Source organism: Mucilaginibacter sp., assembly GCF_041660805.1.
Lineage (GTDB): Bacteria > Bacteroidota > Bacteroidia > Sphingobacteriales > Sphingobacteriaceae > Mucilaginibacter.
Genome location: NZ_JBAZVP010000033.1, coordinates 1 through 53,069 on the forward strand (window position 1 = coordinate 1; position 53,069 = coordinate 53,069).

The following is a 53,069-nucleotide window of genomic DNA, read 5'->3' on the forward strand; positions in this document are numbered from 1 at the left end:
CATCGGTACGGTACCACGCCAGGTTGCGTACCGATGGCACGCTAAAATGTTTAAATATGATCTTTCTACAAAGCTTTAGCACCTAACGGCGCTATTTATAAAAAGCCCGGCTCATTTATGGGACGGATAAATAGGGATACAAGTGGCTTTAGCCAAAATTTAAACAATATTGACAAACTTGTATATACAGTAGAAGTCCGCAGGGACTTTTGGCAGGTAGAATGTCAATCTTGTCTAATCATTTATATCAATAAAGCTTATTCTTATTAATATTTACCTCAAAAACATAACTTAGCGAAATTATTATAACAGCATGCCTACAATAAAACTATCACGCGTTAGCGGCGACTATGGCTTTGAGGCCACCGACGAATACGGACATACCGTAAGAATGGACAGCAGCACTGAAAGTGGCGGCCAAAATTTTGGTGTACGCCCCATGCAAATGCTTTTAATGGGCCTGGGCGGATGCTCGGCCATTGATGTTATTGCAATACTAAAAAAACAGCGCCAGGATGTTGTTGATTACAAAATGGTAATTAGCGGCGAACGCGAAGTTGGTAAAGAACCATCTTTATGGCAACAAGTTGGCCTTGAATTTCACCTGTATGGTAACATTGATGAAGATAAAGCCAATAAAGCCGTTGAACTGTCTCTTAATAAATACTGTTCGGTAGCTGCAACCTTGTACAAGGCCAATGCCGATATTAAATGGAAGGTGATCATTCACCCCGCAGAATAAATTTTATACTACTACACTATTATGTCTCAAGAACTTCATCCTATAACAAAGGCTATACGTATACAAACCGCTAAAACCGGTCAAAGCGAACACTCTACGCCATTATATTTAACCAGCAGCTTTACATTTGATGAGGCCGAAACCATGCGCGCCGCATTTGCTGATGAGAACGATGACAATATTTACAGTCGTTTCAGCAACCCTAACGTTGATGAATTTGTAGCCAAAATGTGCGCCCTTGAAAGTGCCGAAGATGGTTTTGCAACTGCAACCGGTATGAGCGCTGTATTTTCATCGTTTATGGCGCTAATGAAAAGCGGCGACCATTTGTTATGCTGCAGCTCGGTTTTTGGCAGTACCTATACCATTGTAAATAAATATTTGCCGCGTTATGGCATTACCTGCACATTAATACCCGCAGGCGATAAAGACGCATGGGAAGCAGCCGTACAGCCAAATACCAAAATGCTGTTTCTGGAAACGCCAACTAACCCGCAATTAGAAGTGATAGACCTGGAATATGCAGGGCAATTCGCTAAAAAGCATAACCTTATTTTTAATGTAGATAATTGCTTTGCCACGCCTTTATTGCAAAAGCCGGTTGAGTACGGTGCTGATATCATTATCCACTCGGCTACCAAATGGATTGATGGACAGGGCAGGGTATTAGGCGGTGTAATTGTAGGCCGTAAAGATCTGATCCATGAAATATACCTGTTTTGCAGAAATACAGGCCCGGCTATGTCGCCGTTTAATGCATGGGTATTAAGCAAAAGCTTAGAGACACTTGATGTACGTTTGCAAAGGCATTGTGAAAACGCGCTTAAAATTGCTACAGCTTTACAAAGTAACCCAAATGTATCATGGGTAAAATATCCGTTCCTGCCAAGCCATCCGCAGTATGATATTGCTAAAAAACAAATGAAATTAGGTGGTGGTGTATTATGTTTTGAGATAAAAGGCGGAGTTGAGGCAGGCCGTAAGTTCTTAGATTCATTAGAACTGCTTTCGGTAACAGCCAACCTGGGCGATTCGCGCAGTATCGCATCACACCCGGCAAGCACTACCCACTCCAAATTAACTGACCAGGAAAGGGCATCAGTAGGAATAACTCCGGGCCTTATCCGTATATCGGCAGGTTTGGAATATGCAGATGATGTTTTAAATGATATTCAGCAAGCCTTAGAAAAAAGCCGGGGATAAAATTTTATGGAGCAGCTCATACCTATACCAACCCTGCATTTATTTAAGGTGCTGGATGACCTATTGATTGAGCTGCTTACTTCATTATCGCCTGATGACTGGAACAAACCCACGCCTGCCAAATTGTGGACAGTAAAGGATGTTGCCGCGCATTTGCTTGATGGTAACGTGCGCGATATTGCTGCTCTTGATAATTATGCCCCTCCTGTATCGGCACAAATAAATAGCTACCAGGACCTGGTTAATTATTTAAACGAGCTAAATGCGGTTTGGGTGAACGCCATGAAACGGATGAGCCCGCAGCTATTGTTGCAACTGCTAAAAAATACCGGCCCAAAATTCATAGAATATATGCATACGCTTGATCCATTTAAGCCTGCAAGATATTCGGTTGCATGGGCAGGAGAGGAGCAATCCTTAAACTGGTTCCATATTGCAAGGGAGTATACCGAAAAATGGCACCATCAACAACAGATTCGCGAAGCGGTAAGTAAAAAACCTGCTTTAATGACCCGCGAGTTATTTTATCCCTGCATTGCAACGTTTATGTGTGCACTGCCCCATGCTTACAGGAATATTCCCGCCCAAACCGGAACAGCTATTAGTTTTACCATAAGCGGAGAGGCTGGCGGTACCTGGGTATTGCAAAAAGATGATAACGGCTGGCAGTTACAAAATAATATTTCTGTTGCTGAAAGTGCTGCTCAAATCACTATCCCACCAGATATAGCCTGGAAACTTTTCACCAAAGCGATATTGCCCGCAACAGCAATAGAGGGCTCAACTATAAAAGGAAATAACAATTTAGCTACCGGCATATTTAATATGGTTTCAGTTATGGCATAATATAAAATATGTATAGTTTTAAAGTCATTTATTATATATTTAGTAGTATTTGATGCACTGATTATTTATTTGAAAATATTATTTTGGTTAATTTAAATATGATGATTTTAAATTTCGTTAAAATAAATATTTCATCAGAAATTCACACTAATATTAAAAAAATTAACATTTGGAGTAACTGGCACTAATGTTGAATGGTGGGGTTAGTATCACTATATATAATAGAATACTACTAACTAAAAATCTATAACATGAAACCAAATTTAAAAAAAGTTACGCTATTGTTAACCGGCTTGCTGGTTGGCGGTAAATTATTTGCCCAAACACCTATGGCAGATACTTCGTCTGCAAAAGATTATGTAAAACCATTTTCTCCTGAAAGTTCATTCCGTACATGGTCAATAGGTATCAATGGAGGTATGCTAACGCCATTTACAATATTTGGAAGCAACAGAAACCAAGACTTTGTGCATCCAAAAGCACAATTTGGATATAGCGGTTACGTTAAAAAACAAATTTTGTCGTCTTTTGGTATACAGGCAGATTTCCTGGGCGGTAAGGTAAGCGGCGATTCTGGTCAGCCCGGAACCTTTAATGATTTTGAAACCAAGTTAAATTACGCCGTAAGTTTAAGCGCCAACATAACGCTGGCAAACATTAACTGGCGCCATCAGCAAGGTGCAATACAACCTTATTTAACAGCTGGTTGGGGTTTAATGGCTTACAAACCTACATTAAATGCTAATAGCGGTACTCCAATTGTTTATAAACCCAATAATGAAAGTATTAAAGAAGCTTTTATACCTGTTGGCTTAGGCTTAAAATTCAGATTAGGAACTGGTATTAACCTTGATTTGGGTTACCAGGTTAATTTTGTTCAGTCTGATAATTTTGACGGAAACAAAGTTAATGGCAGCAGCGACAGATTCTCCTATGCGCACGCCGGTTTAGAATTTGCTTTAGGCAAAAGCTCAAAACCACAGTTAGCTACACATAACCCGGTATCTTCTATGCGTACCGAATACTTATGGGAAAACATGAATACCAAAAACCAGCTACAAGCGCAGATAGATGCTCAAAAAGCAGCTAACGATAAGCTTAAAGCCGATTTAGATGCTACCAATGCTAACCTGGCTAAATTTACTGCCGATAGCGATGGTGACGGTGTTCCTGACTTTTATGATAAGTGCCCTAACACACCGGCAGGTACTAAAGTTGATGGCGCCGGCTGTCCTTTACCCGTAAACAAACCGGTTGTAATTGTTACAGAAGCCGACAAGAAAATTGTTAGAGATGCGATCAAAAACCTTGAGTTTGATTTTGGCAAATCTACTATCCGTGCTAAATCATACCCAAGCTTAAACAGGGTAGCAAGCTTATTAACTGAGAAAAACTTCAGCTTAAGATTAGCAGGCCATACTGATAATGTAGGTTCTAATGACGCTAACATGCGTTTATCTAAAGACCGTGCAGAATCAATTAAATCTTACTTAGTTAGCCAGGGTGCTAATGCTTCAAGAATAGAAGCTACCGGTTATGGCGAAACACAGCCAATTGCATCAAACAAAACTGCAAAAGGCCGCCAGGCAAACCGTCGTGTAGAGTTTACCTTATTCTAAACCCTATATAACATATTGCATAAAAAAGCAGCCGCTCCAATTTGGGGCGGCTGCTTTTGTTTTATGTGCAATTCAAAACGTTACAACTCTATATTCCTAATTCTTTTTTTCATATATTTATGTGCTGTTTCACACAAATAGCACCACCTAAACAATCACAATAGCACATGGCAGTAGGCTTTACCCCAAAACACGTGGAGGACCTTCCTCTTGACAATTTAACACCTCAAGAGTTTTTAACCTTAGCTGCCGAAGCTATTAAAAGATTAAATTGGGAGGTAAGTTACATTAGTAATTCCGGATTAATTGCTTACACCAATAATGGTGTGTTCTACCGCAATTTCGAGTTTAAAATAAATATAACAGATGGCTTAGCTAATCTGACCAGCTTATCCCTTAGCAATGGAATGATGGACTTTGGCAAAAACAAGAAGAATATTGCCAACTTCGTCTCAGAATTCAATGAGCTCAGGTTAACACTTAACACTGACGACATAGCTGCTAAATATTTAGAATTAAAAGAAAGCATAACCCCCGAAGAGCAGGATATATTAAAGCTACCGCCGCCAACTACCATGGAGAGCATCAGAGGCTTCTTTGCCTTATTTAAGCCAGTACCGGGATACTATGTTACGCCTATACTCATAAGCCTGAACATTCTAATCTTTGTTCTGATGGCGCTCAATGGTGTAAACATCATGCTGCCAGATAATGAAAGCCTACTAAATTGGGGCGCAAACTTTCGCCCGGTAACACTTGAGGGGCAATGGTGGCGCCTTATCACTAATTGTTTTTTACATATAGGCATTTTACACTTGTTGTTTAACATGTATGCTTTGCTTTATATAGGTATATTACTAGAACCGCATTTAGGCAGGTTAAGGTTTATATCTGCTTATCTATTAACCGGCATTGTTGCCAGTACAACTAGTTTATACTGGCACGAACTTACCATCAGCGCCGGGGCATCGGGTGCGATTTTTGGAATGTATGGCATTTTTCTGGCGCTGCTTTCAACCAACATTATAGAAAAAGCAGCCAGGAAAGCATTGTTAACAAGTATTGGCGTTTTTGTGGTATTTAATTTGATGAACGGCTTAAAGGCCGGTATTGATAACGCCGCACATATAGGGGGCTTGCTCAGCGGTATTATTATAGGTTACATGTTTATTCCGGGTTTAAAACGGCCGGATAGTGGAAGATTAAAAACCTTGCCAATAACTATAGCCACTTCCTTAGTACTGATATCAATTCTTATCGTTTATAAAAAACTCCCTAACGATATTGGCAAATACGATACCCTGATGAAGCAATTTGTGACCAATGAACAGAAAGCGTTGGCAATATTATCTCAGAATGGTGATGGCAAAACCAAACGCCGCATTGCTTACGAATTGAAATACGAAGGCGTACAAATTTGGGATGAAGAAATTAAAGTGATCAGTGAAGCAGAAAAGTTGGACATACCGAACAAGTTTCATCAGCGTAATAAAAAGCTAAAGCAATACTGTTTGCTTCGTATCAAAAGCTATAATCTGATCTATAAATTTATTGACGAGAATACCTATAAATATCAATCGCAGATAGATTCCTGTAATCAGCAAATTGTAGCTATTCTTGGCGACCTTGAAAAAGAGAATAAAGAGTAACTGATTTTATCCTTCAGAAAAGAAATCAGCAAGGTTACCAAAGTAACTATCGTTCCAGCCTTCGGCAATGTCATTAAAATCAGCATCGGGGATGTTGGTATGCCTTAACTCAACCGATGTACCTTGCTTATCATGGTGAAGCTTAATGGTTACAATAGAATCTTCGGCCTGGCCGTCAAAATACCATTGCTGTACAATCTTCTTTCCGGGCTCAAACTCAATGTTCTTACCTACAATGCTGCCTTCCCATAATGAAAATTCAGAACCGGGCTCGGTGGTCATTACTGCGGTTTCACCTGTCCATAATTCTAAAGTTATGGGGTTGGTTAAGGCCATGTATATTTCATCCGGAGTGGCCGGTATCAGGTAATATTTTTTAAGATCTTTCACAGGTGCAATTTAGCAGAAATTTTTGAGGGAGAGAACCTAAACATCCGGCCGTTATTAACACATCTTAACCCCTTGATAGGGGTAAGCAGGCGAGGCCCTCAGATATAATCAGACTATGAATTAATTTCCTTTCTTCCCGCCGCCAAATACCGAAAAATGTACATAACGGCTTGGGTGCGCCTTAATATCAATAAATAAGTTATTAAGGTTATTTGAAGCATCGTTAAGGTTATTGTACATTTTTTTATCGTTCAGCAATAAGCCCAATGAGCCATCTGTACTGTTAACCTTGCTTAAAGTAGTTTGTAATTCGCCTACCGCTTTGTTGGCATTATCTAACGTTTGTTTAATATTTGAGTTAGACAGATCAGTACTGAATTTTTCAAAATTGGTTGCAATACCGTCAAGGTGGGCGGTACTTGTTTTCAAATTACCTGATACGGTTTCGGCATTGCCCATAATGGCATCAATATGGGTGCTTTGCGCACCTACAAGTGCATCAATCTTTTTGGTAGTACCTTCTAATGTTTGTAATGAATTGGCTATGCTGGCAAAGCTGCGGTCTACATTTTTTTGGAAAGCAGGGTTCATTATCTTATTAATGGCCCCTAAAGCCGAATCAACCTTTGACATTAAAACTTCGGCTTTTCTTTGTATCGGCTGCAGGCTTTCGGCCAGGCTGCCTTGTATATCTGCACGCAAAGTATCTTTGTCCTGCGCGTACTCGCGGCTGTTACCTAACTGGAAAACGATAGCCTTACCGCCTAACAGATCGGTGCTTTCTAATTTAGCAAGTGTGTTTGCCGGTATGTTATATTTCGGGTCAATTTTAAATTCAACGGTGGTACGGCCATCTTCGTGCAGCTCCATTTGCGATACCCGGCCAATCTGGAAACCATTCACCAATACGGGTTTTGATACCGTTAAACCTTCAACACTGCGGTATACCGCATAAAATTTGTTTGAACCTGAAAAAACATCGTTCCCTTTTAAAAAGCTGTAACCTAATATTAATATGGTTATAGATACTGCAGTAAGGGCGCCTATTTTGGTTTCGTTAGAGATTTTCAAATTGTAATATTTTAAAGTTTAGTTTAATTAGTGGCTACCTGCTCTAATTGATTTTTGTAATTTGATACCGCCCGCACAATTGAATTAACAATTTCATTTTGCCCGTTTTCTGAGTTCAAATATTCTTCATCGTCGGGGTTATTAATATAACCGGTTTCAACCAATACAGATGGCATTGCACTATGGCAAAGCACAAATATTCCCTGTTCCCTTAGCCCTTCGCTGCGCCTGCCGTCAGTCTGAACAAATTCGTCGTTAATAAAGTTTGCGATATTTACACTTTGTTTGCGGAATTTACGCTTATACTCGTTGGTTAAAATAATAACCATTGGGTCATTCGGGTCCAGTGCATCACCATTAAGATCAGAATCTTCTTCAACCTGGTTATTTTTAATCGCGTTTTCTTCTTCTTTTGACCTATGCAACCCGTAAATAAGCATCAATGCCCCTTTACCTGAGCGGTCTGGCACCCTAACAGTACGATAAACAGGTTTACGCTTCCTGGTTCCAATTCTCTCACGTACTATCCTGTCAGACAAAGAATTACAGTGTATCGAAATAAACAGGTTTCCTTTATTCTGATTAGCTATTTCTGCCCGTCTTTCCCAGGAAACATCATCATCGGTAGTGCGGGTTAAAACGGCTTTTACCCCCGCTACATCTTTTTCAAGCGCTTTTTGCAATTTTAGTGCAATAGCAAGCGTTACATTCCTTTCTGAGGAAAAAGAGCCGGATGCACCACGGGAATAATGGCCCGGCGGTGCACCTTCAGGTTTAATACCATGACCGGGATCAATTATAATAGTTCTGAGCTTGAAGCTGTTAACTACTGTATCTTTTTTTATAGAATGTTCTGATTTAAATGAAAACAACGACAAGCATATTAATAATGCCGAAGAACCAAAAATCATATTTTTCAACCTGTTCAATATTTTATTTTTCATTATGTTTGAACGCTGTTAACTGTACCTGCAAAAATACTATTCATAATCAATTTTGAAATTAGTTAGCCTTTTTTTTCTGTTTGCAATTATATTAATGGTAAATGTTATGGCTTCTGCACGCAGGGGCCATGCTATATTATCTGCTAAAGATACCATTATAAAAATGGATTCCGTTAGGGATAAGAAGCTGTTTAGGCCAAATAAGGCGGCTGCGGCTGCTAAAAAGGCCCCTGCAAATACAGCTTATACCAAAAATGATACTACTAAAAAAAAGGAGCAGCCATTAACGCATGCTACCGCTGTTGACTCATCATACTTTGATCAGGACAACAAAATCTACTACCTATGGGGCAAAGCCCATGTGGTTTATGAGGATTTTGAACTGGATGCCGATTATATCCGTGTTGACCAAAAAAATCATTTAATATTTGCCCGCGGCAGCATCGACCCAAAAACAAAACGTTATGTAGGCAGGCCCCTTGCTAAGTCAAAAAGTGAAAAGCCGGTAGCATCAGACTCCTTACTATTTGATTATAGTACCAAAAAAGGTAAAACCTGGAACCCGGCGACAGAGCAGGAGGGTAACTATATATCCGGCGGGCAGGCTAAGCGTATAAGCGAGGATGAGGTGGCTTACAGGAATGTTATTTTCAGTACCTGCGACCTGCCTATGCCCGATACACACTTTGGTATTGTAATTACACAAGGTATTGGGCAAAAAAACAGGATAATATCAAAACTGGCCTATCTGGAAATTGAGGGCGTTCCGCTGCCGCTTGGTTTACCCTTCGGCTTTTTCCCAAAACCAAATTCACGTACATCCGGCTTTATACTGCCAACTTTTGGCGAAGATGCAAAGCTGGGATTTTACCTGCGTAACTTTGGTTATTACGTTGCCTTAAATGAAAATATTGATGTTACCACTATGGGTACCCTGTTTTCGAGGGGGTCTTATGAAGTAAATTCATCGGCACGTTACTTAAAAAGATATAAATACGGCGGTAACTTAGTATTGAGCTATGGCTCGCACAATTACGGCTTACCAGGCGACCCGCCCCGTAAAGATTTTAATATAACCTGGAGCCACTCACAAGACCCTAACGCCAGCCCGGGGACCACTTTTAGTGCATCTGTAAACGCGGGTACGTCAAGCTATAACCAAAATCAGCGCGGGCAAAACAATTATAACCTGGGTACGCTTACACAAAACAATTTGCGGTCAAGCATATCATACAGCAGGGTTTGGGCAGGTACGCCATTCAATTTAAACGTAAGTTTAGGCCACAGCCAGGATCTAACCAAAAAAACGGTTACGCTGGAGCTGCCCACATTCAGCTTTAACATGTCAACCCTTAGTCCGTTTGATTCAAAAAACAGGGTAGGCGAACAAGCATGGTACCAAAAAATAACAGTTGGTTATAGCCTGGTTGGTACAAACAAACTGAACGATGTACCCGAGGCCGAGCTTTTTAAATCAAACACGTTTTCAAAACGTTTGCAAAATGGTTTCCAGCATACCATACCAATTAGTTTTAATACCAATTTATTAAAGTTTTTTCAGTTTAATACAGGTGCAACTTATATTGAGCGCTGGTATATGCAGAGTATTAACAGGCGGTTTGAGCGGGGTAGTATTGCAGGCCAGGTAGTACCTGTTACCGATACCTTAAGCGGTTTTGTGCGCTCTGGTGAGTATAGCTTAAATGCGGGCCTTTCCACTAAGTTTTTTGGTCAGGCCAACTTTAAAAAGGGAAATTTAATGGCAATAAGGCACGTAACCACGCCATCCATCAGCTTTAGTTATAAGCCGGATTTTGGCGCCCCAAGCTATGGCTATTACAAAACTGCTGTAAGCCCCGCTTCGGTACCATACCCTTACACTACGCAGCGTTACTCCATATTTGAGCAATCTGTATATGGTGGGCCATCAATAGGTAAACAAGCCGGTATTGGTTTTTCACTTGATAATACCATAGAGGCAAAGATGAAAGCAAGGGCCACTGATACATCAGCCACCCCCAGAAAGATACCGATATTGCAAGGTTTATCTATTTCAACTTTTTACAACTTCGCGCAAGATTCCCTTAAACTTTCAGCTATATCCTTTTCAGGCCATACCGCAATACTTAATCAAAAGGTAAATATCAACTTTGGCGGTATACTTGACCCTTATGTGAACCAGGTGCGCGACTCCATTTCAAATGGTAACGTTTTAAATTATGTGAACCGGATAAACCGTTATAGTATCCAGGATGGAAAATTTCCACTGCTCAGCTCCTTCAACCTGTCAATGAGCGGCAGTGTAAATTCAACCACCTTTAAACCAAAGCCAAGACAGCAGCAGTATGGTACAGATCTGCAGCATATGACACCAGAACAAACACAAAAACTTAACCTTATAAACGGCGATCCGTCACAGTATATTGATTTTAACATCCCCTGGAACGTGTCTGTTAATTACAGTTTTAATTATCAAAACAACGTTACAAGCACAAACTCAAGTAATACCATCATGGTAAGCGGCGATGTGAGTTTAACGCAAAAGTGGAAAGTACAATACAATACTACGTATGATTTAAAAGCACGCCAGTTAAGCAGTGCTACCTCTTTTGCCATTTACCGCGATCTGCATTGCTGGGACCTGTCAATACAATGGCTGCCATTTGGCTACTATAAGTCATATAATGTTACAATAAAAGTTAAAGCTTCTATTTTGCAGGATCTTAAACTAAGTAAGAGGAGCGATTACAGCAACAACCAATCTTTTAATTAAAAAATGCTTGCAGAAATAATAACCATAGGCGATGAAATACTTATAGGGCAAATTGTTGATACAAACTCTGCCTGGATGGCTGCAAAACTTAATAAAGAAGGCATCAGTGTAAAGCAGATCTCGTCGGTATCTGATAACAGGGAACATATACTTACCGCACTGGCAGAAGCCGCAACACGTGCTGATATAATTTTAATAACCGGCGGGTTGGGGCCAACTAAAGACGATATTACCAAAAAAACACTGGCCGAATATTTTAATGTGGGACTGGTTTTAAATGAAAGCGTCCTGGCTAACGTGGAGAATATTTTTAAAAAATACAACCGCCCCCTGCTTGAAGTGAACCGTAAACAAGCCGAAGTACCTGAAAACTGTGAAGTGATCATGAACAACAATGGCACCGCACCGGGAATGTGGTTTAATGATAAAGGGAAAATATACGTTTCAATGCCGGGTGTGCCTTTTGAAATGAAATACATGATAGAGGAGCAGGTAATACCGAAGCTGAAAGCGACATTAAAACTCCCGGTTATCATCCATAAAACAATCCTTACGGTTGGCGAAGGAGAATCTTTCCTGGCCGAAAAGATAGCCGACATTGAAGATTCACTTCCTGCAAATATTAAGTTGGCTTACCTGCCTAAAATGGGCCAGGTACGTTTAAGGCTTAGCGCTTATGGCGATAATGAAACCGAGCTTAAAGACAAAATTGATGAGTTTGCGCAAAAAATAGTTGAGCGGGTAGGCGTAAACGTAGTAACACAGGAAGATATACCGCTTGAAAAAGTGGTACTGAATTATATGGCTGAAAAGGGCCTTACTTTAACAGCCGCAGAAAGTTGCACCGGCGGATATATATCCCACCTGATAACCCAGCATGCAGGGTCATCGCAGGTGTTTTTAGGTGCTGCGGTATCTTATGCCTACGAATTAAAAGAGCGTATTTTAGGCGTTAAAAACGAAACCCTTTGGCAGCATGGCGCTGTTAGCCGCGAAACTGCTAAAGAAATGGTTGAAGGCGCTTTGCTCAACTTCAAATCTGATTATGCCGTGGCGGTTACCGGTATTGCCGGCCCGGGAGGCGGTACGGAAGACAAACCGGTGGGTACTGTGTGGATAGCGGTGGCAAATGCGAACAAAACCGTGGTTAAAAAATTCACGTTTGGTAATAAGCGCCTTCAAAACATTGAAAGGACTGCTGTAGCAGCATTTTTTATGTTGATTACTTTACTCAGAGAAAGTGAAGAATAAAAGTTTGAAATTTTTCTAACTTTGTCCGAACCAACTATATTTTTTGTGTATGGCCAGATACCAGTTATTAATGCCGAAAATGGGAGAAAGTGTTGCAGAGGCAACTATAATTAAATGGACTAAAAGTCCGGGAGATTATATTGAAGCAGATGAGGCAGTGATGGAAATTGCAACCGATAAGGTTGACTCCGAAGTTCCGTCGCCGGTATCAGGTAAACTAATTGAGCAGCTTTGTAAAGAAGACGATGTTGTACAGGTAGGAGCAGTAATTGCTATTATTGAAACCGATAGTGCCGACAGCAACGAAACCGCGCAAACAGCCCCGGCTCCCCAGGCTAAGGAACAAGCACCATCAACACCGGTACCAGAAACAGCTAAACCAGCTGAACAGCCTGTGGCTGAATTAATTGCAGACCTGCCCGGCATTAGCCAGTTAACGCAAACCGTGCCAATACCACAAAGCAATGGTGTTAAATACCAAAATCGTTTTTACTCGCCTTTGGTTAAAAATATAGCCGTACAGGAAGGTATTGATACTGATGAGTTAGACGCTATACCAGGTACAGGGGCAGAGGGCCGCTTAACCAAAGATGACCTGCTTGAGTTTATTCACAAACGTGGCTCAAGGGTTGCAACTTCGCCAGAATCACAACCGGAGACACAGCCCGAGATAATGAAATATGCCGTGCCACAGCAAACGGCAACAAATACACCTGCCCCTCAGCCAAAACCTGCTACATCTGTTTCAGGAGGTGATGAGATAATTGAGATGGACAGGATGCGCAAACTTATTGCCGAGCATATGGTAATGAGCAAGCATACATCGCCGCATGTAACCTCGTTTATTGAGGTAGATGTTACCGATCTGGTACAATGGCGCGAAAAAGTAAAAAACGTATTTGAAAAGCGCGAAGGCGAAAAAATAACCTTCACACCAATATTTATAGAGGCCGTTGTAAAAGCGATAAAAGAACTTCCGATGATAAATGTTTCGGTTAACGGAACGCAGATCATCAAGAAAAAGGATATCAACATTAGCATGGCAACAGCGCTGCCAAGCGGCAACCTGATAGTGCCTGTAATTAAACGGGCCGATCAGTTAAACCTGTTGGGTATAACCAAAGCGGTAAATGATTTGGCTAACCGCGCCCGCAATAATAAGCTGCAGCCTGATGATGTTAAGGATGGCACTTTTACAATTACTAACGTAGGCACATTTGGCAACGTTATGGGTACGCCAATTATTAACCAGCCGCAGGTAGCTATATTAGCTGTAGGTGCAATTAAAAAGAAACCCGCCGTTATTGAAACGCCGCATGGTGATGCAATAGCTATCAGGCACATGATGTTCCTTTCGTTATCTTATGACCATAGGGTTGTAGATGGCGCACTGGGCGGCATGTTTATAAAAAAGGTAGCCGACTACCTTGAAAAATGGGATTTAAACAGGAGCATATAATTAACAAAATGATCCTACATAAAATAGAAAAGGCCCAATTAACCCAATGTCTTTATTTAAGTATAAACCCCATCGGGGTTAAAGCTTTGTAGAAAATAATCAAATCGTAATACCGTGCCATCGGTACGGAACTACGCCAGGTTGCGTACCGATGGCACGCTAAAATGTTTAATTATGATTTTCTACAAAGCTTTAGCACCTAACGGCGCTATTTATAAAAGTATATCTCCTTAAATAATGACATTGCCATAAATGGGCCTTTTCTATTTTATAGCTTGTTTGATTTTTTGCTGCTTTTGCAGTAGCTAAGGTCTACTTTGTTTCTTCGGGGAAGTGTCTCAATTTGAAATTTAACTTTCACTCGTAGCCTCAACCCCATACCGTATTGCTGCTTCAAGTATATCAATATTTATATCCTTTAGCGTTTTAAATTTAATGCAATACCCGGTCACGCTCGCCTTGCCAAGTTCTTTCCCATACGTTTGGGCTAAGTAACTCTTATCCTTGATACCGAGAATATATACGGAGATTCCGGTTGTGTTTGCGCTCAAACCAATTTGAAAAAAATCCCTGGTCTTTCCATCAGCATATTTTATGGTGTAAAATCCATAACCTATATTAGGGTTGCTAACCGTTTTATTTTCGCTGTTTTTACCATTGTCGAACCATAATTTACAACCTGGTAAAACTTGAAGTATATGATGGTGCAACGCTTGCATATCATCACGCTTTGGTTCAGGTTGGCTGGTAATATACTCTTTGATTTGTTCTTGTACGTCCATATTAAATGATGGGTTGCTTACTTTGCCTTTTCAAATCTCGCTTTATTTTTAATTACTCACTAATTTCAAACTGAGACATTATCACTTATTTGATTTTATGCTGCTTTTGCAGTAGCTAAGGTCCACTTTGTTTCTTCGGGGAAGCTTTTGAACTCCCTGGTTAGCATTTCATAAACAATTTTTAACCATATCATTAAACAGGGCAGTACATTCAAATAGTACGGCAGCACATAGTTAACCCTCAGGTATCGCGGGAAAAGATCTGATGGTGAAAAGTTGGTTAACACCAATGCGAATATGAGCAGGAAACGTTCGTATCCTGTAATTGGCCTGTCTAAATTCACATACCAGATACTTACGCCAATAAAAGCTATTATATAGGTTGGCGGCTCAGAACTGGAGCTAAAAATTATTGAAAAAATTAATGTTGATGCTACCAGCAGTAATTGATACTGTAAATTTCGCCAGTATTTTATCCTCGTCATTGTCAGTGCAAACAAGATCATGCCCGGAATTAATACCGCGAGTGTTGGAAAATTAGGAATATTAAAGATCCTGCTTATCATCCCCATTACACATACGTATGCCCTGGTTGATACCATGTTGGCCGCGTTTTTCGCAACCAGGTCTGGATACCAGTCCTGGTAAGTTTTTATGATAAACGCCGGCGATGATAATGCCATTGGCAATACAAATAGCACTACCGACCAAAATAGGAGGCTCAAAATCAGCTTCACTTTATTATCCGAAAAGAAAAAGAAAGCCAAACCAACAACGCCATACAGCTTAATTGCCGTTCCCAATACAATCATAAGGGCGGCCCAAAAGTCCTGTTTATTCCTTATAAATATAAAACTGAAGAGTACAAAAGCAATTATTAACGGGTTTACCTGTACCTGGCCCGATGAACCCATCATACTATTAATGTTCAGCAATAAAAGCACCGTTTTTTGCAGATCGGTTAGTGGCAGCTTTATAATAGCGTAATATAACGACCAGGCCAAAAATAATACCCACAGTGTTACCCCCAGTTCATCGGGTAATAAAGCAAAAGGTGCTATAACCAATGCAAAAACAGGCCCGTAATGGTTCAAATCAAAATAGTACTGTGGTTCGGGCCCAAACAAACTATGCTGATGGATGAGGTTTAAAAAGTTATGTTTATAAATAATGTAGTTGTTGTAATTGCTTGATTTACTGCCACTGTAAACGAGTATCCCTTTTACAATTGTAAACAAGCTAAGGCCAAACCACAGGCTAAGAATAAACGGTTTACTTAGGATGATCTTTTGGAGTCGAAGCATTTTATGATAGGCGTATTTGCTGCGATAAACATACATAAAGGCTATAACATACCGAAACTGTAACGGAATTTATAGAAATGCAAAAGGCTTCCTTTACGGGAAGCCTTTTGTTTAAACAGCCAAAAGAATCTACTAAAAAACTTCGGCTGCCTGTTTTTTTGCCGATGCCAAACTGACCCCCGTTAGTTGATCGGCAAAGGCAACAAATGCCTTATTATCTGTTATACGTTGTTGGTTGTCGATAAGTTTCTGCAAATTGATTTTTCCGATAACAAATTTGTAATTACCAGAGTAAAAACGCTCCTGTATATGCTCAAAATCAAGCGCTTCAACAAGGCTTTCATCTTCATAACGCAAATAAATATTTATTTCTACGTTGTTTGTAAATTGCAGGTCGTTAACCTCTTTAGCCTTTTTATATTCGTACTGGTAGTTGTAACGCAGCGCTGCGATATCAGATAATACAGCAGAACCGGTAGGGTGGCCGCCCGCACCTTTCCCAAAGAAAAATTGCTGATCAGCAAAGGCGGCTTGCACAGTTACCCCATTGTATTCATACTCTACATTGTATAAAAACTCTGTTTCGTTAACAAACTTGGGCAACACAAACAAGGTAACGTGGCGGTCATCCAACTCTTTGGCAACCGGTACCAGTTTTATTTTTAATTTCTTTTCGCGGGCATACTGCAGGTCATTTGCTGATAGGTTTTGTATCCCGATGTTCAGTACGTCCTCTGGTTTAATAATAACACCATAGGCGTGTGCTGCAGCTATTATTAGTTTGTATTTAGCATCAAAACCGCCTACATCCATAGTAGGGTCGGTTTCTGCAAAGCCAAGTTCCTGGGCCTGTTTAAGGGCGGTGTCATAATCCAGCCCTTCAAGGTATCCTTTTGACAAAATATAATTTGATGATCCGTTGAAAATACCGCTTATGGAGTGCAGTAGTTCGTTATCATAATATTCTTCCAGGTTACGAATTATAGGGATACTGCCGCAAACCGAACCTTCATACAATAATGATGTGCCGTACTTATGCTGCAGATCAATCAGTTCTTTCAGATAAGTAGCTATCATTTTTTTACTGGCCGATACTACATTTTTGCCGGAGCTTAACGCCCGCGATACTATCTCAAATGCGGCTTCGGTGTCATTTATTAACTCAACAACGGTGTTAATTTCCGGGTTGTTCAGTATTTCGTCCCGGTTGGTTGTGAAAAGTTCCCTGGGCAGTGAGCGTTCTTTATCAGCATTTTTTATACCGATCTTAACTATCTCCAGGTTCAGGTGTTTGGTTTTTATGATATCATATAATCCCTGGCCTACAACTCCAAATCCGAAGAGGCCTATGTTCAGTTTCTTACTCATTAAGCAATTTTTTGCAATTCAATAATTTTTCCTTTTACATCAGTTTTAAAAAACGATGTTATAATTTTTGTTAACGCTTCTGTTTCAATTAAAAATCCATCGTGCCCGTAAAACGAGTCGATCTCGGCAAATGCCGATTTTTGTATATGCCTGAACAGGTATTGCTGCTCCTCAATAGGGAACAATACATCAGACTGTATGCCTATAACCAGTGTGCGTGCTTTTACCAGGCTCAATGCTTTATCAACACCATGCCTGCCGCGGCCCACGTTATGCGAATCCATCGCTTTTGAAAGGTACCAATAGCTATAAGCATTAAATCTGTTAACCAGTTTTTGCCCCTGATAGTTTTGATAGCTTGCAGCTTTAAAATTATCTAAAGTGCTATCCTGTTCTTCCTGCTGGGTTATTCCGTAGGTTTTATAATTACGATAGGATAGGAGCGCTATACTGCGGGCGGCTTTTAAACCCTTGCTGCCACCATCAGGCGCGCCGGCATAAAAAGTACGGTCGGCAGATATGGCCAAACGCTGCGACTCATTAAAGGCAATACCCCATGGCGAATGATTGGCATTGCTTGCAATCAATATCAGGTTTTTGATGCGTTCCGGATCAGATATACTCCACTCCAGCGCTTGCTGGCCGCCTAAAGATCCGCCTAAAAGAATCTCAATATGCGCTATCTCCAAATGATCTGCCAGTAACTGATGTGCTTTAACCATATCCCTGATAGTAAATTCAGGAAACGCCAGATAATAAGGCTGACCGGTAGCCGGGTTAATACTTAACGGGTTAAACGTTCCGTAAGGCGAGCCCAAAACATTGGCACAAATAATAAAATACTCATCGGGGTTAAAGTGGTCATTGGGGCCAAATAAGCCTTTCCACCAGTCAAACACATCAGAATTTGCAGTGAGGGCATGGCATACCCAAACTACATTATCCCGATTTGTATTTAGGGTGCCATAGGTATTATAACCTATTTGCAAACCCTGCAGTTTTGTGCCAGATTCCAGCTCAAACGCGCCGGTATATGTAAAATTTTCTAAACTCATTTTGGATCTTTTGTTATTTGGGAGCAGTTAATTAAATCAACTACTCCCTCATAACATCAATAAAACTAATAAAAACTAAAAAACTAAAAAAATCTATACTAATTCCGGCTGTTTTATACTGGCAAATGCCTGTACAAAATCAGCTTTAATATCATCAATATGCTCAATACCTACAGCTATACGCAATTGGGTAGGGGTAACACCGGCAGCAAGCTGTTCAATTTCTGATAACTGCTGGTGCGTGGTGGCCGATGGCTGAATGATCAGTGTTTTTGCATCGCCCACATTAGCCAGGTGACTTACCAGTTTAAGGTTGTTAATTACAGCGCTTGCCTGTTCCTTATCTCCTTTTAACTCAAAAGACAGCACAGCGCCAAACCCATTTTTTAAATACTTTTTGGCAAGGGTATGGTATGGCGATGATTCCAATCCCGGATAGTTCACTTTTGCTATAAGCGGATGTTGCTCAAGCCATTTAGCTAATTCAAGCGCGTTATCTACATGGCGTTGTACACGTAACGACAGGGTTTCTAAGCCCTGCAGGTTTAGCCATGAATTAAATGGCGATTGTGCCGGCCCAAAATCACGCAGGCCTTCAACCCGTGCACGAATAATAAACTGGATGTTACCAAAATCGCTCCCGATGCCAAACACATCATTAAACACTAAACCATGGTAACCTTCAGATGGCTCCGTGAACTGCGGATATTTTCCATTGCCCCAGTTATAATTACCACCATCAACAATAACACCGCCTATGCAGGTACCATGACCGTTTATCCACTTGGTGGTTGATTCTACAACCACATGCGCGCCATGCTGTAGTGGCTTGAACAGGTATCCGCCGGCGGCGAAAGTATTATCAACAATTAAAGGCAGGTCATACTTATTTGCCAGGGCTGCCAGCTTTTCAAAATCGGGGATACTAAAGCCGGGGTTACCAATTGTTTCGGTAAAAATGGCTTTTGTTTTATCATCTATCAGCTTCTCAATGTTTTCCGCTGTATCGTCTTTGGCAAAACGTACCTCAATACCCAGGCGTTTAAAGGCAACTTTAAACTGGTTATAAGTACCGCCATACAGGAAAGGGGAGGTTACAAAGTTATCGCCTACCTGTAGAATATTGTTAAGCGCTATAAATTGCGACGCCTGGCCCGATGCCGTCGCCAAAGCCGCTACACCGCCTTCAAGAGCGGCAATACGCTTCTCAAAAACATCGGTAGTGGGGTTCATTAAACGGGTATAAATAAAACCAAACTCCTTTAACGCGAACAGGTTTGCACCGTGCTCTGCACTGTTAAAAACGTAAGAAGTAGTTTGGTACAAGGGCACGGCGCGTGCACCTGTTGTAGGGTCAACTTCCTGACCGGCGTGTACTTGCAGGGTTTCAAATTTTAGGTTAGACATAATATCATTTGTTTAGATTTAAGAATGATTGGTTACAATGAATTACAAACAGGATAAAACTATCCTAAGGGAATCACGTATTTTTCAGGAAAACAGAAAAAGGGAACGTGTATGTAAAATCAACAGCAGCAGCAACACATACAAATACAGCCAAAGGGTTGGTTGTATAATAAAGACTTACCCTTCTGGGTATCTACTGTATTTTGTTGTGCTAAATAAATCAAACTTTTCATGATTAAAAATTTATATCCCCCGGTTAACTATTCTCCGGGACAGGAATTGGCACCTTCTCCACCTTGGAGGGTTGCCAGCGGGTTTTCGAGCCTGATCTCTCGCCGCTTCTTTATAAACCAAAATCCTTGTGAGGGGAATTGATCAAGGGTATTGCTACCAAATAATGTTCCAAATATAGAGTAAACGGGATTTATATTCCAAATTTAATTTTAATTTTATTGTAAAGATGACAGAAGTTAGTGTTTTTTATTATTCTGATATAGTCACGCAAAGACGCTAAGACGCAATGTAATCATCATAAACTTCTTAGCGCCTTTGCGTCTTTGCGTGAAAAAGATGTCCTGATCCGTCTTCTATTTGCCGTTTTTACACTTGATGGATTATCTTATTTGTATTTAAATTTGACCGAACAAATTTTAAAACATGTCGGCCAAAAAAACACTACTAGCCCAGTACGATCTGCACATTTTATTGTTTAACAATGCTATTAAAGGCATTAGCGATGAGGAAGCCAACCAAAATTTAGGAGCCGGTTTAAACACTGTTAAATGGTTAGCCGGGCACTTATTATGGAACGAAGGCAGCCTGGCCAATATAGGCGGTACAAAGGTTATAATTCCCTGGGCTGATCATTTTTATTCGACAGAGGGCGCAACAGACGAAGACCTTAACGCGCCTAAAAGTGAACTGCCAACGTTAGAAATGATAAAAAATAAATGGAACGAAATTTCGCCTGCCATACGGGCCGGTTTGGCAAATTTATCTGACGAAGCACTTGATACCACAGTGGATATACCACACCCTATACACCGGTTTAATGATACACTTGCGGGCTTATGGGCTTTTACCAACCATCATCAGGCTTATACAATTGGCCAAATAGCCGCGCTAAGGCGGGGCTTGGGCAAACCCGGGATGAGCTATGGCGGTTAGGCCAGTGCCTGTTCCAGGTCAGCTATCAGGTCATCAATATGCTCTAATCCAACTGATACCCTCAAAAGGTTAAAAGGCGTTTTAGTATCCGGCCCTTCAACAGAAGCACGGTGTTCTATCAGGCTTTCCACACCGCCTAAACTGGTAGCTTGGGTAAATATTTTAACCGCGTTCACTACCTTTTTTGCTTTTTCTTCACCGCCTTTTAAGGTGAATGAAAACACTGCACCATAACCTGTCATTTGTGCTTTGGCAATAGCGTATTGCGGATGCGATTGCAAGCCGGGGTACATTACTTTCTCCACCCGCGGATGGTTCTCTAAAAATTCGGCAAGTAGCTGTGCATTATGCACATGGCCGCGTACACGGTAGGGCAGGGTTTTAATACTGCGGATTAAATAATAACAGTCCATAGGTGAGGGGATGGCGCCGCCCATAGTTTGTACATCGCGGATCCTTTCCCATAACCCGTCCTTTTCTCTGGTGATGAGTGCGCCGCCCATTAAATCGCTGTGGCCGCCAAAGTATTTTGTGGCGGAGTGCATTACCATATCGGCACCCAAAGCCAGTGGCTGCTGGCAAAGCGGGGTAGCAAAGGTATTATCGCAAACAACTTTAAGGTTATGCCCGGCAGCTATGGCAACCACTTGTTTTATATCTGTTATTTTTAATAACGGGTTTGATGGTGTTTCAATCCATATTAAGCCGGTATTGGGTTTAATATGCGCTTTTAGTACTTCAGCATCGTTTACGTCAATAAAATCAAATTCCAAGATCCCTGCAAAAAGCATTTTTATTTGATTGCGCAGGCCGTGGTACATATCATCAGGGCAAATAATATGTGTGCCCGGCTGTAATGCCTGAAAAACCGACATGCCTGCCGCGTTGCCTGATGAAAAAGCCGCTGCATCGGCACCATTCTCCAGTTTAGCCAATACATTTTCTAAAGCGGTACGGTTAGGGTTGGCCGCACGGCTGTATGAATAGCCAGAATCATAGCCACCCTCGTGGTTACGCTCAAACGTGGTAGACATAACTATTGGTTGTATTACCGCCTTTGATGTTTCATCAACCTGGTTCCCGGCGTGTATGGCAATGGTTTCTATTTTCATAATGTAATGTTATCGGGGCCAAAATAAAAAGAAATATTTGGCATTTATTGTAGCAGTTTGTAAAACTTTGGCGTAATGTTTTAAAACCCTTATCAACTTATAGTTATAAAACAAAACCACCTGGACCATGAAAAACGTTTACTTACTTTTTATTGCAATTTGCATTTGCCTTTCTGCCTGTAAAAAAGATGAATTTGGTAATAAAGTTGATGCAAGCTACCAGAAATGGACGGCGTTCAAAAGCAGCAACAACAACTCATATACTTATACAGTATATTCCAGCTCTATTTTTGGCGGTTTTGCAGAAACAAAGTTTACTGTTAAAAACGGTAAGATAACAACGCGTGAATATCTTTCAGGCTATTATAAAACGCCTTCAGACTCCCTTACGGTGAGAGCCTCCTGGACAGAAAACGAAAGTACCCTAAATACCCATGGCACTGCCGGGCATGAACTGCTTACGATAGATGAGATCTACAATAAAGCAAAAACCGTTTGGTTAAAGGTTGACCCTAAAGAAAACGCCATTTATTTTGAGGCTAATAATGACGGCTTAATATCTACGGCTGGTTATGTACCCAATGGCTGCCAGGACGATTGCTTTAACGGTGTTGATATAAAAGACATAAAACCGCTTGTAAACGCACCGTCATTTTAGATGTTTGAACATGGGTATTTAAAACTTGCTGTATAAAACTCCTGTATTTTACTACCTTTGTTCAAATATTTTTCTAAATGGAAGTATCAGATAATTTCCAGGTATTATTGAATAACCCCCAACTGCTACCTGAACTTAAAGACATTGCTGAGAAGGTACTCCATAACCAGCGCATCACTTTTGATGAAGGCGTTTTGCTTTATGAGAAAGCTGAATTAGGCTACCTGGGAGTACTTGCAAACTACATACGCGAGAAAAAACACGGCGACAAAACTTATTTTAACCGTAATTTTCATATCGAGCCAACTAACCTTTGTGTTTACGATTGTAAATTTTGTTCCTACTCAAGGCTGTTAAAACAACGCAGCGAAGGGTGGGAGTACACAATGGACGAGATGCTGGACATTGTAAAAAAATATGACGGCCAGCCGGTTACCGAAGTGCATATTGTAGGAGGGGTTTTACCACAATACGATGTCGCTTTTTATAGCGAACTGTTTAGCCGGATAAAAGCGCACAGGCCCGATCTGCATGTGAAAGCGCTAACGCCTGTAGAATACCATTACATATTTAAAAAAGCCAAAATTGATTATGCCACCGGCATGCGGCTGATGAAAGATGCAGGCCTGGAATCAATACCCGGTGGTGGTGCAGAAATTTTTCATCCGGAGGTGCGTGACCTTATTGCCAAAGATAAGTGTACCGGCGACCAATGGCTGGCCATACACGAGGAATGGCACAAACTGGGTATGCGCTCAAATGCTACCATGCTTTATGGGCATATTGAAAAGTTTTGGCACAGGGTTGACCATATGGAACGCCTGCGCCAATTGCAGGACCGCACCGGCGGGTTCCAAACTTTTATCCCGCTAAAATTCCGTAATCAGGATAATCAGATGAGCAACGTGCCCGAATCAACCGTTGTAGAAGATTTGCGCAACTACGCCATAGCACGTATTTACCTTGATAATTTTGATCACATAAAGGCTTACTGGGCCATGATCAGCCGTACTACTGCACAGCTATCGTTAAACTTTGGGGTTGATGATATTGATGGTACACTGGATGATACCACCAAGATCTATTCAATGGCCGGAGCCGAAGAGCAAAACCCCGGCATGAGCACCAAACAATTGGTAGACCTGATAAAACACGCAGGCCGTTATCCTATAGAGCGCGATACCCTGTATAACGTGATAACAGACTACAATGATTACCAGTTTGCCGAAGAAGAAAAACCGCGCTATTATAAATTGCCGGTAATTAATTAAGCTTAAAACAGAAAGCTGCAGCAATTGTAAAAATAATAACCTGCAGATAAAGCTTTAAGCCATTCGCTTTAAGCTTTAAGTTCAAAATAACATGATACAAAAGACCCTATATATAGTTCGACATGGCCAAACAGACCTGAATAAGCAGGGGATTGTGCAGGGCCGCGGCAGGGACACCGATTTAAATGACGAGGGCCGCAAGCAGGCCAACCACTTTTATGACGCCTATAAGAATGTACCTTTTGATAAGATCTACATATCAGAATTAAAGCGTACCCAACAGAGCATACAACAATTTATTGACCTGGGTTTACCTTATGAAAAACTATCCGGACTGGATGAACTGGCATGGGGGATACATGAAGGGCAACCTGCAACACCCGAAACTAAATCTGCCTTTTTAGATCTGATGCGCGACTGGCTTAACGGCAATCTCGATTCAAAATTTGAAGGTGGCGAAAGCCCTAACGAAGTTAAGGAGCGCCAGTTAGAAGCATTGGGTGTTATAATGAGCCATCCCGAAGAAAAAAATGTGCTGATCTGTATGCACGGGCGCGCCATGCGTTTGTTATTATGCATCCTTACTGACAGGCCCCTTACCGAAATGGATAACTTTCCGCACCAAAACCTGGTGCTTTACAAAGTCACTTTTGATGGCGATAAGTTTGAGATAGTAGACTTTAATAATGCCCAACACTTAAAATTTCCTGAGATAACCGAATAGTGAAAAAGATCAGAATATCTGCCGTTAGTTATACTAATACCAAACCCTTTTTATACGGCCTGCAACATTCAGCTATTTTAAATGAGATAGACCTGAGCCTGGATATGCCGTCAGACTGCGCCCAAAAACTAATAGATGACAAAGTAGACATTGGCCTGATACCGGTAGCCGCTACCTTAAGCCTGCCTTATTGGGAAATAGTATCGGCCTATTGTATTGGTGCTGTTGGGGCCGTAAACTCTGTATTTATATTTAGCAATTGCGCTATTAAAGATGCAAAGCGCATACAGCTTGATCCGCAATCGCGTTCATCAAATAACCTGGCTAAGGTGTTGCTCAAAAACTTCTGGAAAATACAGCCGGAGTTAATAGTTGAAGCCGCGGATTATTCGCAATCAGCAGATGATGAAACCGCTTTCGTTCAAATAGGTGACCGTACCTTTGGTAAAAAAGCGCAATATCCATTTGTTTATGATTTAGCCGAAGAATGGCAAATGTTTACCGGCCTGCCTTTTGTATTTGCCGCCTGGATAGCCAATAAGCCCATCCCTGCCGGTTTTATAGAGGAATTTGATAAGGCACTAAAACTTGGTTTAGATCATCGTAAAGAGCTGCTGAAAGAACTGCCTCAGCGCCCGGATTTTGACCTGGAAGATTACCTGATGCACCGCCTTGATTTTAACCTTACGGAAGACAAAAAGAAAGCCTTGCATTTGTTTTTGGATTATATAAAGGCGCTGTAAGTATTTGTTCGCGCAAAACGCTAAGCCGCAAAGCTATATCGATACCTACCTTACGATAGCATTATTAAGATATTATTCCTTCTTTGCGTTTTTGCAAGTTTTAAAATCCGTTTGGCCTCTGAAGGATAAATGACATATGCCGGGTCATCCTGAGCTTGTCGAAGGACGTGCGCAAAGGCCCACCTCGTGATGCTTCGACAAGCTCAGCATGACCCAATAACCAAATATGTCATGGGTAGACACTATCTCTGCTAAATTTTAATAATTTAAAACCTTATTATTAATTATCTATTTTGCCATATATAAATTCTAATATATGGCTTCAACAAAACAATTAGAAGGCCAGGTGGCCTTAGTTACCGGTGCCGATAGTGGCATAGGTAAGGGCGTTGCACTGGCATTGGCGCAGGCGGGTGCAAAAGTGCTTATTAATTATGCGCATAATCAGGCTGCTGCCGATGAAGTTGTAAAAATCATAAAAGAGGCAGGTGGCGAGGCATTTGCCCACCAGACCGATGTAAGCCAGGAAGAGCAGGTTGAGACCATGTTTGCCAAAATCATTCAAACTTATGGTACTATTGATATCCTTATAAATAACGCCGGTCTGCAAAAAGATGCAAAATTTGTTGATATGACGCTTGACCAGTGGAACACCGTTATTGGTGTTAACCTAACAGGGCAGTTCCTTTGCTCGCGTGAGGCGGCAAAAGAGTTCATAAAAAGGGGAGTGGTAGAAGGTGTAAGCCGTGCTGCCGGTAAAATCATTTGTATGAGCAGTGTGCATGAGGTAATACCCTGGGCGGGCCACGTAAATTATGCGGCCAGCAAAGGTGGTATAAGCATGTTTATGAAAAGCATAGCACAGGAACTTGCCCCGCATAAAATACGGGTGGTGGGCATTGGCCCGGGTGCTATACAAACGCCAATTAATAAAGAAGCATGGGAAACGCCGCAGGCATTAAATAAGTTACTTGAGCTTATTCCATATAACCGTATAGGCCAGCCGGATGATATTGGCAAACTGGCCACATGGCTGGCATCAGACGAGGCCGATTATATAACAGGTGTAACAATATTTATGGATGGCGGCATGACATTGTACCCTGGTTTTGCCGATAACGGGTAGAAAATTAACATTAGATTGATATACTTTTAACCTTATTGTAAAAAGTACACTAAGCCACCTTGTTTTTAATTAACATATTGTAAAAAATACACTAAGTATCCGCTCATTTTTTAATAAAATTATTTTTAAGTGGCTTATATTATCAAATATTCATAAAAGTTCAAAAATATTTTAATTATTCATAACACAAGCGTACATTTGTTATGTAAATTAAAATTAAAAACAACCATGAAAAGGATATTTGTAACAATCGCAATCGCTGCTCTGTTTACCGCCAATGTATTTGCTGCTAACAGGGTGATAAAAACCGAAGATGGTACTGAAGGTGTATCATTCACTGTAATTAATAAATTCAACACTGAATTTGTAAGAGCAGAAAATGTAACCTGGAAAGTTAACGCTAATTTTCAGAAAGCTACTTTCACACTTGATAATGTAAAAATGTCTGCATTTTATAACTTGCAAGGCGAATACATGGGTGTAACTCAGAATGTACAGTTCAAAGCATTACCTGCAAAAGCAAAAGCTGAGATCGGTCGTAAATACGAAGGATATCTTGCTAAAGAAGTAATCAAATTAGATGCTGATGACAACACAACTGTATACTTTGTTGATCTTAAAAAAGATAATGATGAGTTTTTAGTAAGGGTAACACCTACTGCCAACGTTTACTTCTTTCAACAAGTAAAATAATCAGTTAATACCCCTCGCTTAATATATTAAGTCACCCGTTTATACTGGTGACTTTTTTGTTTAAAAAGTATTTTTTTGCTTTATTGATTCTAAATAAATAATTTTATTTGATTATTAATAATTTTATATATTTGAACAGATAGTTGTACATTCCATATTGATTATTAAACCTTTTTATACTCAGTTGAATTACCTACTGATCTTAACAAAATTTTTTAATACGATTATAATAATATTATGAAAACTGGAAAAGTAAAATGGTTTAACACACAAAAAGGTTATGGATTTATTGTTACCGATGATGGTAAAGATCTTTTTGTTCATTTCAAAGATGTACAAGGTGGCGTAAATGCTATTAAAGATAATGACAACGTTGAATATGATGTTGAAGAAGGCAGAAAAGGATTACAGGCGGTAAACGTTAAAAAAGTTTAATTACTGTGCTTAAACACATAAATGACCTCTGTTTTACAGGGGTTTTTTTATGAGAAAAAATTAGGTGAGATTACCTGCTTTATTTACTTTAGCCCGCAAATTTACTTATCATGACGGATAACAATTCGGCAAAAATCTCCAGGAATGTAGTTTTCCTGGTCCTTGTGGCTTCACTGGGCTATTTTGTAGATATATATGACCTTTTAGTATTCTCCATTGTACGCAAAGCAAGTTTGCATGATATTGGCGTAGCCGATGCTGATATGCTTTCTAAAGGGCAATTCATTATTAACGTTCAAATGTTTGGCTTGCTGCTGGGCGGTATTGTTTGGGGTATTATTGGTGATAAACTGGGCCGTATCAAAGTATTATTTGGGTCAATATTATTATATTCAGTAGCCAATTTTGCTAATGCTTACGTAACCGATGTTAACACCTATGCTATAATACGTTTTATTGCAGGTATAGGCCTTGCCGGCGAACTGGGTGCCGGTATCACACTGGTTGCCGAAAGCCTGAGTAAAGAAAAACGGGGTTACGGCACTATGATAGTTGCCGTAATTGGTTTATTTGGTGCAGCTGCCGCTTATGAAGCCGCCAAATATGGCTGGCAAACTGCTTACAAAGTAGGTGGGGTGCTGGGTATTGTATTGCTGTTATTGCGTGTAGGTACGTTTGAATCTGGCATGTTTAAAAATGTAAAGGATAGCAATGTATCAAAAGGTAACTTCTTTATGCTGTTCACCAATGCCAAAAGATTAAAAAAATACCTGTATTGCATTTTAATAGGTGCACCACTTTGGTATGTGGTAGGGGTGCTGGTTACCCTGTCTCCTGAGTTTGGCAAGGCCCTGGGCGCACAAACCCCGCTTAGCGCCGGCGAAGGCGTGCTTTATACCTATATAGGAATATCCATCGGTGATATTGTGGCCGGGTTACTGGCTCAAATCACCAAATCGAGAAAGCTGACTATGGCTGTATTCCTTACCATATCAGTAGTAACTTCATTTATCTACTTAGGCTCAACAGGCATTACACATGATCGTTTTGTGTGGATCTGTTTCTTTATGGGCTGTTCTGTTGGTTATTGGGCAACATTTGTAACCATAGCTGCTGAGCAATTTGGCACCAACATACGTGCAACGGTAACTACAACGGTACCAAACTTTGTACGCGGATCATTAATACCAATAAACATTGCATTTAACGCGTTTGTTATGCATTACGGCATGATCAGGAGTGGTTACATCATGATGATCATCCTTACTATAATTTCTTTATTCTCATTAAGTCAGTTAAAAGAAACTTTTGGTAAAGATTTGGATTATATAGAAGAAGAAGCGGGGATAAGTTAATTTTGAATTAGCTAATTAGCCATTGTAAGAATTGATTGCTTTAATTTTTTGAAAATCTCAATTCAATAAATTGTTTAGTTTTGCTGTTTATTAATCACCAATTCACTAATTCACTAAATCACTAATTCAACAATTAGTAATGATTAGCAAGGAACAAATAGCTGCAGATTACAAAGAGATACAGGATGAAATATGCGCCGCGCTGGAAATAACCGATGGCAAAGGCGTTTTTGAAGAGGAGCTATGGGAACGTGAAGGCGGTGGTGGTGGCCGTACCCGCATTATACAAAACGGAAATATATTTGAAAAAGGCGGGGTAAACTTTTCTGCCGTTCATGGCAACTTACCACATACCATGAAAAAAGCCCTGAATGTTGAGCAGGACGATTTTTTCGCCACCGGCATCTCAATCGTGATCCACCCTAATCATCCGCTGGTACCTATCATCCACATGAATATCAGGTACTTTGAAATGCCTTCGTCGTTTGATAATGGTAACTCCCCGGTACGCTGGTTTGGCGGTGGGATAGACCTTACACCTCATTATGTGGTTGAAGACGATGCGAAGTTCTTTCACAGCAGTTTAAAATCAGTTTGTGACAGTTATTATCATGATTTTTATCACCGGTTTAAAATTTGGGCCGATGATTACTTTTTTATCAAACACAGGGAAGAAACCCGCGGGATAGGGGGCATATTTTATGATCGTTTAACCGCCAATGATGAAATGTCATGGAGTGATATATTTGAATTCTCAAAAGCCATTGGCCGTTCATTCATACCTATCTATACCGAATTGGTTAAGCGCAGCCGCGATAAAGAATATACAGACGAACAGCAGCAGTGGCAATACCAGCGCCGCAGCCGTTATACCGAGTTTAACCTGGTATATGATGCAGGCACCAAATTTGGTTTAGAAACCAATGGCCGCATCGAATCTATATTAATGAGTTTGCCGCCCACAGCTAAATGGGTGTATAATTACCACCCAAAACCCGGCAGCGAAGAAGAAAAAACCTTATCCTTATTAAAAAAAGGCATTAACTGGGTTTAACTACATGAAGAAGATACTAACTGCGTTTTTAATAATAACTGCACTATGCTCTTTCAACGCCAAACCATCACTTAAAGGTGTTTGGGAATATGCAGGCGACATCTACAATGGCAAAAAGCAATCTGCCTCAAATGATTATAAATTGCACAGGCAATATGATGATGCGCATTACGATGCCTTTTTCATTGAAGCCGGAGAAAAACCTGCTCTTTATGAAAAAGGCGACTATGCTTTAAAGCAGGATACCTGCCTTGAAACCCAAACCTACAGCAGGCAGCCATCAAAGGTTATTGGCATCACCATAAAATACATTTACCAAATTAAAAATGACACGCTTACTTTAAGCGGTACGCTCCCAAACGGTGCTGCAGTACAGGAGTATTGGAAAAGGGTAAAATAAGCGCATATAGCTTATAATACGTATTCATGGCATTTTTACGTTACAAATCGTTTAAAACAAGCATAAATGTTAGCAAAAATAGCAGCATAAAACCATATAAATTCATAACTTCGCAAACCGTTTAAAAAACAATTTTTACACGCGATAACAGATAAGATTTTCCACAAAGAAAAAAATGGCTGAAGAAACAGGAAACGATAATAATCACCAGGAAGACAGAATAATTTCGATAAATATTGATGAAGAGATGCGGGCAGCTTACATTGATTATTCAATGTCAGTTATCGTATCAAGGGCACTGCCCGATGTACGCGACGGTTTAAAACCCGTTCACAGGCGTGTATTATACGGCATGCTTGATTTGGGCTTATATAATAACAAATCATACAAAAAATCGGCACGTATAGTAGGTGAGGTACTGGGTAAGTATCACCCGCACGGCGATAAATCAGTTTATGACGCCATGGTACGTATGGCACAAGACTGGAGCCTGCGCTACCCGTTTGTTGAAGGACAAGGTAACTACGGATCAATTGACGGTGACGAACCTGCGGCAATGCGTTATACTGAGGCAAAGCTGCAAAAGATTGCCGAAGAGATGCTGGCCGATATCAACAAGGACACCATTGATTTCCAGCTTAACTTTGACGACTCTTTAGAAGAGCCAACCGTATTACCTGCCAAATTCCCTAACTTGCTGGTAAACGGTGCATCAGGTATAGCAGTAGGTATGGCCACTAATATGGCACCGCATAACCTTACCGAGATCATAAATGCCACGTTAGCTTTAATTGATAACCGCCAGATAGAGGTTTCAGAGCTAATGAACTACGTAAAAGGTCCCGATTTCCCTACAGGCGGTATCATTTACGGGTACGAAGGCCCGCGCGAAGCATTGGAAACAGGCCGTGGCCGTATTGTAATACGTTCAAGGGCCGAGATTGAATCATATAACAATGACCGTGAACGCATTATTGTAACCGAAGTACCTTACCAGGTAAACAAGGCGCTTATGATAGAGCGTACTGCCGAACTGGTAAATGATAAAAAACTGGAAGGTATCTCTGCCATCCGTGATGAATCTAACCGCGAAGGTATCCGTGTTGTTTATGAAATAAAACGCGAAGCTAATGCAGCTATCGTATTAAACAACCTATATAAATATACAGCGCTGCAAACATCATTTAGTGTAAATAATATTGCACTGGTGCATGGCAGGCCAATGCTGCTTAACCTGAGGGACCTGATCCATCATTTTGTTGAGCACAGGCATGAGGTAGTTATCCGCCGTACTAAGTTTGAACTGGCCGAAGCTGAAAAACGCGCCCATATTTTAGAAGGTTTATTAATTGCACTTGATCACCTTGATGAAGTTATCAAATTAATACGCGCATCAGGCACTCCGGACGAAGCCCGCGAAGGCTTAATGACCCAGTTTGGTTTAAGCGATATCCAGGCACGTGCTATTTTGGATATGACCTTAAGGCGCTTAACCGGCCTTGAGCGTGATAAGATCCGCGATGAGTACGATGCTTTAATGAAACAAATTGAATACTTAAAATCTATCCTGAATGATGAAGGTTTGCGTATGCAGATCATCAAAGACGAATTGATAGAAATAAGGGAAAAATACGGTGATGAGCGCAAAACAGAAATGGTGCATTCATCTGCAGAAATGCAAACCGAAGACTTTATTGAGGATGAAGATGTAGTTATAACTATCTCTCGTGAGGGTTATATTAAACGTACATCACTTACAGAATATCGCAGGCAGGGCAGGGGTGGTAAAGGATCTTTAGGCAGTAACAGCCGCGATGCCGATTTTATTGAGCATTTGCTGATCGCATCAAACCACAACTACATGTTGTTCTTCACAGAGTCCGGCCAATGTTTCTGGTTAAGGGTGTTTGAAATTCCTGAAGGTACACGTACCTCTAAAGGCCGTGCTATCCAAAACATCATCAATATCCCTAAAGAAGAAAACATTAAAGCTTACATCAAGCTTAAATCGCTTAAGGATAAAGAATACCTGGAGAACAACTTTATTATTATGTGTACCCGTAAAGGTGTTATCAAAAAAACATCTTTAGAGGCATATTCCCGCCCGCGTGCTAATGGTATCAATGCTATTAACATTAACGATGGGGACTCATTATTAGAAGCTACCTTAACCACAGGCAGCAGCGAAATAGTGATGGCACTGCAATCTGGCCGTGCAATACGCTTTAACGAATCAACTGTAAGACCAATGGGCCGTACAGCAACAGGAGTGAGGGGTATTAGCCTTGATAGCGATAACGACGAGGTAGTAGGTATGATCAGTATTGATGATAAAGAAACTACCGTACTTGTTGTATCAGAAAAAGGTTATGGTAAACGTACCGATATTGACGACTACAGGGTTACCAACCGTGGCGGGAAAGGTGTAAAAACACTTAACGTTACTGATAAAACAGGAAAACTTGTTGCCATAAAAGGTGTTACTGATAAAGAGGATCTGATGATCATCAATAAATCGGGTATCATCATCCGTATAGCGATAAGCGAGCTGCGTACCATGGGCCGTGCAACACAAGGTGTAAGACTTATTACACTTAAAGGTAATGACGAAATTGCATCTGTCGCTAAAATTGAGCATGATGAAGAAGAGGAATTAGATGAAGCGATTGTTGCAGAAGCTACTGAAGATAAAGCTATTGCAGAAGCTACAGATGCTGACATCGAAGCCGGTACTGATACGGTATTACCTATCCATCCGGATACTGAAATTGATACTGATGGAGCAAGGGAGAAACCTGCTGATGAGGACGATATAACAGAAGAATAACGAATGAAGCATAGCCGTAAAATAGGGTTATTAGTTTTAGTGTTGTTTACTACATCTTTTGCTTTTGCACAAACAGAAGCACTTAAGGTTGTGGTAAACAACCTTGCTTTTTACAAGCAAAAGAACGATCTAAAATTTTTAGCTAATGCAAAAAAATCTGCTGATAGCCTGATCGTCACCCGGTCTGATTCATCAGATATTGAGAAAAATGTATACAGGCTTATTGTTAATTCAAGCATACTGTATACCGACTCATTAAACAAGCTTAACCAGCCCGAGGGTTTCCTTGACCAAACGGCGGCTTTGTTTGATAAGATGTCGGCCAAACAAAAGGCATACAAGTACCAGGCAGAATTAGATTATTCAAAGCGTTGCCTTACCAATACTTATATCCGCAAGGGCTTCCTTTTTACCAGGAATGGCGATTTTGCTAAAGCTGCAGCTTCATTTCAGCAAGCAAAAAAATACGCGCCAGATTATAAACCAATTAATTCTTACATCGCTTTTGCCAGCAATAAACAGGGTAACCTGCAGGATGCTGCAAAATACTATAACAATTTAATTAAAACCGATAGTACAAAAATTGAGTACCTGGAGGCTGCTACAGCTGTATATAAATCAATGGGCGATACTGCAAAAGCATTACAGGTTATAAAAAAAGGCAGGAAACTGCTGCCTGCGGATAAGCAACTATTGCAGGATGAAGCAAATATTTATAATAACAAAAAGGACTATAAATCGTTAGAACCTTTACTGGGAGAGCTGATTGATAATAATAGTAACAATGCTGAGGTTACATTTGTAGCGGCAAATTGTTATGATCATTTAAATCAATACGATAAGGCTGAGTCTTTATACCTGCGTACAATTGAACTTAACGGGTCGGCTTATGAGCCGGTATTTAATTTAGGGTTATTGTATTTTAAGAAAAGCACTTTTAAAAGTAATAACAACGATAAAAACATTACAAGCGCCATTTTATGGTTGGAGAAAGCAAATGAAATGGCACCCGGCGATAAAAAATGCCTTGAGTTATTACAATTAGCCTATACCAAAACCGGTAACCAAAACCAGCTTAACAGAGTTAATAATAAATTAGAACAGTTAACCAATTAAACGATAAAATCAGCGTCAGTATATTATTGCTGATGACAACATCACCACACTAAAAACAAATACTAATGAAAATTAAATTTTTGATGACGGGTCTATTAGGCTTTATTTCTGCAGCTACTTTTGCGCAAAAAGGAGAGTTGAGCAATGCCCAAAGCAATTTTGACAAGTATGAAGCATTTAAACAGGCACAACCAGCATTGGCCATGCCAAGTTTAAATTCTGCAAAAACATCAATTGATAAAGCTGCTGCCAACGAAAAAACTGCTGCCTTGCCTCAAACTTATGCTTTAAAAAGTGCTATTTATGCATCATTTGCAGTTAGTGATACAGTGCAAACAACATCATTACCTTTATTTAATACAGCTAATGAAGCGTTAAAGAAAGCAAAAGAAACTGATACTAAAGGCGAATTTAAAAAGCTAACGGATAATGCTTATGTAACTTTGGCAAATTATCAATTAAACAAGGGCGTTAAAGAATACCAAACCGGTAAATTTGAGGACGCGTATAAATCTTTTGATTATTACCGCCAGTCTGCACCGGAGGATACTACAGGTATTTACTATACCGGCCTTGCAGCTTTAAATGCAAAAAATTATGCAGTTGCCGCTGCTAACTACACCAAACTGGTAACCACCAAATATTCAGGTGTTGAGCGTATTTATGGCGATCTGTCGTCTATTTACCTGCTGAATAAAGACACAGCAAGCGCTTTAAAAACAGTTACCGAAGGTTTGGCCAAATTCCCTGCAAACTCAGATCTGAGAAGAAATGAAATTGCAATGAGCTTACAGTTGGGCAAATCAAAAGAATTGCTTGACAGAACATTAGCTGCTATTGCTGCTAACCCAAAAAACAAAGAGCTTTATTATTCTGCTGGCTTGGTTTATATGATAAACGGTGATGCAGAAGGAGAAAAAGCTTCAAAAGAAAAGAGTGTAGCTGCAAAAAGTGCTTTATTAACAAAAAAGACCGAAGATTTTGTTAAAGCCGGTGAAATGTACAAAAAAGCCATAGAGTTAGATCCAAACTACTTTGAGGCAAACATGAGCATGGGTTATGTAGTTATCAGTCCTGCAATTGATATATATAATGCTGCCGGTAAATTGCCTGCTTCAAAACAAAAAGAATATGATGCAGCAATGGTAAAAGCAAAAGCTCAGTTTGAGATTGCTAAACCATATTTGCTTAAAGCGGTAGAACTAAATCCAAAATCGGCAGATGCATTAAACAATTTGCTTACTTATTACAAAGGAAAGCAAGATGCAGTTAACATTGCTAAAATCAACAAGCAATTAGCAGAACTTAAATAAACAACTTATTATTAAGCCCTCATTGCAAAATGGGGGCTTTACTTTGAAATATCTACTTAACATAATGTTAATTATGAGAATAAATAATCTATGAGAATTGTGAGGCAAAATCCGGCGTAAGCTTTACCATTGTTGAATGATCAACCCAAGTTGTTTGTCCATTAAGGCGAATTCTTTAGCGCCCCATGGCCGAAGTGTAATTTTATTTAAATTGGGATGAAGAAACTCAGGATAAGTAGATTCTATCTTTTTATAAACCGCAGCGATATCGTCGGTTACTAACCTAAACTCAGGATTGTGTTCTTCTGCTAACTTTCTATCTTCAAAGAGATTAATACGAAGACCATCTTTTTCAATCACACAAAATGGTTTGTTTCCTCCTAATTCATCATGCTCTATGGTAAATTCAAGACAATTAACAAACAATTTCAGGGCATCTTTAATGTCTGTGTAAAACACGTTTGGAACTAATTTGGTAAATCTCATAATAGCAATATTATGTTTTTGTGATAATCAAAAATCAGTATTCTCAGAATTTAATAAAATAACTATTTTTCCGCCACTATTATTACTATCCATAAGCGAATGTGCTGCTGCAATTTCATCGAGTTTAAACGAACGGCCAATGCTAATATTTATTAACTCAGCTTCAACGTCCCTGATAAACTGCTGAAAAAGCACCTTATCCACCCGGATTTGACCGCTATCATACACGGTTAGACTAACAGTAGCAGGTATGTATTCCATCGGAGCAAAATCTTGGATTGACCATTGTTCTGCAAGCATGCCGGTCATACAAACAATACCACCTGGTGCTGCACACGCACATGAATCTTTCAGAGTGGCCGTGCCAACCAGTTCCAGTACTTTATTTACACCATCAGGAACGTGAGTCTTAACTTTTTGCATAATGTAGCCGTCTTCGATAATAACCCGATCTGCGCCATTTTTTAGTAACATTTCCGTTTTCTCCGGGTTTCGCGTTGTGGCAATTACGCTAAGCCCGCTGTTTTTGGCCAGTTGAATTGCCAACATGCCAATAGATGACGTGCCTCCCCTGATCAGTATTGTCTCGCCAGCCTGGATTTTTAAGGCCAAATGAAGTGAACCATACACAGTTTGAAACATCTCGGGCATGGCACCTAATTGTTTCCAGGATAATTCACTTTCAAAGGGAATGAGTAAAGGTTTGGGCAAGAGCGTATATTCTGCATAGCTGCCATCAAAATCCCTGCCCATACCTCCCATAAAAGCGGCTACCTTTTGCCCTGTCGTAAATTCACCTGATGGATCGCTTTCCACTTCACCCACGCACTCAATTCCCAATATGCGCGGAAACAGAACACCAGGCGATAAGCCTTTGCGGGTCATTAACTCTGAGCGGTTCAGGCCAAACGCTCTAACTTTAATCAAAACCCAACCCTCCTTTGATGTTGGAATGGCCCTGTCTTCAATTAAAATATTTTCCGGGCCGCCTGCATTTTTTATAACCGCTGCTTTCATAATCGTATAAATTTTGAAGCAAAGGTCGCCTCTTTGGAACAAACGAACACATAAGATATCTTAAGAAATACCCTCAAGATAATTTATGATTACCCCTTGGTAACAATGCTTTTGCGGATGGCGCTTAGAAATTCTGGTGTAATTCCTAAATAGGAAGCAATTTGAGCAAGTGGCAATCGATTGGCAAGGTTGGGGTACTGTTTGAGAAAATATTCGTAGCGTTCTTCTGCTGACGAGCTTATGTTCTGAAGCACCCTATTTTGCGATTCGATATATTTTTGCTCGATAATCACCCGGAAATTATGGTCGAACTTATGATAATCAGTATAAAGATGTAAAACATCATCATGCTTAATTTGTAAAAAGGTCGTAGGTTCCACGGCTTCTATTGATAGCTGACTTGCCTTTTCAGAGTAGAAACTGCTTAAATCCATCGCCCAATCATTCTCCGCAATGAATTGAATGTTATGTTCTTTCCCATTTTTATCAATGGCATACATTCTCAGGCAACCGGAAATTACGAATGTAAAATATTTACAAACCTCACCCTGCTGCAAGATAAACTGCCTCCGTTTTATGCTACGTTGCGTAAAACACACATCCAATTCATCCCGTTCTTTAGCGTTGAGTGGGAAATATTCATTAAAGTGAAGATTTAATGTTTCTATTGACACAATTAATAAAGCCTTTATATTGAGAAAACCTGAATAACTGTTAATCGTTTTTTCGTCCCTCATCTGCAATTTATCAAAGATATACCGGACTTTAAAATTCCTCCATGAAAACAATATTCAGGTTGATCAAGTTATTAATTTCTGCCCTAATCAACTTAATCCAACTCAATCACATAATAAGACATAAACAAATGAAGACAGCAAATAACACTATCCTCATCACCGGCGGCAGTGCCGGCATCGGATTCGAAATGGCAAAGCTCTTTTCAGAAAACGACAACAAGGTTATCATCACCGGTCGTAACCAGGAAAGAATGGCGCAAGCCATCTCCAAACTAAAAAACACCAGTGCCATAGTAAGCGACGTAAACAACGCCGAAGATGTAAAAAATTTAGTAGCGCAGCTAAACAAAGATTTCCCCGGGCTTAACGTAGTGATCAACAACGCGGGCAGCGCCAACTATTACGACATGACGGTCCCCGGCATTAATGCCTTCGATAAAGCCAGCGAAGAAATCCTAACCAATTACTTGTCTATTATCCGCCTGAACGAATTACTGTTGCCCCTGCTTAAACAACAGTCCGAAGCAGCCATTGTTAATGTATCATCCATAGTGGCATTTGCTGCAAGGGCCGATACCCTGCCTACTTATGGCGCCAGCAAAGCCGCACTACACTCGTACACCAATAGTTTGCGCATCATGATGGAAAACACCCCGGTAAAAGTATTCGAGCTGATGCCACCACTGGTAGATACCGAGTTCTCGGCTTTAATTGGTGGTGCCGCCAACGGTATCCCTCCAAAACAAGTGGCCGAAGACCTGCTTACCGCCATGCAGAACGACGAATTTGAGATACACGTAGGCCGCACAGCAGAAATATTTAACAACTTTTTCCCGTTATCGCCCCAGGCGGTGCTGGCAATGAACGGGAAAATCAAATAACTTGAGCAGCCCATGGAAGAAGAACAAATACTTGAAGCCCTTGATGCGCACTGGCATGCGTCGGCAGCCGGCGATGCAAACGCTGAACATGATATTTACGATGACGCTGTCATCTGTGATTATCCCCAGTCAGGTGAGCGGATCCTCGGACGTAGTAATTTGCAGGCCTTACGGAGTCACCATCCAGGCAAGCCCTCAGGCTTCAATATCAGGCGAATTCTCGGAAAAAGTGATCTCTGGATTACGGAATACACAATCACCTACCAGGGGCAACCAGCATACACAGTGAGTATTATGGAGTTCCGCAACGGTAAGGTTGTGCACGAAACACAGTATTTTGCAGATCCCTTCGATGCGCCGGCCTGGCGAAGTCAATGGGTTCAACAGATCACGTGACACGAGGCAAGATTTTTAAAAATATCATTAATTGTCAATGATATTCCATCTTTATGCATTGTCTGTTTTTATATGAGATGATTTTTATAACTTGTTTTACGCAACAATTTAATAATCACAATGGATTTAAAACTTAAAGATAAAACAGCATTGATCACCGGTTCAACAGCCGGTATTGGCTATGCCATTGCAAAAGCATTGGCATTTGAAGGCGCAACAGTTTATATAAACGGCCGTGGACAAAAAAGAGTTGATGAGGCTGTCGAAAAAATAATTGCAGATACGGGCAATCAAAATATTAAAGGCATTGCTGCAGATTTTGCCGACAGAAAACAAATTGATGATCTGTTAAGCAAATTACCCGGGGTTGATATCTTAATTAACAACGTAGGGATTTTTGACCCAAAAGAATTTAAAAATATCACCGACGACGAATGGTTTAAATTTTTTGAAGTGAACGTGTTAAGCGGTGTACGCTTATCAAGGGTTTACTTTGAGAAAATGCTGGCCAAAAAATGGGGCCGCATTATATTTATATCAAGCGAATCTGCCATGCAGATACCTTCAGAAATGATACATTACGGGATGACAAAAACAGCCCAGATCGCAGTTGCACGTGGGTTAGCGGAACTCACCGCCGGTACTGATGTTACAGTTAACACTGTTTTACCCGGGCCCACAGCATCTGAAGGCGCCGGTGAATTCATTAAAGCAGTTGCCCGGGATCAGGGAATAACCGATGAAGAAATGGAAAAGGAATTTTTCACAAGCATCCGCCCCACCTCATTACTTAAACGTTTTATTACTCCGGATGAGGTAGCCAGCATGGTAACTTATATAGCCAGCCCGCTTTCATCAGCTACAAATGGTGCAACTTTAAGGGTCGATGGCGGTGTAATTAAAACCGCTTTCTAAATTTTGGATACAAAAAAGCGGCTGTATCATTGATACAGCCGCTTTTTATGAAGATAAAAATAACTTATTGAGGTACTTTTTTACTGGTATCTCTTGTGGTTGTATCTTTTTTCGCTGTATCGGTAGGTGTTGTTGGTGTGGTTGCTGGTGCTGTTACTGCAGTAGTATCAGTTTTTGTACTGTCTGAACCACTGCCACCTGCTGCTTTTTCTGAACCACAACCCATTGATATTGAACCGATAATTGTCGCGACTAAGGCGAAGCCTAAAATGTGCTTTTTCATAGATATTAGTTTAATGTTGATATTCAATATATTAATTACACTTATAACGACATATGGTACAACTTGTTTTGTCGAGATGAAAAGTATTGCAAAGTTTGTTGCAAAAGATGTTTCAATATCACAATAATGACACATCAACAAAATTCATATCACCATAAAAAAATAATCAATATTTTTCTGATATTTAACGATGATGGCAGTGTCTGAGAATACCTTGAAATGGCTAATGCGCCTCTACCCTCCCCTTTTTTTCCAGCGGATCTGGGTTAAGGAATTCAGTAAGGGTTTTAAGGGTGTAAAAGTAAAGATCAACAAAAGCCTGCTTAACAAAAATTATAACGGCTCCATATTCGGAGGTACGATCTTTGCCGCTGCCGACCCCTTCTTCCCCATCCTGTTTAACCAAACACTAAACTTAAATGGTAAAAAACATTTAAAAATATGGTCTAAATCATCTAAAATTGATTTTGTTAAACCAGGTTTAACCGACCTTTTTTTTGAAATAAAACTAACTGATACCGATATTGAACGGGTATTAGAAACGTTAACTATTGCAGGGAAGTATGAAGGATGCTTTCCTGTTGATATTTATAATAAGAATGACGAGATATGTGTATCATTACTAATTGAAGTATATGTGCGCGACCTTGATTTTGTTAAAGCCCTGATATAAACCGATGCCTGTATTTATGAACGATGCTACCTTCCTGAAAAAAGGATTCCTGATCTCAACGGATAATGCCATGCTGAATTTTGATATAGTATATAATTATTTGGCGAATGACTCTTACTGGGCAAAAGAGATGCCACGTGAAAAACTGAAGACAGCAATAGAAAACTCTTTATGTTTTGGGATATATAAAAATGGCGAGCAGGCCGGTTTTGCCCGGATTGTGACAGATAAAGCAACTTTTGCCTATATATGTGATGTGTTTATATTGCATGCCTACAGAGGAATTGGCCTATCAAAATGGTTGGTTCAAACTATTTTGGCATTTTCGGAGTTACAGGGTCTACGCCGGTGGTCATTAGCGACGCTGGATGCGCAAGGTTTATACAGCCAGTTTGGGTTTACACAAATAACTAACCCCGAAAGATGGATGCAAATTTATACGCCTTATCTAAAAGATTAAAGGAGATTGATTAATGAACTTAAGAAGACAGATTTTAGAAGGCGAAGGTGTATCACTTGATTTTAAAAAAACCATAACCAGTTGTGAGAAGATCGCGAAAACAATGGTTTCGTTCGCTAACAACGTTGGCGGCAGGCTGCTTATTGGTGTGTTGGATGACGGTACTATAAAAGGTGTAAAATCTGAAGACGAAGAACGCTACATGATCACTAAAGCGGCCCACTTTTTTACCCGCCCGGCCCTTGAACCCACTTTTGAAGAGGTTTATTATGATGACAAACTGGTATTGGTGGTAGATATCCCCGAAAGCCCGGATAAACCTCATTACGCTTTAGCCGAAGATGGCAAATGGTGGGTTTACATAAGGGTGAAAGATAAAAGCGTACTGGCAAGTAAAATAGTGGTTGACGTGCTTAAGCAATCTGCCAGTAACAACGGCGTATTAATTGAATATTCATCAAAGGAAAAAGCTTTATTGGAGCATTTAGATAAATCTGAACGGATCAACGTAAAGCAATTTTGCGAATTATTAAACATAGGCCGCAGGCGAGCACAACGTATTTTGGTAAGCCTGGTGCTTACCGGTGTTATCCGGATACATACCACCGAAAAAGAAGAATTTTACACAGCGTCCTGATTTAACAGGCATTTCATCCCAGTTTAATAAGGTATTCATTACTTTTGCAGCCCTTGCAATAATGAAAGCCACTTACCTAAAATATAAGCCTTACTATCATGACAGTTTAAAGCTGGCCATACCAGTTGTAATATCACAACTGGGCCATACGCTTGTGCAAATATCTGATACGGTTATTATAGGTCATTTTGCAGGTACCACGGCTTTGGCCGCAGTATCACTGGTAAGCAGTATATTTTTAGTGCCCATGGTTATAGGTATGGGTATAAGCTATGGTATTACACCGCTTATTGCACAGCACAATGGCCGCAAAAATTATTCGGAATGTGGTAAATTACTGTCAAATAGCTTATTCCTGAACGTAATCTCCGGGATTGTCCTGTTTAGTTTGGTTTATTTCGGGGTGATATTTTTCATTGATAAACTTCACCAGTCGCCCCTGGTGGTTGAAGAGGCCAAGCCATTTCTTTTTTTATTAAGCTTGTCCCTCATCCCCCTGCTTATATTTAACACGTTTAAACAATTTGCCGAAGGATTGGGCTTTACTAAGCAAGCCATGCAAATAACTATTTGGGGTAACGTTTTAAATATCATCATCGGGATCATTTTTGTAAAGGGCATGTTTGGTATACAGCCAATGGGGATCCGTGGTGTAGGTTACAGTACCCTAATTGATCGTGTGCTGATGGCTGCTGTTATGGCTGCCTTTGTTTTCCGCTCTCCTCATTTTAAAAAATATTTGAAGGATTTTGCATTTAGGAATATTGACCGCATCCGCGGATTACAGATCTTAAAGATAGGCGCCCCGGTTGCCATGCAATATACTTTCGAGGTGAGCGCTTTCGGCGGTGCTGCAATTATTATTGGTACTATTGGCATGGTAGAACAAGCGGCCCATCAGGTGGCTATTAGTTTAGCTGCCATGACTTATATGATGGCCAGCGGCGTATCTGCAGCAGCAGCCGTCAAGTCGGGTAACTATTTTGGCTCGGGCAGCCACAGGCAGCTGCGGCTTTCGGCTATATCTAATTACCATATTGTGATTGTATTTATGTGCGTCACCGCTGTGATATTTACCTTATGCAATCATTTATTACCGTGGATATATACATCAGATAAGAACGTGATAAACATTGCAGAACAGTTACTTATAGTTGCGGCTTTTTTCCAGTTGTTTGATGGTACGCAGGTTGTAGGCTTAGGCGTGTTACGTGGCATGGGCGACGTGAATGTGCCTACACTGATAACCTTTATATCCTATTGGATCATTGGTTTGCCTATTGGGTATCTATTGGGTATCCACCTTGATCTTGGAGTTATGGGTGTTTGGTACGGCCTGGTCTGCGGCTTAATGTCGGCTTCTGTAATGTTGTTCCTGCGCTTTCAGGTAATTAGCAAAAGGCATCAAAATGCAATGCCGCAACAGATGGTTTAAAAGTAAAGATCATTCGCAATGCGATAAGTATTGCAATGTGCATCAACAATATCTCTAATATCCGGCGAATAACCGCCACCCATGCTAACCTGTACGGGTATTTGCCTCAGCCTGCATTGTTCCAGAACAAACCGATCGCGTTCCTTGCAGCCCTCTTTAGTTAGGGCAAGCTTCCCTAGTTTATCTGATGCCAGTATATCCGCCCCGGCTAAATAAAATATAAAATCGGGCTGATGCTTATCTATCAAATCAGGGAGGGTGTCTTTAAGCAGCTTTAAATAAGCTCCATCTTCAATTCCGTCTGGTAAAGGTACATCCAGATCTGACCGCTCCTTTCTAAAAGGAAAATTCTTATCGCCATGCATGGAGAAAGTGAACACCCGGCCCTCATTCTCAAAGATCTGCGCGGTGCCGTTTCCCTGGTGTACATCTAAATCAATTATTAAGATAGATTTGGATAATTCTTTATATAACAAATAATTAGCAGCTATTGCCTGATCATTCAGCAAGCAAAAACCTTCGCCCCAATTGGTGCCGGCATGGTGGGTTCCACCGGCTACGTTAAACGCTATTCCATATTCAAAAGCATAGTGGCAGCCATCAATCGTACCTTTGGCTATTCTTGTTTCCCGCTCAATTAGCTGTGCCGATAAGGGGAAGCCAATGCGGCGTTGTTCTTTGAGAGGCAATGTAAGGTCTCGTAACTGCTGCCAGTAAGCTGCATCATGAGTGAGCAGGATAATTTCTTCATCTACCGGATCTGGTGAAAAGATGTTTTCTGCAGATATTACCCCTTCATGTAATAATTGTGCCGGGATCAGTTCATACTTCAGCATAGGGAAACGATGCCCGGCAGGCAACGGGTGCGCATATATAGGGTCGTAAGCGATCTTTAGCATGTTTTTTCAGGCAAATATCTCATCAACGTGCTTTTCAATATTTGCACATATATTATCAAGCGGCAGGTCATTGGCGTCAGAACCAAAGGGGTCTTCAATTTCTTCGGCTATTAACTCTATACTGGCAAACACAAACAGTATAAACCCTATTATAGGCATTATAAAATACTTCAGTTCAAACGCCCACGTAAATGGCAGGGTAACGATATAAGTAAATATAAACTTCTTAATAAAAACACTGTAAGAGAATGGTATGGGCGTATTTTTGATCCGTTCGCAAGCGCCGCAAATGTCTGTAAACGAAGTAATTTCGGCAGTTATGCTAATCAGTTGCTCCGGGTTTATCTGTCCCGCTTTATTTAACCGGTAAACTTCTTTGATTATGGCTGATGCTACCTGGTTAGGTACGTGTTTACCCGGGTCTATGGTGATGAAGTTTTGTTCTTCTATTTTATAAATGCCGCGCAGGAAATTCTTTAAAGCCCTTGCGTAAAGCGGTATGGCGTAGTTGAAAAAAGCGATTGATTCGTCATCAACCAAATGTTTTAATTTAATAGCCAGATTGCGGCTACTATTGGTAAGGCTGCCCCACATTTTGCGCCCTTCCCACCAGCGGTCATACGCGGAATTTATACGGAAGGCAAGCAATAACGAGAATACAAAGCCAATGGTTTGATGAACAAATATGACCTTTTTAAGGATGCTGGTTTCGGGCACATGCCAAACATCAAGCAGTATAAAAGTAACGATACCAGCATAAACAGCCACCGATAATATCAATGGAAAAAGCTTGCGTAAGGTATCAGCCTTATTTATTTTGAAAATAAACGAGAACCACAACTTAGGATTGTAATAGATCATAACATTAATTTACGGCTGTTAAAGCTTTTGTTAACTGTTCTGTTGCTTTATAAACATCGCTGAAAGTGTTGTAAAGCGGCACCGGACTTAATCTGATCACATCTGGCTCGCGCCAGTCGCCAATAACGCCATTATCTGCAAGATAGTTAAATATGGCTTTAGCATTTCTTTTACAAACCACCGATAACTGGCAGCCGCGGGCGGCAGGGTCTGTTGGTGTGATGATCTTGTATACATCTTCGCCACTTGTTCTGTTTACTTCACCTATCAGGTATTCCAGGTAGCCGGTTAGTAATTCACTTTTAGCACGCAAAGGCTGCAAGCCGCCCGCTTTTTCAAAAATATCAAGCGAAGCTTTATGCAGTGCCATGAGCATTATAGGGCTGGTGCTAACATTCCAGCCCCCGGCCCCATTCTCGGGTTGAAAACCCGGCGCCATTAAAAAGCGCTTATCATGGCGGTAACCCCACCAGCCGGCAAACCGGTTTAAAGTGGTATCAGTAAAATGCTTTTCATGCACAAAAACACCACTTATGCCTCCCGGACCGGAGTTCATATATTTATAGGAGCACCAGCACGCGAAATCAGCGCCCCAGGCGTGCAGTTTTACCGGAACGTTACCAGCGGCATGCGCCAGATCAAAACCGGCATACGCGCCAGCTTTATGCGCCGCAGCGGCAATGGCTTCGAGGTCAAAGAACTGACCGGTATAATAATTTATTCCGCTGAACAATACTAAAGCCAGCTCACCGGCATTATCTTCTATCTGTTTAATAATATCTGTGGTGCGTAAAGTGGTTTCACCTTCACGTGGCGATACCTCAATAACCGCATCTTTAGGATCAAAACCATGAAACCTAACCTGGCTTTCAACAGCATACTGGTCTGACGGAAAAGCACCAGCTTCCATCAGTATTTTAAATCGTTTGTTTGCTGGTTTATAGAAACTTACCATTAACAAATGAAGGTTTACTGTAAGTGAATTCATTACCGTTACTTCAGCAGGACTGGCTCCTAATATTTCAGATAAGGGCCCGATAAGCTTTTTGTGATAACTTAACCATGGGTCATTGCCCTGAAACCAACCCTCTACCGCATTAGTCTCCCAGGCGTTTAATTGGTCTTGTATATAGTTTTTAGCTGACCTGGGTTGCAGGCCCAATGAGTTACCACAAAGATAAATGGCGTCCTTACCATTATGCTTAGGTATCAAAAACTCATCACGGAAACTTCTTAAAGGATCCTGCTCATCCTGCTTAATTGCAAATTCTAAGGTGTTCTGATAATTCATTAGCCAATATTACAAAAAAGAGATTTCTTACGGCTTACTTTATTAACCACAAAGGGCGCTAAGATTTGCACAAAGACCACAAAGCATTTCTAATTATCATTAATATTAATCTCTGTGATCTTTGTGTATTTCTCTCTCTTTGTGTTCTCTGTGGTAATAAATTAAGCACACGACAAAGGGAGATTGACACCAAATTTTCTTCTTCTTACCAGATTGCTTTTTACTTATGAGACAGCCTCTTGTGGAAATTCTTTGTACAGTGGTTAATTATGCCCTAAAGGGCAATTTTACCATGCTTACCTTCGTCGTAGTGTTTGCCATTTACTACAGCCTTAAATAAATTGAATAATACCACCATACTACTACTGTTGCTATCCCAGTATTCGGCATCGGTAGGCTGAACCTTTAGCAACGTTAGTTTTGGATCATTCAATCCTTCAGGAAAAAATGCCTGGATAAAAGGGCTCCATAATTCCTTCATTTTTGCTTTATCATCAACAACTGATGCTTCTGCAACTATACTTAAGTAAGTGTGATTGGCAACATCTGAATAGGTAAGGGATACGGTATTTTCTACGGAGATCTCGCTTATTTTGGGTGAATACTCATTAGTGAAAAACCAAATATTACCCTCGTCGTCGATATCTGCTGTGCCCATTGGCCTGCTGTTAAACCCCTTTTCGGAGCTATAAGTAGTGAGCATGGCTGTTTTTACTTCTTTGACTTTGTCCTGTAAAAATTTTAATGATTCTGTTTTTGACCAGTCGTTCATAGCAGTATTAGTTAGTTAATATACTATTTAAACCAGCAACCCGATCATTTGTTGGGCTTGCTCACATAAATATTTCCTTTAACATAAAAGCGATATGGCAGCAAAGCATCCTCGCCTGCATAATCAACTCCTATTCGCGGCCCTGCTGCAACTTCAGCATCAGGAAAGGTTAGTCCGCAGTCTTCTATCCAAATGGTATCACTTTGCAAGCTAAGCGCATTTATTTTACGGGAGATCCCTAATGCTTTGGCCACAGAGCCGGGGCCTTTGGTGATGTTGGGCTTAACAGCTTCCATATTACGGCGATGCATCATAATATCCAAACCATCGGTTGGTTGTATGGCCCTTACCAAAATAGCATGTGGCTGGCCTTCAACAGATGTTACAATATTGAACATTTCATGAATGCCATAACACAGGTAAACGTATGTTACCCCACCCTGCATATGTATGGTTTGGGTACGGGGCGTCAGCCTTCCGCCAAACGCATGTGAAGCCCTATCAATTACACCTGCATAAGCTTCTGTTTCAACAATATAACCACCAGTAGTTTCACCATTAATTGAGGTAAAAAGGTACTTGCCAATAAGGTCGCGACTTAAGGCGACAACATCCGGGTTATGATAATATGCTTCAGGTAATTTCATTATTGCTACAGGATACTCGCCAGTGATTTATTGATCTCGCCGGCTTTATCAAACACCATAATATGGGTGCCGCCTTTGATAATTGCCGTTGGGTTTTTTATGTTTTTATATGGAAATACCAGGTCATTATCTCCAATGATGTGGTAAAGGTTTGGAAATACCACACTGTTTTTCCAGTATAGTGCTGCCCGCAAGGCCCATTTTAAAAATATAGGCGACGAATTGCTCAGCATGCTTTTAAAAAGCCTTAGATCATCCGGGTTCATTTTACCAAACATAGGTTTTATCAGGAAACCTACATGGGTCATTAATTTGCCCGGTATGGCCTTATAAACCGGTAAGCTGCGGAAGAACTTGAAATACCAGGGTGCTTCGCTATCGGTTTTAATGCTCGATACCAGGATCACTTTCTCCAGCTTTACTTTCTTAGCAATTTCAACCGAGATCATCCCGCCTAAAGAAACACCAATTACAATTGATTTTTCCTGTATATTATATTTATTTATAATGCTTTGAGCATAAGTAGTTAAAGTATCTATTGAATTAGGTATCAGCCAGTCAACCAGTACAACTTCGTATCCAACAGGTAAAATAATATTTTTAAAAAGCCTTGCGTCTGCTCCCAAACCGGAGATCAAATAAACTTTGCTCATTAAAAATTGATCAGCTTTATGATCTGTGTGAGATACCTGGCATCCGTTTCGTCAAACTCGTTCAGTTCTGAGCTATCTACATCCAGTACGCCTACTACTTCATTATTATGAAATAATGGCAGCACTATCTCCGAGCGGGATAACGAGCTGCAAGCGATATGGCCGGGAAATTCTTCCACATCAGGAACGATCAATGTTTCTGCCTGCTGCCAGGCTGAGCCGCAAACGCCCCTACCTTTAGCAATACGTGTACAGGCAACAGGCCCCTGAAAGGGGGCTAAAACCAGTTCGTTATCTTTCACAAGATAAAAGCCTACCCAAAACCATTTGAATTGCTCTTTTAGCGCCGCGCAAATGTTAGCCAGGTTAGCTATCAGATCAGGTTCTCCATATAGCAAAGCCTCAATTTGAGGGATTAATGATTGATATTGCTCTTCCTTATTCGCTGATGTTGCTATTTTTAGATCCTCCGCCATGGAATTTTTATTCTTTTATATTTGAAACAAAATTACCGCAATGTCTGCAATACTTAAGCAAAGAAAACTGTTTACAACCAAAATATTTGAAATCACAGACAAATCTCTAAAAGTATCCATTAAAAAATGGTTTAACTACGTGGAAGATGAATTTACATTCGAAGAAGTAACTACAAAAACAACGCGTAAACAATCAATTAATATGTATGCTTTTATTCCTGGTCTACTTTGCTTGATAGGACTTGTTATCACAACTATCTCTCATTTCAAACAGGAAAAAGATGCTTCATAGGTTTCTGACATGTGGTTTTATTTTATATTGATGTGCGTATTGTTAAGTATCACATACTTTACTTATGAAAAGTTGATAAATCTCTCCCTTACAGATAGACGAATCATCGCATTATATCAAAATTCACCGAATGAAAAAGAGGTTTCTGATTTTCTTGATTTACTCAAAAAGGAACAAAAAACATTTTTACTTTGGAGATATGCCAAACATGACCCGTATGTTTCGACGGAACAATTGGCTGGTAATTTGAGTTGGCTATATGATAGAAACATCATTAATGAAAATGAGTTGGATCAATTAAGGTCAAACCTATTAGGCAAAAATAATGATGGGCAGGTAGGTTTTAAATTTAACCAGGTAGATAATTGATCGTTAGTCTCACCATAGTGCGTTACCGCAAGGCGTTTGTGCCTTTTGCCCTGCTGGCCATGGCTGTGCACCGCCTGCCTATGATGATGCAGGGTGGCTGTACTTTCTGGAAACTATTGGGAAGCGGCCGTAACGGTACATTTGACCTGCAGCCCGATTGGCAGCAATGGGGATTATTAGCCGTTTGGGACGACCGTGATGATTATGAACGCTTTGCCGAAAGATCGTTTGTAGCTAAATGGTGGGAATTATTTGGCAATGAAAGCTGGACGGTGTTATGCCAGCCCATGCAAAGCCATGGCAAGTGGGATGGAAAAGAACCTTTTGGCAACCCAAACAGAGCAATTGATACCGGCCCGGTTGGAGTACTTACCCGCGCTACTATAAAAATAAGCAGGCTGAAAAACTTTTGGTCGCATGTTGATGAGGTGGCAAATTTAATGGCCGGTGCACCGGGATACATTACCTCAATTGGTGTTGGCGAAGCGCCGGTTTACCGGCAGGCCACTTTCTCTGTTTGGGAAAGCATGGAGCATATGAAAGCCTTTGCCTATGGCAGTAAACAACATGCCGAAGTGATTAAAAAAACACGCAGCGAAGGTTGGTACAGCGAAGAACTTTTCGCCCGTTTCAGGATCATTGAAAGCACCGGGACATTGTATGGAAAAGACCCTTTAAAGGGATTTATAAAATAGAATTTACAACATGAGAATTATTGCAGAACTCCCCCATCCGGAATTTAAAATATCCATTTTAAATATGAACTCTAAGTTCATTATCAAAATAGAAAAAGGTGCTTTAGAGCAAACTTATAAACTACCCGAAATAGACCTGACCGATGGCGTTAACAGTGTTTTTGAATTGCTTGATGAAGACTTTTTGAAAACAGTATCGGCCCGGTTTACTGATATGCTCAAGGATTTCAAAGACACTTACTACAGGTATAATTACTAACCATAACTCATTGTATAATAGCTAATTAAATACACAAAATATTCGATACAAAATTATATTTGGCAAAATAGGCTAAAAAACGACAGTATTGACGATTTATTTTCAGTTAAATAAATAATCAATTTAAATTAATTTCATAATACATTGGCAAACAAATAGGTTATGTGTTTGACAAAATTTTAATTTGGCGGGCTAAATTGCCAAATAAATGGGAAGTTAAGCCGGTAAAAGGTCGCAAAACCAAAATCCGGAGCGTTTTTTTGAATTATCAGAAATGCAGGAATCATCGATATTTTCAGGCGTTTTATATTCTTTAAAAACCTTCTCTCCTGTTTTGTATCCGATCTGTTTTTTAAAGACCGGGCCTTTAAAAGCGAAGGTGTGGAACTCGCCGTTTTCGCCGCAAACATCCACATCGGCTGGTAAATTATTTATCAGGTTTTGGTCTATCTCCTTCCCAACAATTTCTTCTAAACGTTCCTGAACGCAGGCTATAACAGTGCCAAATCCAAGTGACAAAAATTCGTTTATCAGCTCATGCGTATCACGTTTCCAAAGTGGGTAAATTCCGGTCATCCCTATCTCTGCCAAACGAGTATCGCGGTAGGTTTTCAGATCCTCTAAAAAGATGTCGCCAAAAATGGAATGGGTAATGCCCTCGCTTTTAAAACGGGCTAAATGCTTGCCCATCACTTCATCGTATTCTGCCATGCCGGGCATCTCGGGCAGGCGGATCTGGTAAAGCGGTATACCAATACTTTCTGCCTGTTGTATCAATAATTCGGTACGCACACCATGCATAGATATCCGGTCGGCGGCATCATTTATTGTGGTGACCAGGTAACGGATATCCAGTTCGGGATTTTTTAAGCTATGGTACAAAGCCAGCGCGCTATCCTTGCCGCCGCTCCAGTTGAAAATACAAGGGATCATGTTAATTGGTGAATAGTTGAATTAGTGAGTTAGTGATTTGAAGAGATATTTAAGCCATCAGTTCATCAACAAGCATAGGTACACCTATTGTGGCTTTAAAAGGCATTTCTACAATGCGGCTATTGCCAACAGTTGGAATGTTTGGGTCTACAATATATTTGGTTACATCGCGCGGCACATAGTTAATAAGCCCTGCTGCCGGGTATACTGCAAGCGAAGTACCTACCAGTATGAATAGCTCAGCCCCTGAGCAGATAGCCGTAGCCTTTTCAATCATCGGCACGGCCTCGCCAAACCAAACCACATGCGCACGCAGCTGTGACCCTAATTCGCAGGTCTCTCCCATTTTTATTTCCCAACCGTTAATGGGGTAAGTAAGGTCGGCTTTAATACTTGATTGCGCCCGGGTAATAACCCCATGCAAATGCACTACATTGGTTGAACCGGCCCGCTCGTGCAGATCGTCGATATTTTGGGTAATGATAGTAACATCGTATTTTTCCTGCAAACGGGCCAGTGCATAATGGGCCGCGTTAGGTTCGGCTTCCAATACCGATTTACGGCGCTGGTTATAAAAGTCCTGTACCAGTTCGGGATTGCGCTCCCAGGCTTCGGGTGTGGCAACATCTTCAATGTTATATCCCTCCCACAGCCCATCGCTGTCCCTGAAGGTTTTTAGGCCGCTCTCAGCGCTTATTCCGGCTCCGGTAAGTATGACTACCTTTTTCATTATAAAATGCTTTAAAACAAGATAAGGAGGCGTAAATATTTTACATCCCGCATTTCAACAAAAAAGCGGTTTTGCCTTAACAAAACCGCTTTTAAAAATATCTATATTAAAAATTACAAAGCAAGTTGTTTCCTGGTTTGTAAAGCTGTGTATTTGCTTTTAGCTAATTCAAAGCCACCAAATAGTATGGCGCCGAATACAACATCGCCTAAAACCATGTTTTGCTCAAACGGGATAGCATTGAACAGTGACTGGCCATAACCTGCTAAGGTATGCGGGTATAAGTTGCCGTATAACCAGGGCAGATCCATAATTAACCAGTGTACAGCAATACCGGCTAACGAAGCCGCTGCTACGTTCAATACGTTCACCTTTTTAATAAAAGTACCTATTAATACCATTATAGCGAAGCAAC

56 protein-coding genes and 1 riboswitch are annotated in these 53,069 nt (G+C 40.6%); of the genes, 33 read left to right on the plus strand and 23 right to left on the minus strand.

All coding sequences use genetic code 11. The features are described 5' to 3' along the window. Positions 1 to 313: 313 nt before the first annotated feature. The 5 genes from WC743_RS24340 to WC743_RS24360 all read left to right on the plus strand — a co-directional run bounded on the left by WC743_RS24340 (position 314) and on the right by WC743_RS24360 (position 6,059). The gene (locus WC743_RS24340) at positions 314 to 742 is read left to right on the plus strand and encodes an OsmC family protein (protein ID WP_373016154.1); all 429 of its coding nucleotides are present in this window, start codon (positions 314 to 316) and stop codon (positions 740 to 742) included. Between the two features lie 21 nt (positions 743 to 763). Continuing rightward, the gene (locus WC743_RS24345) at positions 764 to 1,945 is read left to right on the plus strand and encodes a PLP-dependent aspartate aminotransferase family protein (protein ID WP_373016155.1); all 1,182 of its coding nucleotides are present in this window, start codon (positions 764 to 766) and stop codon (positions 1,943 to 1,945) included. Positions 1,946 to 1,951: 6 nt separating this feature from the next. Next, complete coding sequence (locus WC743_RS24350; RefSeq protein WP_373016156.1) at positions 1,952 to 2,791, plus strand: maleylpyruvate isomerase family mycothiol-dependent enzyme; 840 nt, start codon at positions 1,952 to 1,954, stop codon at positions 2,789 to 2,791. 251 nt (positions 2,792 to 3,042) lie between these two features. Next, complete coding sequence (locus tag WC743_RS24355; RefSeq protein WP_373016157.1) at positions 3,043 to 4,410, plus strand: OmpA family protein; 1,368 nt, start codon at positions 3,043 to 3,045, stop codon at positions 4,408 to 4,410. 167 nt (positions 4,411 to 4,577) lie between these two features. Continuing rightward, the gene (locus WC743_RS24360) at positions 4,578 to 6,059 is read left to right on the plus strand and encodes a rhomboid family intramembrane serine protease (RefSeq protein ID WP_373016158.1); all 1,482 of its coding nucleotides are present in this window, start codon (positions 4,578 to 4,580) and stop codon (positions 6,057 to 6,059) included. Positions 6,060 to 6,065: 6 nt separating this feature from the next. Here WC743_RS24360 and WC743_RS24365 read toward each other — a convergent pair whose 3' ends face one another. The 3 genes from WC743_RS24365 to WC743_RS24375 form a co-directional block, all read right to left on the minus strand. Continuing rightward, complete coding sequence (locus WC743_RS24365) at positions 6,066 to 6,449, minus strand: SRPBCC domain-containing protein (protein ID WP_373016159.1); 384 nt, start codon at positions 6,447 to 6,449, stop codon at positions 6,066 to 6,068. A 120-nt stretch (positions 6,450 to 6,569) separates the two neighbouring features. After that, on the minus strand, positions 6,570 to 7,520 hold the full coding sequence (locus tag WC743_RS24370) for an MlaD family protein (RefSeq protein WP_373016160.1): 951 nt from the start codon (positions 7,518 to 7,520) through the stop codon (positions 6,570 to 6,572). A 23-nt stretch (positions 7,521 to 7,543) separates the two neighbouring features. Then, positions 7,544 to 8,464, minus strand: a complete 921-nt coding sequence (locus WC743_RS24375; protein ID WP_373016161.1) for an N-acetylmuramoyl-L-alanine amidase — start codon at positions 8,462 to 8,464, stop codon at positions 7,544 to 7,546. Positions 8,465 to 8,516: 52 nt separating this feature from the next. On the opposite strand from WC743_RS24375, the gene WC743_RS24380 reads away from it, so the two are divergent. The 3 genes from WC743_RS24380 to WC743_RS24390 are packed head-to-tail and all read left to right on the plus strand — an operon-like array spanning position 8,517 to position 13,947. Further along, positions 8,517 to 11,237 carry a putative LPS assembly protein LptD gene (locus tag WC743_RS24380; protein WP_373016162.1) on the plus strand — a complete coding sequence of 907 codons (2,721 nt, stop codon included), beginning with the start codon at positions 8,517 to 8,519 and terminating at the stop codon, positions 11,235 to 11,237. Positions 11,238 to 11,240: 3 nt separating this feature from the next. Then, on the plus strand, positions 11,241 to 12,488 hold the full coding sequence (locus WC743_RS24385; protein WP_373016163.1) for a competence/damage-inducible protein A: 1,248 nt from the start codon (positions 11,241 to 11,243) through the stop codon (positions 12,486 to 12,488). Positions 12,489 to 12,537: 49 nt separating this feature from the next. Then, the gene (locus tag WC743_RS24390) at positions 12,538 to 13,947 is read left to right on the plus strand and encodes a dihydrolipoamide acetyltransferase family protein (RefSeq protein WP_373016164.1); all 1,410 of its coding nucleotides are present in this window, start codon (positions 12,538 to 12,540) and stop codon (positions 13,945 to 13,947) included. 350 nt (positions 13,948 to 14,297) lie between these two features. Here WC743_RS24390 and WC743_RS24395 read toward each other — a convergent pair whose 3' ends face one another. From WC743_RS24395 to WC743_RS24415, 5 genes are all read right to left on the minus strand, one after another. Further along, positions 14,298 to 14,729: a hypothetical protein gene (locus tag WC743_RS24395; protein ID WP_373016165.1), complete on the minus strand. Its 432-nt coding sequence runs from the start codon at positions 14,727 to 14,729 to the stop codon at positions 14,298 to 14,300. Between the two features lie 95 nt (positions 14,730 to 14,824). Continuing rightward, positions 14,825 to 16,033: a glycosyltransferase family 87 protein gene (locus tag WC743_RS24400; protein WP_373016166.1), complete on the minus strand. Its 1,209-nt coding sequence runs from the start codon at positions 16,031 to 16,033 to the stop codon at positions 14,825 to 14,827. 132 nt (positions 16,034 to 16,165) lie between these two features. Further along, entirely contained in the window at positions 16,166 to 17,401 is a 1,236-nt protein-coding gene (locus tag WC743_RS24405) for a homoserine dehydrogenase (RefSeq protein WP_373016167.1), read from the minus strand. Next, positions 17,401 to 18,456, minus strand: coding sequence for a homoserine O-acetyltransferase (gene metX / locus WC743_RS24410; RefSeq protein WP_373016168.1), 1,056 nt, complete (start codon positions 18,454 to 18,456; stop codon positions 17,401 to 17,403). Before metX ends, WC743_RS24405 begins: the two co-directional genes overlap by 1 nt. 93 nt (positions 18,457 to 18,549) lie before the next feature. Further along, a complete protein-coding gene (locus WC743_RS24415; RefSeq protein ID WP_373016169.1) occupies positions 18,550 to 19,863 on the minus strand; it encodes an O-acetylhomoserine aminocarboxypropyltransferase/cysteine synthase family protein in 1,314 nt (437 codons plus the stop codon). A gap of 240 nt (positions 19,864 to 20,103) precedes the next feature. After that, a riboswitch (SAM riboswitch) is annotated at positions 20,104 to 20,215 on the minus strand. Between the two features lie 305 nt (positions 20,216 to 20,520). Between WC743_RS24415 and WC743_RS24420 the strand changes: the two genes are divergently transcribed. Continuing rightward, complete coding sequence (locus WC743_RS24420) at positions 20,521 to 21,030, plus strand: DinB family protein (RefSeq protein WP_373016170.1); 510 nt, start codon at positions 20,521 to 20,523, stop codon at positions 21,028 to 21,030. On the opposite strand, the gene WC743_RS24425 is transcribed toward WC743_RS24420, so the two are convergent. Beyond that, positions 21,027 to 22,142 (minus strand): PLP-dependent aspartate aminotransferase family protein, encoded by a 1,116-nt coding sequence (locus WC743_RS24425; RefSeq protein ID WP_373016171.1) that lies wholly within the window; start codon positions 22,140 to 22,142, stop codon positions 21,027 to 21,029. The genes WC743_RS24420 and WC743_RS24425 overlap by 4 nt on opposite strands. Positions 22,143 to 22,269: 127 nt before the next feature. Between WC743_RS24425 and WC743_RS24430 the strand changes: the two genes are divergently transcribed. From WC743_RS24430 to WC743_RS24490, 13 genes are all read left to right on the plus strand, one after another. Then, the gene (locus WC743_RS24430) at positions 22,270 to 22,800 is read left to right on the plus strand and encodes a hypothetical protein (RefSeq protein WP_373016172.1); all 531 of its coding nucleotides are present in this window, start codon (positions 22,270 to 22,272) and stop codon (positions 22,798 to 22,800) included. Between the two features lie 77 nt (positions 22,801 to 22,877). Next, positions 22,878 to 24,071, plus strand: a complete 1,194-nt coding sequence (gene mqnE / locus WC743_RS24435) for an aminofutalosine synthase MqnE (RefSeq protein ID WP_373016173.1) — start codon at positions 22,878 to 22,880, stop codon at positions 24,069 to 24,071. A 91-nt stretch (positions 24,072 to 24,162) separates the two neighbouring features. Then, positions 24,163 to 24,795: a histidine phosphatase family protein gene (locus WC743_RS24440; RefSeq protein WP_373016174.1), complete on the plus strand. Its 633-nt coding sequence runs from the start codon at positions 24,163 to 24,165 to the stop codon at positions 24,793 to 24,795. Then, positions 24,795 to 25,538, plus strand: coding sequence for a menaquinone biosynthetic enzyme MqnA/MqnD family protein (locus tag WC743_RS24445; protein ID WP_373016175.1), 744 nt, complete (start codon positions 24,795 to 24,797; stop codon positions 25,536 to 25,538). Before WC743_RS24440 ends, WC743_RS24445 begins: the two co-directional genes overlap by 1 nt. A gap of 316 nt (positions 25,539 to 25,854) precedes the next feature. Continuing rightward, on the plus strand, positions 25,855 to 26,664 hold the full coding sequence (locus WC743_RS24450; RefSeq protein ID WP_373016176.1) for an SDR family oxidoreductase: 810 nt from the start codon (positions 25,855 to 25,857) through the stop codon (positions 26,662 to 26,664). Positions 26,665 to 26,892: 228 nt separating this feature from the next. Next, positions 26,893 to 27,357: a hypothetical protein gene (locus tag WC743_RS24455; protein ID WP_373016177.1), complete on the plus strand. Its 465-nt coding sequence runs from the start codon at positions 26,893 to 26,895 to the stop codon at positions 27,355 to 27,357. Positions 27,358 to 27,594: 237 nt separating this feature from the next. Further along, positions 27,595 to 27,792, plus strand: a complete 198-nt coding sequence (locus WC743_RS24460; protein ID WP_348081289.1) for a cold-shock protein — start codon at positions 27,595 to 27,597, stop codon at positions 27,790 to 27,792. Positions 27,793 to 27,902: 110 nt separating this feature from the next. After that, positions 27,903 to 29,147, plus strand: a complete 1,245-nt coding sequence (locus WC743_RS24465) for an MFS transporter (protein ID WP_373016178.1) — start codon at positions 27,903 to 27,905, stop codon at positions 29,145 to 29,147. A gap of 139 nt (positions 29,148 to 29,286) precedes the next feature. Beyond that, positions 29,287 to 30,201, plus strand: a complete 915-nt coding sequence (gene hemF / locus WC743_RS24470) for an oxygen-dependent coproporphyrinogen oxidase (RefSeq protein WP_373016179.1) — start codon at positions 29,287 to 29,289, stop codon at positions 30,199 to 30,201. A gap of 4 nt (positions 30,202 to 30,205) precedes the next feature. After that, positions 30,206 to 30,601: a hypothetical protein gene (locus tag WC743_RS24475; RefSeq protein WP_373016180.1), complete on the plus strand. Its 396-nt coding sequence runs from the start codon at positions 30,206 to 30,208 to the stop codon at positions 30,599 to 30,601. A gap of 175 nt (positions 30,602 to 30,776) precedes the next feature. Further along, positions 30,777 to 33,428, plus strand: coding sequence for a DNA gyrase subunit A (gene gyrA, locus WC743_RS24480; protein WP_373016181.1), 2,652 nt, complete (start codon positions 30,777 to 30,779; stop codon positions 33,426 to 33,428). Between the two features lie 3 nt (positions 33,429 to 33,431). Further along, positions 33,432 to 34,544, plus strand: coding sequence for a tetratricopeptide repeat protein (locus WC743_RS24485; protein ID WP_373016182.1), 1,113 nt, complete (start codon positions 33,432 to 33,434; stop codon positions 34,542 to 34,544). 65 nt (positions 34,545 to 34,609) lie between these two features. Next, a complete protein-coding gene (locus tag WC743_RS24490; RefSeq protein ID WP_373016183.1) occupies positions 34,610 to 35,857 on the plus strand; it encodes a tetratricopeptide repeat protein in 1,248 nt (415 codons plus the stop codon). Between the two features lie 123 nt (positions 35,858 to 35,980). On the opposite strand, the gene WC743_RS24495 is transcribed toward WC743_RS24490, so the two are convergent. From WC743_RS24495 to WC743_RS24505, 3 genes are all read right to left on the minus strand, one after another. After that, complete coding sequence (locus tag WC743_RS24495) at positions 35,981 to 36,343, minus strand: hypothetical protein (protein ID WP_373016184.1); 363 nt, start codon at positions 36,341 to 36,343, stop codon at positions 35,981 to 35,983. A gap of 27 nt (positions 36,344 to 36,370) precedes the next feature. After that, the gene (locus tag WC743_RS24500; RefSeq protein ID WP_373016185.1) at positions 36,371 to 37,360 is read right to left on the minus strand and encodes a zinc-binding alcohol dehydrogenase family protein; all 990 of its coding nucleotides are present in this window, start codon (positions 37,358 to 37,360) and stop codon (positions 36,371 to 36,373) included. An 89-nt stretch (positions 37,361 to 37,449) separates the two neighbouring features. Continuing rightward, complete coding sequence (locus WC743_RS24505) at positions 37,450 to 38,097, minus strand: Crp/Fnr family transcriptional regulator (RefSeq protein WP_373016186.1); 648 nt, start codon at positions 38,095 to 38,097, stop codon at positions 37,450 to 37,452. A gap of 128 nt (positions 38,098 to 38,225) precedes the next feature. Between WC743_RS24505 and WC743_RS24510 the strand changes: the two genes are divergently transcribed. From WC743_RS24510 to WC743_RS24520, 3 genes are all read left to right on the plus strand, one after another. Next, complete coding sequence (locus WC743_RS24510; protein ID WP_373016187.1) at positions 38,226 to 38,978, plus strand: SDR family oxidoreductase; 753 nt, start codon at positions 38,226 to 38,228, stop codon at positions 38,976 to 38,978. 12 nt (positions 38,979 to 38,990) lie between these two features. Further along, positions 38,991 to 39,374, plus strand: a complete 384-nt coding sequence (locus tag WC743_RS24515) for a hypothetical protein (protein ID WP_373016188.1) — start codon at positions 38,991 to 38,993, stop codon at positions 39,372 to 39,374. Positions 39,375 to 39,494: 120 nt separating this feature from the next. After that, on the plus strand, positions 39,495 to 40,289 hold the full coding sequence (locus WC743_RS24520) for an SDR family NAD(P)-dependent oxidoreductase (RefSeq protein WP_373016189.1): 795 nt from the start codon (positions 39,495 to 39,497) through the stop codon (positions 40,287 to 40,289). A 64-nt stretch (positions 40,290 to 40,353) separates the two neighbouring features. Here WC743_RS24520 and WC743_RS24525 read toward each other — a convergent pair whose 3' ends face one another. Then, positions 40,354 to 40,572: a hypothetical protein gene (locus tag WC743_RS24525; protein ID WP_373016190.1), complete on the minus strand. Its 219-nt coding sequence runs from the start codon at positions 40,570 to 40,572 to the stop codon at positions 40,354 to 40,356. Between the two features lie 190 nt (positions 40,573 to 40,762). On the opposite strand from WC743_RS24525, the gene WC743_RS24530 reads away from it, so the two are divergent. The 4 genes from WC743_RS24530 to WC743_RS24545 all read left to right on the plus strand — a co-directional run bounded on the left by WC743_RS24530 (position 40,763) and on the right by WC743_RS24545 (position 43,777). Then, positions 40,763 to 41,245 (plus strand): DUF4442 domain-containing protein, encoded by a 483-nt coding sequence (locus WC743_RS24530; protein ID WP_373016191.1) that lies wholly within the window; start codon positions 40,763 to 40,765, stop codon positions 41,243 to 41,245. A gap of 4 nt (positions 41,246 to 41,249) precedes the next feature. After that, a complete protein-coding gene (locus WC743_RS24535; RefSeq protein ID WP_373016192.1) occupies positions 41,250 to 41,705 on the plus strand; it encodes a GNAT family N-acetyltransferase in 456 nt (151 codons plus the stop codon). A gap of 13 nt (positions 41,706 to 41,718) precedes the next feature. Next, positions 41,719 to 42,342: a helix-turn-helix domain-containing protein gene (locus WC743_RS24540; RefSeq protein WP_373016193.1), complete on the plus strand. Its 624-nt coding sequence runs from the start codon at positions 41,719 to 41,721 to the stop codon at positions 42,340 to 42,342. A gap of 61 nt (positions 42,343 to 42,403) precedes the next feature. Continuing rightward, positions 42,404 to 43,777 carry an MATE family efflux transporter gene (locus WC743_RS24545; protein WP_373016194.1) on the plus strand — a complete coding sequence of 458 codons (1,374 nt, stop codon included), beginning with the start codon at positions 42,404 to 42,406 and terminating at the stop codon, positions 43,775 to 43,777. Here WC743_RS24545 and WC743_RS24550 read toward each other — a convergent pair. The 7 genes from WC743_RS24550 to WC743_RS24580 form a co-directional block, all read right to left on the minus strand. Continuing rightward, the gene (locus WC743_RS24550) at positions 43,774 to 44,676 is read right to left on the minus strand and encodes a histone deacetylase (RefSeq protein ID WP_373016195.1); all 903 of its coding nucleotides are present in this window, start codon (positions 44,674 to 44,676) and stop codon (positions 43,774 to 43,776) included. The genes WC743_RS24545 and WC743_RS24550 overlap by 4 nt on opposite strands. 6 nt (positions 44,677 to 44,682) lie before the next feature. Then, a complete protein-coding gene (locus WC743_RS24555; RefSeq protein ID WP_373016196.1) occupies positions 44,683 to 45,537 on the minus strand; it encodes a bestrophin family protein in 855 nt (284 codons plus the stop codon). A 4-nt stretch (positions 45,538 to 45,541) separates the two neighbouring features. Then, positions 45,542 to 46,828: a kynureninase gene (kynU, locus tag WC743_RS24560; RefSeq protein ID WP_373016197.1), complete on the minus strand. Its 1,287-nt coding sequence runs from the start codon at positions 46,826 to 46,828 to the stop codon at positions 45,542 to 45,544. Positions 46,829 to 47,102: 274 nt separating this feature from the next. Beyond that, on the minus strand, positions 47,103 to 47,600 hold the full coding sequence (locus WC743_RS24565) for a pyridoxamine 5'-phosphate oxidase family protein (protein ID WP_373016198.1): 498 nt from the start codon (positions 47,598 to 47,600) through the stop codon (positions 47,103 to 47,105). A 44-nt stretch (positions 47,601 to 47,644) separates the two neighbouring features. Further along, positions 47,645 to 48,247 (minus strand): DNA-3-methyladenine glycosylase, encoded by a 603-nt coding sequence (locus tag WC743_RS24570; RefSeq protein WP_373016199.1) that lies wholly within the window; start codon positions 48,245 to 48,247, stop codon positions 47,645 to 47,647. A gap of 5 nt (positions 48,248 to 48,252) precedes the next feature. Continuing rightward, a complete protein-coding gene (locus WC743_RS24575) occupies positions 48,253 to 48,900 on the minus strand; it encodes a hypothetical protein (protein ID WP_373016200.1) in 648 nt (215 codons plus the stop codon). Next, positions 48,900 to 49,376 carry a GAF domain-containing protein gene (locus WC743_RS24580; protein ID WP_373016201.1) on the minus strand — a complete coding sequence of 159 codons (477 nt, stop codon included), beginning with the start codon at positions 49,374 to 49,376 and terminating at the stop codon, positions 48,900 to 48,902. Before WC743_RS24580 ends, WC743_RS24575 begins: the two co-directional genes overlap by 1 nt. Positions 49,377 to 49,416: 40 nt before the next feature. Here WC743_RS24580 and WC743_RS24585 point away from each other — a divergent pair, with 40 nt between their 5' ends. The 4 genes from WC743_RS24585 (at position 49,417) to WC743_RS24600 (ending at position 50,991) form a co-directional block, all read left to right on the plus strand. Beyond that, the gene (locus WC743_RS24585; RefSeq protein ID WP_373016202.1) at positions 49,417 to 49,668 is read left to right on the plus strand and encodes a hypothetical protein; all 252 of its coding nucleotides are present in this window, start codon (positions 49,417 to 49,419) and stop codon (positions 49,666 to 49,668) included. Between the two features lie 72 nt (positions 49,669 to 49,740). Further along, positions 49,741 to 50,037 carry a hypothetical protein gene (locus WC743_RS24590; RefSeq protein ID WP_373016203.1) on the plus strand — a complete coding sequence of 99 codons (297 nt, stop codon included), beginning with the start codon at positions 49,741 to 49,743 and terminating at the stop codon, positions 50,035 to 50,037. After that, positions 50,034 to 50,732, plus strand: a complete 699-nt coding sequence (locus tag WC743_RS24595) for a DUF3291 domain-containing protein (protein WP_373016204.1) — start codon at positions 50,034 to 50,036, stop codon at positions 50,730 to 50,732. The genes WC743_RS24590 and WC743_RS24595 overlap by 4 nt, the downstream gene beginning before the upstream one ends. Positions 50,733 to 50,742: 10 nt before the next feature. Then, positions 50,743 to 50,991: a hypothetical protein gene (locus WC743_RS24600; protein ID WP_373016205.1), complete on the plus strand. Its 249-nt coding sequence runs from the start codon at positions 50,743 to 50,745 to the stop codon at positions 50,989 to 50,991. A gap of 216 nt (positions 50,992 to 51,207) precedes the next feature. On the opposite strand, the gene WC743_RS24605 is transcribed toward WC743_RS24600, so the two are convergent. From WC743_RS24605 to WC743_RS24615, 3 genes are all read right to left on the minus strand, one after another. Continuing rightward, positions 51,208 to 51,924 carry a diphthine--ammonia ligase gene (locus WC743_RS24605; protein ID WP_373016206.1) on the minus strand — a complete coding sequence of 239 codons (717 nt, stop codon included), beginning with the start codon at positions 51,922 to 51,924 and terminating at the stop codon, positions 51,208 to 51,210. A 49-nt stretch (positions 51,925 to 51,973) separates the two neighbouring features. Next, entirely contained in the window at positions 51,974 to 52,654 is a 681-nt protein-coding gene (locus WC743_RS24610) for an NAD-dependent deacetylase (RefSeq protein WP_373016207.1), read from the minus strand. 113 nt (positions 52,655 to 52,767) lie between these two features. Continuing rightward, on the minus strand, positions 52,768 to 53,069 hold a 302-nt coding region (locus WC743_RS24615; protein ID WP_373016208.1), incomplete at its 5' end, for a DUF6580 family putative transport protein.

Excerpts from the sequence above, each read along its gene's own strand:
- WC743_RS24340 (WP_373016154.1), top strand. The coding sequence starts at position 314 with ATGCCTACAATAAAACTATCACGCGTTAGCGGCGACTATGGCTTTGAG.
- WC743_RS24345 (WP_373016155.1), top strand. The coding sequence starts at position 764 with ATGTCTCAAGAACTTCATCCTATAACAAAGGCTATACGTATACAAACC.
- WC743_RS24350 (WP_373016156.1), top strand. The coding sequence starts at position 1,952 with ATGGAGCAGCTCATACCTATACCAACCCTGCATTTATTTAAGGTGCTG.
- WC743_RS24355 (WP_373016157.1), top strand. The coding sequence starts at position 3,043 with ATGAAACCAAATTTAAAAAAAGTTACGCTATTGTTAACCGGCTTGCTG.
- WC743_RS24360 (WP_373016158.1), top strand. The coding sequence starts at position 4,578 with ATGGCAGTAGGCTTTACCCCAAAACACGTGGAGGACCTTCCTCTTGAC.
- WC743_RS24375 (WP_373016161.1), bottom strand. The coding sequence starts at position 8,464 with ATGAAAAATAAAATATTGAACAGGTTGAAAAATATGATTTTTGGTTCT.
- WC743_RS24385 (WP_373016163.1), top strand. The coding sequence starts at position 11,241 with ATGCTTGCAGAAATAATAACCATAGGCGATGAAATACTTATAGGGCAA.
- WC743_RS24390 (WP_373016164.1), top strand. The coding sequence starts at position 12,538 with ATGGCCAGATACCAGTTATTAATGCCGAAAATGGGAGAAAGTGTTGCA.
- WC743_RS24395 (WP_373016165.1), bottom strand. The coding sequence starts at position 14,729 with ATGGACGTACAAGAACAAATCAAAGAGTATATTACCAGCCAACCTGAA.
- WC743_RS24400 (WP_373016166.1), bottom strand. The coding sequence starts at position 16,033 with ATGCTTCGACTCCAAAAGATCATCCTAAGTAAACCGTTTATTCTTAGC.
- WC743_RS24405 (WP_373016167.1), bottom strand. The coding sequence starts at position 17,401 with ATGAGTAAGAAACTGAACATAGGCCTCTTCGGATTTGGAGTTGTAGGC.
- metX (WP_373016168.1), bottom strand. The coding sequence starts at position 18,456 with ATGAGTTTAGAAAATTTTACATATACCGGCGCGTTTGAGCTGGAATCT.
- WC743_RS24415 (WP_373016169.1), bottom strand. The coding sequence starts at position 19,863 with ATGTCTAACCTAAAATTTGAAACCCTGCAAGTACACGCCGGTCAGGAA.
- WC743_RS24420 (WP_373016170.1), top strand. The coding sequence starts at position 20,521 with ATGTCGGCCAAAAAAACACTACTAGCCCAGTACGATCTGCACATTTTA.
- WC743_RS24425 (WP_373016171.1), bottom strand. The coding sequence starts at position 22,142 with ATGAAAATAGAAACCATTGCCATACACGCCGGGAACCAGGTTGATGAA.
- WC743_RS24430 (WP_373016172.1), top strand. The coding sequence starts at position 22,270 with ATGAAAAACGTTTACTTACTTTTTATTGCAATTTGCATTTGCCTTTCT.
- mqnE (WP_373016173.1), top strand. The coding sequence starts at position 22,878 with ATGGAAGTATCAGATAATTTCCAGGTATTATTGAATAACCCCCAACTG.
- WC743_RS24440 (WP_373016174.1), top strand. The coding sequence starts at position 24,163 with ATGATACAAAAGACCCTATATATAGTTCGACATGGCCAAACAGACCTG.
- WC743_RS24450 (WP_373016176.1), top strand. The coding sequence starts at position 25,855 with ATGGCTTCAACAAAACAATTAGAAGGCCAGGTGGCCTTAGTTACCGGT.
- WC743_RS24455 (WP_373016177.1), top strand. The coding sequence starts at position 26,893 with ATGAAAAGGATATTTGTAACAATCGCAATCGCTGCTCTGTTTACCGCC.
- WC743_RS24460 (WP_348081289.1), top strand. The coding sequence starts at position 27,595 with ATGAAAACTGGAAAAGTAAAATGGTTTAACACACAAAAAGGTTATGGA.
- WC743_RS24465 (WP_373016178.1), top strand. The coding sequence starts at position 27,903 with ATGACGGATAACAATTCGGCAAAAATCTCCAGGAATGTAGTTTTCCTG.
- hemF (WP_373016179.1), top strand. The coding sequence starts at position 29,287 with ATGATTAGCAAGGAACAAATAGCTGCAGATTACAAAGAGATACAGGAT.
- WC743_RS24475 (WP_373016180.1), top strand. The coding sequence starts at position 30,206 with ATGAAGAAGATACTAACTGCGTTTTTAATAATAACTGCACTATGCTCT.
- gyrA (WP_373016181.1), top strand. The coding sequence starts at position 30,777 with ATGGCTGAAGAAACAGGAAACGATAATAATCACCAGGAAGACAGAATA.
- WC743_RS24485 (WP_373016182.1), top strand. The coding sequence starts at position 33,432 with ATGAAGCATAGCCGTAAAATAGGGTTATTAGTTTTAGTGTTGTTTACT.
- WC743_RS24490 (WP_373016183.1), top strand. The coding sequence starts at position 34,610 with ATGAAAATTAAATTTTTGATGACGGGTCTATTAGGCTTTATTTCTGCA.
- WC743_RS24495 (WP_373016184.1), bottom strand. The coding sequence starts at position 36,343 with ATGAGATTTACCAAATTAGTTCCAAACGTGTTTTACACAGACATTAAA.
- WC743_RS24500 (WP_373016185.1), bottom strand. The coding sequence starts at position 37,360 with ATGAAAGCAGCGGTTATAAAAAATGCAGGCGGCCCGGAAAATATTTTA.
- WC743_RS24505 (WP_373016186.1), bottom strand. The coding sequence starts at position 38,097 with ATGAGGGACGAAAAAACGATTAACAGTTATTCAGGTTTTCTCAATATA.
- WC743_RS24510 (WP_373016187.1), top strand. The coding sequence starts at position 38,226 with ATGAAGACAGCAAATAACACTATCCTCATCACCGGCGGCAGTGCCGGC.
- WC743_RS24515 (WP_373016188.1), top strand. The coding sequence starts at position 38,991 with ATGGAAGAAGAACAAATACTTGAAGCCCTTGATGCGCACTGGCATGCG.
- WC743_RS24520 (WP_373016189.1), top strand. The coding sequence starts at position 39,495 with ATGGATTTAAAACTTAAAGATAAAACAGCATTGATCACCGGTTCAACA.
- WC743_RS24525 (WP_373016190.1), bottom strand. The coding sequence starts at position 40,572 with ATGAAAAAGCACATTTTAGGCTTCGCCTTAGTCGCGACAATTATCGGT.
- WC743_RS24530 (WP_373016191.1), top strand. The coding sequence starts at position 40,763 with ATGATGGCAGTGTCTGAGAATACCTTGAAATGGCTAATGCGCCTCTAC.
- WC743_RS24535 (WP_373016192.1), top strand. The coding sequence starts at position 41,250 with ATGCCTGTATTTATGAACGATGCTACCTTCCTGAAAAAAGGATTCCTG.
- WC743_RS24540 (WP_373016193.1), top strand. The coding sequence starts at position 41,719 with ATGAACTTAAGAAGACAGATTTTAGAAGGCGAAGGTGTATCACTTGAT.
- WC743_RS24545 (WP_373016194.1), top strand. The coding sequence starts at position 42,404 with ATGAAAGCCACTTACCTAAAATATAAGCCTTACTATCATGACAGTTTA.
- WC743_RS24550 (WP_373016195.1), bottom strand. The coding sequence starts at position 44,676 with ATGCTAAAGATCGCTTACGACCCTATATATGCGCACCCGTTGCCTGCC.
- WC743_RS24555 (WP_373016196.1), bottom strand. The coding sequence starts at position 45,537 with ATGATCTATTACAATCCTAAGTTGTGGTTCTCGTTTATTTTCAAAATA.
- kynU (WP_373016197.1), bottom strand. The coding sequence starts at position 46,828 with ATGAATTATCAGAACACCTTAGAATTTGCAATTAAGCAGGATGAGCAG.
- WC743_RS24565 (WP_373016198.1), bottom strand. The coding sequence starts at position 47,600 with ATGAACGACTGGTCAAAAACAGAATCATTAAAATTTTTACAGGACAAA.
- WC743_RS24570 (WP_373016199.1), bottom strand. The coding sequence starts at position 48,247 with ATGAAATTACCTGAAGCATATTATCATAACCCGGATGTTGTCGCCTTA.
- WC743_RS24575 (WP_373016200.1), bottom strand. The coding sequence starts at position 48,900 with ATGAGCAAAGTTTATTTGATCTCCGGTTTGGGAGCAGACGCAAGGCTT.
- WC743_RS24580 (WP_373016201.1), bottom strand. The coding sequence starts at position 49,376 with ATGGCGGAGGATCTAAAAATAGCAACATCAGCGAATAAGGAAGAGCAA.
- WC743_RS24585 (WP_373016202.1), top strand. The coding sequence starts at position 49,417 with ATGTCTGCAATACTTAAGCAAAGAAAACTGTTTACAACCAAAATATTT.
- WC743_RS24600 (WP_373016205.1), top strand. The coding sequence starts at position 50,743 with ATGAGAATTATTGCAGAACTCCCCCATCCGGAATTTAAAATATCCATT.
- WC743_RS24605 (WP_373016206.1), bottom strand. The coding sequence starts at position 51,924 with ATGATCCCTTGTATTTTCAACTGGAGCGGCGGCAAGGATAGCGCGCTG.
- WC743_RS24610 (WP_373016207.1), bottom strand. The coding sequence starts at position 52,654 with ATGAAAAAGGTAGTCATACTTACCGGAGCCGGAATAAGCGCTGAGAGC.